This is a genomic window from Sphingobium sp. MP9-4 (assembly GCF_005281675.1).
GTDB classification, from domain to species: domain Bacteria; phylum Pseudomonadota; class Alphaproteobacteria; order Sphingomonadales; family Sphingomonadaceae; genus Sphingobium; species Sphingobium yanoikuyae.
On record NZ_LUFI01000060.1, the window covers coordinates 55621 to 112713 of the forward strand.

Here is a 57093-nt window from a genome sequence, read left to right on the forward strand (position 1 = left end):
ATGCCAGGCGAACTCGTTGATGACGCGCACATTGACCCGATATTCGGGCTGCGACCCGCCATAGAGGTCGGCGACATAGAGCTTGTCCTTCTCGCCCAGTGCCTTGAAGAAATCCTCCTTCAGCGCGGCGAAATGCGCCGGCGTCATCGGAACATTGGTCTTGCCCCACCAGACCGTATCCTGCGTCTCGGCATCCTGGACGATGAACTTGTCGCTGGCGCTGCGGCCGGTGTGCTTGCCGGTCTTGACGACCAGCGGGCCATCCTTGGCCAATATGCCCTCGCCATTGGCAAGCGCGGCCTCGACCAGCGGCGCGGTGCCGAGGTTCCAAAACTGGGTGGCATGGGTGGAGATGCCCTGGTCGACCAGGGTGATTGAGGATTTGGCCTGCACGCCTTAGCTCCTGATGTAAAAAGTCCCTTAGTCGCTTGTCTTTTTATGCGACCGGCCCGTCCGGGAGCGCCGCGATCCTTGTCGCGCGGACATCCTCCCCTTCAAGCCATACCGGCATAGGGCTTTGCGCTACGGCCGTCAAATAGGGGTGAACCACAGCCCGTCCCGAAAAACGACGCACGGGTCGCAGCAACAATTGCAACGCCCCTTCCTTGCAGGCCCGGCAGCCATCGTCTAACGCTGGATGCCTTCACCCATTTTATCATGACGTTCCGGGACGCAGCATGACCGCAACCATCGCGCTGGTGGATGATGACAAGAATATCCTGACGTCGGTGTCGATCGCGCTGCAGACCGAAGGGTTCGTCACGCGCATCTATACCGACCCGGAAGCCGCGCTGAAGGCGTTGACCGACAATCCGGCCGATCTTGGCGTGTTTGACATCAAGATGCCGCAGATGGACGGGCTGGAACTGCTGCGCCGTCTGCGCGAAAAGAGCCAGATGCCGGTCATCTTCCTGACCTCCAAGGCGGACGAGCTGGACGAGGCGCTGGGCCTGGCCATGGGCGCGGACGATTATATCTCCAAGCCCTTCTCGCAGCGGCTGCTGATCGCGCGCATCCGCGCCATCCTGCGCCGCGCAGAGATCAGCCGCACGCCCGAAGCCGCCGACGAACCGCCGTCCGACCCGATCGTGCGCGGCCGGCTGGAGATGGACCCGCCCCGCCACCGGGTGAAATGGGACGGCAAGGATGTGACGCTGACCGTCACCGAATTTCTGATCCTGGAAACCCTTGCTGCACGGCCCGGCGTGGTGAAGAACCGCAACCAGCTCATGGACGCCGCCTATCAGGACGACGTCTATGTCGACGACCGCACGATCGACAGCCATATCAAGCGGCTGCGTCGCAAATTCCGAGAGGTAGACCCTGACTTCAACGCAATCGACACGCTCTATGGCGCCGGATACCGCTTCTCCGAAGAATGAGGACGCGCCGCTCGCGGTGCGCTGGTCGGGGCGATTGAGCCTCACCCCGCGCATCCTGGCGGTCAATGTCTTCGCGCTCGCCCTGCTGGCGGGCGGCTTCTTCTATCTGGACAGCTATCGCACGCGGATCGTCGACGATCGGCTGGAACAGTCGGCGCGCGAGCTGAAGCTGCTCGCCATCGGCCTGGAAAATGCGCCTGCCGACCGGCAGAATGCGCTGATCGCCGCCTATGCGCGTCAGACCGGCGACCGGGTGCGCCGCTATGACGCGGCCGGCAATCTGATGGCCGACAGCTTCGCCATGGATGCGCCGCGCTATCGGCTGCGCCTGCCCTCGGAAGAGGAATGGCAGCGTCATGTCGCCCGCTTCCTCGACAAGGCGGTCGACCGTGTCGTCTCCGCCGATCGCCCGCCCAATTTCGAGGAACCCGCCGTCGATCGCGCCAGCGCCTGGCCCGAACTGGTGCTGGCCGCCAAGACGCGCCAGCCCCAGGCGATGAACCGCTACGCGCCCGACCGTACCTTCATGATCTCGGCCGCCGTCGCCGTGCGCGACGGTTCGGGCCTGCTCGCGACCGAAAATGCGCGCGACATCACCCGCATCGTCCGCGCCGAACGCCTCCGCCTGGGCATCGTGCTGGCCGCCGCCGTCCTCGCCTCGGTGCTGCTGTCGCTGTTCCTCGCCCGCACCATCGTCCAACCGCTTCAGCGCCTGGCCCGTGCCGCCGTGCGCGTTCGCCTCGGCCGCGCGCGGGAGGTCACCGTGCCCCGCCTGCCCGAGCGGCGCGACGAGATCGGCATGCTCGCCCGCGCCCTGTCGGACATGAGCCATGCGCTGCGCCAGCGGATCGACGCGACCGACGCCTTCGCCGCCGACGTCAGCCATGAACTCAAGAACCCGATCGCCTCGCTCCGCTCCGCGCTCGATTCGCTCGAACGGGTGGACCGGCCGGACCTGCGCGACCAGTTGATGGCGATCGCGCAGGATGATGTCCGCCGGCTCGACCGGCTCGTCACCGACATCGCCGAAGCCTCCCGCATCGACGCCCAATTGTCCCGCACCCGGTTCGAGCCGATCGACCTTGGCCTGCTGATCGAACGCATGGTGCTCGCCCGCGAGGCACGCGGCGTGCCACGCGGCATCCGCCTCGCCTTTGCCCGCCCGCGCAAGGAAGTCGCGGTCGTCCTGGGCGAGGAACAGCGGATCGTGCGCGTGCTCGACAATCTGATCGACAATGCCATCTCCTTCTCGCCCGACGACGGGCTGGTCCAGATCATCGCCACCGTCGCCGACAATGAAGTGCTGGTCAGCGTCGAGGATGAAGGCCCCGGCGTCCCCGAGGGCGAGCGCGAGCATGTCTTCCGCCGCTTCCACAGCGTCCGCCCGGAAGGTGAGGCGTTCGGCAAGCATTCGGGTCTCGGCCTCGCCATCGCCCGCTCGATCGTCGAGGGGCATCAAGGCAAGATCAGCATCGCCGACCGCGAGGATATGCAGAGCGGCGCCCGCTTCATCGTCCGTCTGCCCATGGCCGTGGAACGCGACCCCGGCATAATGTCCGAATGAAAGCAATAAGCTGTTCATTCCTGCTGGCCACAATGTGCCGCTGCGATGTCGCGTGAATCGACGCAATTCGATTTCCAACGCGGCGAACTGGGGCTAGAAGCAGGAAGGCAGGGGAACATGGTGCGGGCACTTTCATCAGAGACGCTTCACGCAACGACCGTCGCGATCGAGGGACGCTCGGTGCTGCTCTATGGCGCAAGCGGCATGGGCAAGTCCGACCTCGCCCTGCGCCTGATCGATCGCGGTGCGACGCTGGTTTCCGACGATTACACCCTGCTCAAGCGGGTCGACGGCCGGCTGATCGCCACCGCCCCCGAAACCATCAGCGGCAAGATGGAAGTGCGCGGCATCGGCATCGTGCCCGTGCCCCATGTCGGCGATTCGCCGGTCGCGCTGATCGTCGATCTGGCTGAAACGGTCGAGCGCATGCCGATGCACGCCGCCACCCGCACCATCGCCGGTGTCGAAATTCCGCTGGTCGCCGTCGTCGCGCATGAGGCGTCCGCCCCGATCAAGGTCGAACTCGCGCTCAAGGCCCTGGGCAAGACATGAACGATAGCGCGCCCAAGACCATCCTGCTCGTCTCCGGCCTGTCGGGTGCCGGCAAGACCACGGCGCTCAAGACGCTGGAGGATATGGGCTGGGAGGTGGTGGACAATCTGCCGCTGGTGCTGCTCGACCGCCTTCTCGACACGCCCCTGCCCGCCGGTCATGGCGGGGAGGATGACCGGCCGCTGGCGCTCGGCATCGACGCACGCACCCGCGGCTTCGACGCCAATGCCATCGTCCAGCGGATCAAGGCGCTGCGCGAACGCCATGGCCATGATATCGAGACATTGTTCCTCGACTGCTCGGGCGCCGAGCTGGAACGCCGCTTTGCCGAAACCCGTCGCCGCCACCCGCTGGCGCAGGATCGCCCGGCCGCCGACGGCATCGCCCGCGAACGCGAACTGACCGAACCGCTGCGCCGCTGGTCGGCCCAGCTGATCGACACCACCAGCCTGTCGACCAATGCGCTGCAGCAGGAAATGCGCGCCCGCTTCGCCCGCGAACAGCTCTCCGACCCGGTGCTGACCATCCTCTCCTTCGGCTATTCGCGCGGCGTGCCGCGCAATGTCGACCTGATGTTCGACATGCGCTTCCTGCGTAACCCCTTCTGGGACGAGGATTTGCGTCCCAAGACCGGCCTCGACGCCGATGTCGCCGCCTATATCCAGGCCGACCCGGCCTATCAGGAGGCGCTGGGCAAGATCCAGGATCTGCTGACGACCCTGCTGCCGCGCTACGCCGAAGCCGGCAAAACCTATATTACCGTGGCTTTCGGCTGCACCGGCGGGCGCCATCGCTCGGTCCATGTCGCCGAACATGTCGCTAGATACTTGCAAGATGCGGGCTTTTCGCCCACCGTCTCGCACCGCAATATGGAATCAGCGCCCCAGGACAGTCTGGAGAAGCGCAGACCGGGAGGCCCGAAAGCAATATCATGACAAAGGTGGGCCGCGGAAGCAGATGATCGGACTCGTACTCGTCACCCATGGGTCGCTTGCGACGGAATTCGTCGTGGCCATGGAACATGTCGTGGGACCGCAACAGCAGATCGAAACGATCTGCATCGGGCCGGAGGATGACATGGAATTGCGCCGCGCGGACATCGCGGCGGCGGTCGCGCGCGTCAATGACGGCGCCGGCGTCATCCTGCTGACCGACCTGTTCGGCGGCACCCCCTCCAACCTCGCCATCTCGCTGCTCAAGGCCGGCGAGATCGAGGTGATCGCGGGCATCAACCTGCCCATGCTCATCCGCCTGGAAAGCGCCCGCAAGGTGATGGACGTGCGCGCCGCCGTCGCCGCTGCCCGCGAAGCAGGCCAGAAATATATCAGCGTCGCATCGGAATTGCTGGGCAGCACCTCATGAATGATATCAGCTGGGAAGTCAGGATCAGCAACAAGCGCGGCCTCCACGCCCGCGCCAGCGCGAAATTCGTGACCCTGGCCAGCGGCCTGCCCGCCCAGATCACCGTCAGCAAGGATGGCAGCGAAGTCACCGGCACATCGATCATGGGCCTGATGATGCTCGGCGCCGCCATGGGCGACAGCATCACCATCAGCGCCGCCGGCCCCGACGCGCATGACAGCCTGCACCAACTCGTAGCCCTGGTCGAAGACAAGTTCGGCGAGGAATAGGCACGCGACCAGCGGCCGCGTTGCCGCGACGGGTTCCCATCCCGACATTGACGTCACGGCCCCGCCGCCCCATCTTGCGACATAGGGCGACCGCTGATCGGGAGGCAGCATTCGCCACCGGTTCAAGTGGATAGGCGCCATGCTCGACACGAAATTGAACGACGAAGCCGCCCGCCTGGCCGCGCTCGGGCGCTATGAAATTCTCGACACGCCGCCCGAGCCCGCCTTTGATCGCATCACCCAGCTTGTCCGGTCGATCCTGGGCGTGCCGATGTCGGTCGTGTCGCTGATCGACGGCGATCGCCAATGGTTCAAGTCGCGCACCGGCATCGACGCGACCGAAACCCCGCGCGACATCGCCTTCTGCAACCACACCATCCGCGACCGTGTGCCGATGGTCGTGCCCGATGCCTGTTCCGACCAGCGCTTCAGCAGCAATCCGCTGGTCACCGGCGATCCCAATATCCGCAGCTATGCCGGTGTCCCGCTGGCGACGCCCGACGGCTATAATGTCGGCACCCTCTGCGCGATCGATACCGTGCCGCGCGAATTTGATCCCGGCCAGATCGCCATCCTCGAAAATCTCGGCGCGCTGGTGGTGGAGCAACTGGAACTGCGCCGCATTGCCGAGCGCGACCATCTGAGCGGCGCCCTCACCCGCCGCGCCTTCGTGGCGGAGATGGACAAGCATATCGCCCTCTTCCGCCGCTATGCGCGTCCGGCCAGCCTGTTGCTGTTCGACATCGACCATTTCAAGCGGGTCAATGACACCCATGGCCACCCGGCCGGCGATGTCGTGATCCGCGAGGTCGCGGCCTGTTGCGACCGGACCAAGCGCCCGAACGACATATTGGGCCGGCTTGGCGGGGAAGAGTTCGGCGTGCTGCTCCCCGAAAGCAATGCGGCGCAGGCCGGGGCCGCTGCCCAGCGTTTCTGCGATGCCATCGCCGCGCTGGAAATCGTCCATATGCCGCCGCTGCGCGTCACCGCCAGCTTCGGCATTGCCGAGATCGGGCCTGACCGGATCAGCAGCGACGCCTGGATCGCCGCCGCCGATGTCGCCCTCTATTCGGCCAAGCATGGCGGTCGCAATCGCGTGGTCATCGCGAAAACGGACGCCGCCCAGCCCGACTGACACCGAAAGGCTGTCCTTTTCCCCATTCCCTCGATAGAGAGGCCGCTTCGTCCGCACTGGTCGCGGACCAGAAGGCAGGACGCAGAACGTGGCACGCGAAATCACCGGTTTTTCCAACCCGCTGGTCAAGCGCGTGCGCTCTCTGCGGGAAAAGAAATATCGCAAGGCCGAAGGGCTGTTCCTGGCCGAAGGGCTGCGCATCCTGACCGAAGCGCGCGAGGAAGGCGTGCTGCCCGAAATGCTCTTCCATGCCGGCTCCACCCACCCGCTCGCACTCGACCTGATCGACGCGATCGAGGCGGACGGCGGCGACGTGATCGAAACCACGCCCGATATTCTGTCCAAGATCAGCGGCAAGGATAATGCCCAGGCCGTGGTCGGCGTCTATCGCGACCGGCTGACTCCGCTGGAGAAGCTCGACCGCAGCACGGCCGACATCTGGATCGTCGCCCAGTCGCTGCGCGACCCCGGCAATCTCGGCACCATATTGCGCACCGGCGACGCGGTCGGTGCCGGCGGCCTCATCCTGATCGACGATTGCGTCGACCCCTTCTCGGTCGAATCGGTGCGCGCCAGCATGGGCGCCCTGTTCACCCAGTCGATCACCCAGGCCCGCTGGGGCGAATTCATGCACTGGCTGCGCCAGGGGCCGGGCGAACTGATCGGCACCAGCCTGAAAGCGACCCAGGATTATCAGGAGCCGAGCTATCAGAGCCCCAGCTTCCTGCTGGTCGGCAATGAGGCGCAGGGCCTGCCAGAAAGCTATGAAGCCGAATGCGACCAGCTGGTGAAGATGCCGATGCTGGGCAAGGCCGACAGCCTGAACGCCGCGGTCGCGACAGCCGTCATGGCCTATGAGCTGCTGAACCAGAAACGACGGAAATAGAGGCGAATGTCATCATCCTCCCCTGTAAGGGGAGGTGGCAGGGCGAAGCCCTGACGGAGGGGTGTCGCCCTATCGCGCGCGGCAACACCCCTCCATCATTTGCCAGGCAAATGGTCCCCCTCCCCTTGCAGGGGAGGATGGCGGCGCGAACGGATTGAGAAGGATGGGGGCGATGACGAAGACGAGCGGCATGAGCGCAATGTGGCTGCACAAGCGAGTGCTGGCGGCCAGCCTCATCGGCACGGCGGTCGAATTTTACGACTTCTATATCTACGCCACCGCCGCCAGCCTGATCTTCCCCTCGCTCTTCTTTCCGGCCTCCTCGCCCTCGGCGCAGTTGATGGCCTCCTATGGCAGCCTCGCCCTCGCCTTCCTCGCCCGGCCGCTCGGCGCCGCCGTCTTCGGCCATTATGGCGACCGCATCGGGCGCAAGGCGACGCTCGTCACCTCGCTCATGCTGATGGGCGGCTGCACATTGCTGATCGGCTTCCTGCCGACCTATCTCATGATCGGCTTCTGGGCGCCGCTGATCCTGTGCGTGTTGCGTTTCGGCCAGGGCTTTGGCCTGGGCGGCGAATGGGGCGGTGCGGCGCTGCTGGCGGTCGAAAATGCACCCGAAGGCTGGCGCGCCCGCTTCGGCATGTTCCCGCAACTGGGCGCCCCGGTCGGCTTCATCACCGCCAACGGCCTGTTCCTGCTGCTCGGCGCCTTCCTGACCGATGCGGAATTCTTTGCCTGGGGCTGGCGCCTGCCGTTCCTGGGCAGTTCGGTCCTCGTGATCCTGGGCCTCTGGGTCCGCCTCAAACTCACCGAGACGCCCGAATTTGCTGCCGCGCAGCAGGAAGCACCGCCGCCGGCCGTGCCGCTTGCCACCCTGCTCTCGACCCATCTGGGCGCGGCCATCGCCGGCACCTTCGCCTGCGCCGCCTGCTTCGCCGTCTATTATATCGCGACCGCCTTTGCGCTGGGCTATGGCACCACCGCGCTCAAGATCGACCGGGAAATCTTCCTCGCGATCCAGCTTGGCGCCATCATGTTCATGGCGCTCAGCATCGTGATCGCCGGCTGGTGGTCGGACAGGAGCAGCCCGACCCGCGTCCTCGCCTGGGGCTGTGCCGGCACGCTGGTCATGGGCATCGTCTTCGGCCCGCTGATCGGCACCGCCGCGCTGCTGCCGATCTTCGTCGCGCTCAGCCTCGCCCTGTTCGTGATGGGCTTCATCTACGGCCCGCTCGGCGCCTATCTGCCCGCCCTCTTCCCGACCCAGCTGCGCTATACCGGGGCGTCCTTCGCCTTCAACCTGGGCGGCATCCTGGGCGGCGCGCTGGCGCCGATCGTCGCCACCTGGCTGATCGGCATGCAGGGCGTCGCGCTCGTCGGCCTCTATATGTCGGCCGCCGCGCTCATCAGCTTGGCTGGCCTGTGGTGGACCAGCCGCAGCTGAATCAGATGGCCTTGCGCATCAGGATCATCGGCACGCCGCTATCCTCGAACGGGCGGACGTCGATGAACCCGAAGCTGCGATAGAGCGGCACGCCGGCCATCGTCGCCGACAATTCCAGCGCGGCAAAGCCCTCCTGCCGCGCGGCGGCCTCGCACAGCGCCAGGATGGTCGTGCCGACGCCTTTGCGGACATGGTCGGGATGGGTGTACATCGCCCGCACCTTTGCCGCCTCGGTCGCGGGGTCGAGCATGCGGTCGTCGCGCCCGGCCGTGTGGTCGCCGCCATAGGCGGTCGCCCGGCGGCTCCATCCGCCACATCCGGCGATCGCACCCTCCGCCTCCACCACGAAATAGGTCCGGTCACCGATCAGCCGCCGGTCCAGCCCCATGAAGCCATGGCTGGCCTGTACCTGCGCAGCGGTCAGATAGGCCGACTGCAATTGCTCGATGGCCAGCGACATCAGGGTGGACAATGCGGGTTCGTCGGCGGCGGTCGCCAGGCGGTTGGTCAAGGGCATGGCCCCTCCTGCAACGAAATCGGCCGGCCCCGCAAGGGAACGGCCGATCGGATCATGATGATGCGGGATCAGAACTTGAATCCGACCTTCGCATACCAGAAGCCGCCGTTGAAGCCGAAGGGCGATACGTCGGGATAGATGTCACCGGTGAAGCGACCACCCGTCGACGCATAGACCGGCCCCAGCCCGCCGGCGCGATTGTCATATTTGTCGGGATAGTTGCTGAACAGGTTCTGCGCGCCGGCACTCAGCGTGAAATTGTCATTGAGCTGATAGCTGACTTCCAGATCGAACACGAACTCGCTGCCAAAGCTCTGATTGACATAGCTTTCGCCGTTCACACCGGTGCCGTCGTCATAGACCTTGTACTTGCCATACCAGTTCGCCCGGCCCAGCACCGACAGCGCACCGCTGGTCCAGTTCTCGGTCAGGATCACGCGCGTCTTGGGCAGCGTATTCTGCAGCTGCATGATGCGCGTGTCGCTGATGATCGGCGATCCGGTATCGGGGTCCAGCCCGACGCGGATGACCTTCGTCTTGTTGTAGTTGAAGGCCAGCGTGGTGTTGAACGTCCCCATGCTGTCGGTCGAGAAGCGATAGCTGCCAACCACGTCGACACCCTGGGTCCGGGTATCGAAGGCATTGGTCAGGAACTGCACCTCATTGACCGTGGCATAGTTGGCCAGGCCCAGCGCCTGAAGTTCGGGTCGCTGATCGTCGGTGATCACCCGCGATCCGGTGGTGCCGATGCGGTCCTTCACCTTGATGTTGTAATAGTCGATCGTCAGCGACGCGCCGGGGGCTGGCGTGAACACCGTACCGGCCGAGAAGCTGACCGACTCTTCCGGCTTCAGCGGCACCGCGCCCAGATATTGGGCGACCGGGCTGGCGACCGGCAGCGTCATGAACTCGATCGCGTTGGGATTACCCGGATTGAAGGTGGTCGCGATGCTGCTGGTGTTGGTCTGGCCCGGCGTCGGCGCACGGAAGCCGGTCGACAGCGTGCCGCGAACCGCGAACACATCCGGCACGATGGCGTAGCGTGCCGACACCTTGCCCGTGGTCGAATTGCCGAAGTCGGACAGATGCTCGTAGCGGCCGGCAAAACCCAGCGAGAAGGCTTCGGTGATGTCGCCTTCCACGTCGATATAGAGGCCCTTGGAATTGCGGCTGCTCTCACCCGCGATCGCCGGACCATAGCCAGGGAAGCCATTGGCACCGACCGGCAGCGCGACCGAGAGCTGGCTGCCATCCGCGTTCAACACCGGCGTGCCATCCTGATGGAAGACCAGGTTCCCGGTATAGGGCCCGATCGCATAGGAAGCGGCGTCGCCTAGGCCCAGTTCATAGGATTCCCGGAAATACTGCCCACCAAACGCAATCGTGATCGGGCTCGCCAGCCCGACTTCCCAGGGATAGCTGAAGTCCGCATTGAACAGCGTTTCGCGCTGTTCCAGCTTGCCGAGGTAGAATTCGGTCGGCGAGGTGATGCCCAGCGACGGGTTCATCGTGCCGTTCATCGTATATTTCAGCGTGGACTGGCCATAGCTGCCCGACAGGTCGTAGTTCAGGCCAAAGCCGAGCGTGCCCTTGTAGCCGACGGTGCCCGAAATATCGTCGATCTTGCCGAAGAAGATCGGCGTGAAGCCGCCCGAATAGACGCAGCTCCAGTTCTGCACCAGCGGATCGGAGCAATCCGACACCTGCGTATAATCCCGCGTCGTGGGGTCATAATCGTTGGGCGCATAGACATTGCCGCCCGCCGCGCCGGTCTGGATGCCCGGTGTCGTATTGTCGAAATCGGTAAAATAGTCGTTGAAGATGCCGTTGAGGCCGAAATTGGCGGAATTGACCGACTGGCGATAGTTGAAGCTCTCTTCCTGGAAGCTGTGGCCATAATTGCCAAAGAAGTAGATGCTGCTGTCGTCGCCCAGGTCGAAGCCGCCATTCACGAAGAATCGATAGGATTCCATCTTCGGATTGCCATAGCGCTGCGCCAGCTTGGGTACGCCGATGTCGGGCTGCTCCTGCGACAGTTCCAGCGCGCCGGGTCGGGTGACGCCGCGGCTGGTCTTGCCGGCGTTCACATATTCGCCGCTGATGTTGATGAAGCCATTGTCGCCCAGCTTGAAACCACCGTTCAGCGCGACCTGATAATCCTCGCCATCGCCGCGATAATATTGGCCATAGCGGGCATAGCCCGAAATGCCGTCGGTATCGTCGCGCAGCGCCATGTTGATGACGCCCGCGATCGCGTCGGAACCATATTGGGCCGAAGCGCCGTCGCGCAGCACTTCGACGCTGCGCACCGCAATCGCCGGAATCTGCGCAAGGTCGGCCGAATGGGCGCCAGCGGACTGGGCGTTCGCGCCGATCTGGACCAGCGCGGAGCGATGCATGCGCTTGCCGTTCACCATCACCAGCGTCTGGTCGGGCGCCAGCCCGCGCAGGTTGGGCGGCCGGACGAAGGAGGAGCCGTCACCAATGGCATAGCGCGCCACCGAGAAGGACGGGACCAGGTTCTGGATCACCTGGTTCATGTCGGCGACGCCCTGCTTCTGCAGTTCCTCGCCGGAATAGACATCGATCGGCGTCGGCGATTCGGCGACGGTACGGTCGGTACGCCGCGTGCCGGTGACGATGATCGTCTGGCCGGGCGTTTCCGCTGCGGCCGCCTGGGGCGCAACATCCTGCGCAAGAACAGGCATTGAATAGGACAGTGCAATGGCAATCGCACTGCATGAAAACAGACCCTGATACTTCATCAAAAAGCCCCCTATTTCTTTTTTTAGAGACCTTTCGACACCCCCCTCTTCTTGTTGCCGGATGAGATCGGAATGGACGCAACTATCCGTTCCTGAAATCGGAAATTTCAGTGCGTTTCACTCAGTAACATCTGGAAATATCAGGCTGGCATAATTGCATCGACTGCGAAATGGCCCTTTGGGTGGCCGCAAAAATTTGTTCGCAAGCGCAATAATTCATGCCGTAAAACAATGTGTCAAATCATTGTAACACAAAGAAAAAGGCGGCAGCCCTGGGGGCCACCGCCTGTTTCATTTTTACAACTGTCAAGAACAGTTTTGAAGGATCAACCTTCGGTGCGGGTATCGCGGCGCTCGGCGATACGAGCGCGCTTGCCGGTGCGGCCACGCAGATAATAGAGCTTGGCACGACGCACGACACCGCGACGAACGACGGTGATCGAATCGAGGTTGGGCGAGTAGAGCGGGAACACGCGCTCCACGCCTTCGCCGAACGAAATCTTGCGAACGGTGAAGTTGCTGCCCATGCCCTTGTTGGAACGGGCAATGCAGACGCCTTCATAGTTCTGGACGCGGCTGCGCTCGCCTTCGACAACCTTCACGCCGACGCGCAGGGTGTCACCGGGACGGAAATCGGGGATTTCCTTCGCCAGGGCGGCAATGTTTTCGGCCTCGATCTGCTGGATCAAGTTCATGTAACTTAGTCCTTATTTTCGCGTTGCGCACCAGAGGGCGACTGGTCCCGAACGCCGATATGGCGTTCCCAAAGGTCCGGCCGCCTTAGCCGTGTATCTGCCTCCGCCTGTTGTTTCCGCCAGGCGGCGATCTTCGCATGATCCCCCGATCGCAACACTTCGGGAATCCTGCGCCCCTCCCATTCGACTGGTCGGGTATAATGCGGATATTCGAGCAACCCCGTTTCAAAGGATTCCTCGACACCGCTGGAAGCGGCGCCCATTACACCGGGAAGCAGGCGGATGCAAGCATCCAGCAGCATCAGCGCGCCCATTTCCCCGCCGGACAGGATGATGTCGCCCATCGATATCTGCTCGATCGGTCGGGCATCGAAAATCCGCTCGTCAAAGCCCTCGAATCGCCCGCACAGCAAGGTCACGCCGGGGCCATCCGCCAGCGCCCTGATCCGCGCCTGCGTGATCGGTTTGCCGCGCGGCGTCATCGCCAGGATCGGCAGGTCGGGCCGCTGCGCCAGCGCATGGTCGATGCCGCGCGCCAAGATGTCGGGCTTCAGCACCATGCCCGCCCCGCCCCCGGCCGGCGTATCGTCGACGGTGCGATGCTTGTCGGTCGCAAAGCCGCGCATCTGGATCGGATCGCACGACCATTTCCCCTCGGCCAGCGCACGTCCCGCAAGCGACACGCCCAAGGGGCCCGGAAACATCTCGGGATAGAGGGTCAGGATCTGGGCCGCAAAGCTCATCGCCGGCGCGCCCGCAGCCGGGCGGCGGACAGGCCGCCAACCAGGCAGAGCGCACCGCAGCCCATCATCACGAAGCCGATCATCCGCAGCATGTCGGCAAAGGGCCGTTCGGGATGCAGCATGCCCGGCAGCAGCACCAGCAGCGGCAGGGGACAGACCAGCCCGATCGCCACCAGCCCCTTCACCCAGAGCGGCCAGCCAAGGCCGAACAGCCGCCAGCCCCCGGCCAGCATCATCAGCAGATAGATTGCGGTCAAAATTTGCGCCATGGCTGCGCGCCTAGAGCATTTTCGCCGCAGGGGGAACTGTCGATCGCCAGCGCCTCAGGGCGCCTTGACCTCCAGCTTCAATTCCTGGATTTCCGCGTCGGCCGTCGGCGCCAGCAACAGACTGCCTGCCACCCGCCCCTTCTCGCAGGTCCAGGTGAACTTGCCCGACAGATTGCCGGTCGCGCTCAGCGGTGCATCGACCGCGCAGCTACCGACCTCACCCTTCAACGCCGCCAGACGCTTGCCCCAATGCACCGCATCGGCATCCATCAGGAAATTCATCGCCAGATTGTCGCGGGCGGCCAGCACATCGCCCGACGCATAGATGCGCCCCGCCGCGGCATAGCCCTGCGCCAGCAGCGGACTGACCGGCACGTCCCGCGCGATCAGCGCTCCCGCCTTCTGCAACAGCATCGCCGCATCCCAGGCGGCGCCCGCCCCGCCATTATAGGTGCGATTGGTGAAGACGAAGATGCCGACACCATAATCCGGCATCAGCATCACATGGCTGCCATAGCCGGGATAGCCGCCGCCATGGGACAGGGTCAGCCCCAGGTCGCAATCCTGCGCGATCCGCATGGCAAAGCCATAGGCCGCCGCCTGACGGCAGGCGGTCGCCCCGCTCTTGCCGTTGCGCTGGCCGACGCTCATGAAATTGCTACCCTCCGCCAGCATCCGCACCGACGCCCGGCTGACCGGACCGCTCTCCGCATCGTCGCGCGGCGGCCAGGCCGACAGCAGAAAGGCCACCCAACGGGCATAGTCATTGGCACTGGTCTGCAGCCCGCCCATCGCGCCAAAGGCGCCGTCGGCCATGTCGGGCTCGCGCTTCCAGCGCCCATCTTCCCAGCGATAGCCGAGCGACCGCCGCGCAGCCGGCCATTCGCTCAGCTGATAGCCGCTCGACGTCATGCCCAGCGGCGTCAACAGGCTCTGCTCGACATAGCGGCGATAGGGCATGCCCGAGACATTGGCGATGATCCGCCCCAGCAGCGCATAGCCGAAGTTGGAATATTCATAATGGGTCGCCGGCGCGCTGCTCATCGGCACGCCCTGCTCCAGCATCCGGGTGAAGTCCGCGTCGGGCAGCGGCGTCTGCCGGTCGCCCCACGGATTATCGTCGACAAAGCCCGCGCTGTGCGTCAGCAGGTCGCGGATGCGGATGCGCGGACTATCCTTGGTCGCATAGGTCCAGCCGCGCATTTCCGGCACATAAGTCTCGGCCAGATCGTCAAGCGAGAGCTTGCCCTCTTCCCGCAATTTCAGGATCGACAGGGCGGTAAACGCCTTGGTCATGGATGCGATACGAAACAGGCTGTCCCCCGTCACCGGCCGCTTCTGCACCAGATCCTGCGCGCCAAAGCCCTTCACATGAACCAGCCTGCCATCGGAGACGATGCCATAGACCAGCCCCGGCGCATGACTGTCGACCTGGAAATCGGCAAAGAGACGGTCAATCTCGGGGATGGCAGCGTCGATCTTCCTGGCATCGGCAGCAACCGCCGGCGCGGACAGGATGGACAGAAATCCCAACAGGGTCACCATGCGCACAGCCATGGTCATCATGCGCTCCAATCCTCCACTGTCAGGCCGGGAATATCGGCGAAATCCTTTTCGTTGCGCGTCACCAGCACCATGGCCGACGCCATCGCCTGCGCTCCGATCAACCGGTCGACCCCCCGACGACGCCCCCCCCACCAGGCGCACCATCTCGGCATAGGTGTGCGCCGCCGCATCATCGAACGGCAAGATATTCAGCAGCGCCAGAAATGTATCGACGCGCCGCAGGTCTCCGACCGGATCGCTAGAGCCGCGATTGCCGACCCGCAATTCGGCAGCAGTGACAGCGGAAACCGACAGGCGATCGAACTCGGCCGCCATCCGCTCGGCCAGACGGGCGCTTCGTCCGAGCAGGAAATCGATGCAAACATTGGTGTCGAGCAGATAAGCGACCTGCGTCATGCCGCAGACGACGCCGGCCCGGTCCAATCGCGATCCCCCTGATCGATATCGCCGCGTCCTTCCGCCATGAAGCCCGCCGACATGCTGCCGAACAGGGACAAAAGGATGTCGCGCTGCTGACCCTGCTTCCAGAAGGAAAAACTGCCATCGGCATGCGGTATCATGACGACTTCCTCGCCGTCATTCAGGCCCAGACTCTTGGGCAGCCGCAACGCCAGGCTGTTGCCCGACTTGAAGACCTTGGCCCGATATTCTTCGCCCATGGAGAAGCTCCGTATATACGGAGCGTATATACTATTCGGTAAAAGCCGCGTCAATCACGGCGCCGTCCTCGCTCAGCACCACCACATGCATCGGCGCCATGAAGCGCTTGCCGGGCTTGCCCTCGATCGACGGACGCTGCACCTCGATGATGTCACCGGCGCCGAAATTCTCGACCGCGATGATCTCGCCCAGCGTCTCGCCGGTGCTGCTTGTGCAGGGAAGGCCGACCAGGTCGGCATGATAATATTCGCCCTCGGGCAAGGCCGGCAGGGCGGAACGCGGGACGGTCAGCGCCGTGCCGCGCAGGGCTTCGGCCGCGCCGCGATCGCCGATCTCGGCAAAGCGGGCCACCGCGCCATTCGGGCCGGGGCGCACCGACTTCAACGTCAATGTGCGCCCCGCCGCATCGAAGCTCTTGTAGCTTTTCAGAGCCTCGGCCCCTTCGCCAAACAGCTTCAGACGGACTTCGCCCGCCACGCCATGGGCACCGATGATCGCGGCCAGGGTGACGGGCTTGTCGGTCAAGAGGATCAGCCCTCAGCCTGCTCGGCAGCAGCTTCCTCGGCGGGAGCGGCTTCTTCAGCGGCCGGAGCAGCGGCAGCGGCAGCGGCTTCGCGCGCAGCTTCTTCAGCTTCGGCAGCCTTGGCGGCGCGGTCTTCAGCGCGGTCCTTGGCCTTCTGGCCCGGCTCTGCCTTCTTCGGGTTGTTGCGAGCAGCGCGCTCCTTCACGCCAGCGGCGTCGAGGAAGCGGGCAACGCGGTCGGTCGCCTGGGCGCCGGCGGCAACCCAGTGCTTCGCACGCTCGACGTCGATGATGACGCGCTTTTCGTCGCCCTTGGGCAGGACGGGGTTGTAGCTGCCGATGCGCTCGATGAACTTGCCGTCACGCGGGGCGCGGCTGTCGGCCACGACGATGCGGTAATAGGGGCGCTTCTTGGAGCCGCCGCGCGACAGACGGATGGAGGTTGCCATGGAACTAGACCTTTCTACTCAAACCAAATTACGGAAATTGCTTATTTCTTCATGAAATTCTGAAAGCCGGGCGGAAGCTTGGGCATGTTGCCGCCCAGGCCACCAAGGCCACCCAGACCCGACAGGTCGGGCGGACCGCCCTGCCCATCCGCGCCGCCCGGACCACCCAGGCCGCCCAATCCACCCATGCCACCGCCGGTGAACATCTTGGCCAGCCCCTTGAGGCCGCCCATCTTGCGGATCTTCTTCATCGCCGTTTCCATTTCCTGATGCATTTTCAGGAGACGGTTGACGTCCTGCACAGTGCGGCCGGCGCCCTTGGCGATACGGATCTTGCGCTTGGCGTTGATCAGCGCGGGCTTCTCGCGCTCCTTGGGGGTCATCGACCCGATCATCGCGTCCAGATGCAGCAGCGTCTTGTCGTTGGCGCCGCTATTGGCCATCGCCGCCTGCGCCTTCTTGAGGCCCGGCAGCATGCCGGCCAGCGCGCCCAGACCGCCCATGCGGCGCATCTGGTTGAGCTGGCTGCGCAGGTCGTTCATGTCGAACTGACCCTTGGCCATCTTCTTGGCCAGCTTGTCGGCTTCCTCGGCGTCGATCGTCTCGGCGGCCTTCTCGACCAGGCTGACGACGTCGCCCATGCCCAGGATGCGTTGGGCAACGCGGGCCGGATGGAAGGGCTCAAGCGCATCCAGCTTTTCACCGGTGCCGGCAAACTTGATCGGACGGCCGGTGACCGCGCGCATCGACAGCGCCGCGCCACCACGGGCGTCGCCGTCCATACGGGTCAGCACGACACCGGTCAGCGGCACCTGCGCGGTAAAGCTGGTCGCGACATTGACGGCGTCCTGGCCGGTCAGCGAGTCGACCACCAGCAGGATTTCCGCCGGATTGGCGACGTCGGCGACCGCCTTCATCTCGTCCATCAGCGCCTGGTCGACATGCAGTCGGCCGGCGGTGTCGAGCATGACCACGTCGAAGCCCTGCAGCTTGGCCGACTGCAGCGCGCGCTTGGCGATCTCCACCGGCTGCTGGCCGGCGACGATCGGCAGGGTCGCGACATCGATCTGGGTGCCAAGGACGGCCAGCTGCTCCTGCGCGGCCGGGCGCTGGACGTCGAGCGACGCCATCAGCACCTTCTTGCGCTCCTTGTCCTTCAGGCGCTTGGCGATCTTCGCGGTCGAGGTCGTCTTGCCCGAACCCTGAAGGCCGACCATCATGATGACGGCGGGCGGGGTGACGTCGATCAGCAGGTCGCTGGTTTCGGCGCCCAGCGTCTCGGTCAGCGTGTCGGAGACGATCTTGACGACCATCTGGCCGGGCGTGATCGAGCGCAGCACATCGCTGCCGACAGCCTTTTCGGTCGCCTGGTCGACGAATTGGCGAACCACGGGCAGCGCCACGTCGGCTTCCAGCAGTGCGACTCGCACTTCGCGCATCGCGGCACGGACATCGTCCTCCGTAAGCGCACCGCGCCCACGCAGCTTGTCGAATACCCCACCGAGACGATCGCTTAGCGAATCGAACATCATCACCTCAATTCGGGCCAAGACCCGGAAAATCCATGCGCCACCCCAAAACGACAAAATCGCCGGCGGGCGAAAACTCGCCGGCCAGCGTCCATTCGATATCCCTCTTGGACATCCTGGAGTCGTCAGGGTTCCAGGACCAGAGTCCCGGATGCAGGGCGCCCCTTAAGCCAAAGCGGCCGCAAGCGCAAGTGCGCTATCCCGCAGCCAGCGCGGCCGCCGCCCCACTCATGATCGCCGTGCGCCCCAGCAACTCGACCAGCAGCAATCGTCCGGCGATCACCGCCAGCCCCCAGCGATAGGCCGGATGCACCGCGCCGCGCAGCCCGGCATCGGCGCGCATCGCGATCCCGACATAGAGCAACTGCATCAGTGTCGCACAGGCGCCCGCCCATGGCCCCAGCAACGGCATCGGCAATATCCGGCCGAATGCCGGCTCCATCATCGCGATGGTCCCGCACAATATCAGCCGCTTGTGCCAGTCGCTCCGCTGCCGCAGCAGGATCGCCGCCAATGTGAGCGAACCAAAGGCCAGCATGTCGAGCGGCCCCAGCACCAGGAATATGCCCGGCGGAAAAAAGGGCGGCACCCGCCCCATCTGCACCGCCAGGATCGACGTCGCGATACCCCAGGGGATCAGGAAGCAGGCAAGCCCGGCCGCAACCCAGCCCAACTGGCGATGGAGATCGGTCCGCCGCTGCGCCACCAGCAGTGCCTGCGCCAGGAACAGCAGCGTCCATGCCAGCAGCGACAGCGCATGGACATGCACCCACCACGGCACGGTCGCCACGTCGACATAGCCGCGCAGGGCAAAGCTGCCGAAGCCGCCAACCACGGTGACGGCGACCAGCGCCGCCATGCCGGTAAAGATGCGCCGTTCCCGCGCCTGTCGTTCCACTGCACCGATTGCCGTCGCCATTGCGTCGACCTCCCGCTCTTTGGCAACAATAGCGCAGCAACCACGCCCAATATTGTAAGAAGTCGCCACGTTCCGGCTCGGCGCTTGCGCCCGCCCGTCGTTTGCGCCAGCAAACCCGCCACAGACCGCATAACAGGGGGAGCTTTCTATGAGTTGGACACGTCGCAAGCCGATGGAGGCGATGACGCCCCAGGGAGGCGGCCACAGCATGGCGCGCACCCTGTCCTGGCCGCATCTGCTGGCGCTGGGCGTCGGCGCGATCGTCGGCACCGGCATCCTCACCCTGATCGGCGTCGGCGCCGACCGCGCCGGCCCCGCCGTCCTCATCTCCTTCGCCATTGCCGGCGCGATCTGCGCCTGCGCCGCGCTCGCTTATGCCGAACTGTCGACCATGATGCCGGCAGCGGGCAGCGCCTACAGCTACTCCTATGTGGTACTGGGCGAAGGCATTGCCTGGATCGTGGGCTGGAGCCTGATCCTCGAATATTCGCTGGTCGTCTCGACCGTGGCAGTCGGCTGGTCGGGCTATGCCGCCCCGCTCCTCACCCCGCTCGGCTTTCCCGAGGCACTGACCAAGGGGCCGGAACTTGGCGGCCTCATCAACATCCCCGCCATCTTCATCATCGGCGTCGTCGCCGCCCTGCTGATGTTCGGCACGCGCGAAAGCGCCCGGCTCAACACGCTGCTGGTGCTGATCAAGATCGCGACCTTGAGCCTGTTCGTCTGGGTCGCCCTGCCCGCCTTCGATGCCCAGCATCTCGAACCCTTCATGCCCTTCGGCTTTGCCAAGCATATGGGGCCTGACGGCATCGAGCGCGGCGTGATGGCGGCGGCCGCGATCATCTTCTTCGCCTTCTACGGCTTCGACGCGATCTCGACCGCGGCGGAGGAAGCCAAGAACCCGGACCGTGACCTCGCCATCGGCATCGTCGGCTCGCTGATCGTCTGCACCCTCATCTATGTGCTGGTCGCCGCGGCCGCGGTGGGCGCCATGCCCTTCACCCGCTTTGCCGACAGCCCGGAGCCGCTCGCCCTCATCCTGCGTGAAATGGGCCAGGGGCCGATCGCCCGGATCGTCGCGATCGCCGCCGTCATTGCGCTCCCCACCGTGCTGCTGGGCTTCCTCTACGGCCAGAGCCGCATCTTCCTGGTGATGGCGCGCGACGGCTTCCTGCCGCAATCGCTCGCCCGCATCTCGAAGCGCGGCACCCCTGCGCGCATCACCGCCGTCACGGCCGTGCTGGTGGCGATCATCGCCGGCGTGCTGCCGATCGACCAGATCGCCGCGCTCGCCAATGCCGGCACGCTGATCGCCTTCACCGCAGTAGGCGCCTGCCTGCTGATCCTGCGCCGCCGCGCGCCGGACCTCAAGCGCCCCTTCCGCACGCCGGCGGCGACGCTGGTGGGCCTGGGCGCCGTGCTCGGCTGCGCCTATCTGTTCCTCAGCCTGCCGATGAAGACCATCTACGCCTGCCTGATCTGGAACGCGATCGGCCTCGTCGTCTATTTCCTCTATGGACAGAAGCGCGCCTCGGCCGCCCGCTAGGGCCGAGGCCCGCACAAAGAAAAAGCCTCCCGTCGCGACAGCAACGGGAGGCTTTTTCTTTGCCTCGAACAGGGCAGCGCTCAGTGCGCCGCCGACGTATCCACCGGTCCGCTAGGCTTGGGCGCCAACCAGACGATCACCGCCGCCGCAAACAGCACCAGCGCGGAGATGAAGAAGACATAGTCGACCGAAATGGCGATCGCCTCCTGCTCCACCAGATTGGATATGGTCTGGCGGATCTGCTCGGTCGTCATCCCCATGCCCGACAGCGCCCGCTGCGCATCGTCGGGCTGCAAGGCGCCGGCCAGTTCGTTGCGCGACACACGCTGGCTATCGCTCCATCCGGTCAGCACCAGCGACGTCGCGATCGCGATCGCCATGGTCCGCAAGAAATTCTGCAGGCCGGCGGCCGACGCCGTCTCGCTCGGCGGCACCGACCCCAGGGTCAGCGTCGTCAACGGGATCATGAAGAAGGGCATGGCAAAGCCCTGCACGAACTGCGGCAGCGCCAGTCCGAAAAAGTCGATGCCGCTGGTCCAGTGCGCCCGCCACAAGGTCATGCAGCCCAGCCAGAAGACCGCGCCCGAAATCATGATGCGCGGATCGACCTTGCCGGTGAAACGCGCGGCGAAGGGGGCACTCATCACCGCCGCCATCGCCGTGAAGGCGGTGACGATGCCCGACCAGGTCGCGGTATAGCCCATCGACATCTGCAGCCATTGCGGGATGACCACGATGCTGGAGAAATAGGCGCCGAAGGCCAGAGCCAGCGTGAAGACGCCCGATGAGAAGCCGATATGTCGGAACACCCGCAGGTCGACGATCGGATGCTCCTCGGTCAGCTCCCAGATGATGAAGACGATGAAGCCGATGCCGGCCAGGATGGCGAGCGTCAGGATCAGCGGGTCGGAGAACCAGTCATGGTCGCGACCGATGTCCAGCATCACCTGCAGGCAGCCGATCCAGAAGATCAGCAGGCACAGGCCGATCTTGTCGATCGGCTGGTGCGCCGTATCGGTCTCCACCGGCCGCAGCATCGCCATCGCCGCGAACACGCACAGCGCCGCGATCGGCAGGTTGATGAAGAAGATCCAATGCCAGCTCCAATTGTCGCTGATATAGCCGCCGACGATCGGCCCCATGGCCGGCCCCAGCAGCGTCGTCATCGCCCACAGGCCCATGGCGCGCGGTCGCATTTCCGGCGGGAAGATGCGCAGCAACAGGGTCTGCGACATCGGCATGATCGGCCCGCCACAGATGCCCTGCCCCAGGCGCGCGGCCACGATCATGCCCAGCGTGGTCGACAGGCCGCACATCATCGAGAAGAAGCCGAAGCCGATCATCGCCCAGATGAAGGTCCGCACCACGCCGAAACGCAGCGCCAGCCAGCCGGTCAGCGGCACGCAGATCGCCTCCGCCACCGCATAGGATGTGATGATCCAGGTGCCCTGGTCGCCGGAGATGCCCAGATTGCCGGCGATATGCGGCACCGAGACATTGGCGATGGTCAGGTCGAGCACGACCATGAAGTTGCTCAGCGCCAGCACCAGCCCGGCAAGCGTGCGGGTGCGCGGCGAGAGCAGATTGAAGGTTTCGGGACCGCTCACGCGCTCGCTCCCTTACTTGCCGGCCAGATCGATCTCGACTTCGGTGGACAAGCCCACGCGCAGCGGATGCTCTGCCAGTTCCTTGGGGTCGAGCGCGATGCGCACCGGCAGGCGCTGGACCACCTTGATCCAGTTGCCGGTCGCGTTCTGCGCCGGGATCAGCGACAGCGACGAACCGGTGCCGCCGGAGAAGCCCACGACCTTGCCATGATAGACGACGTCGCCGCCATAGATGTCGGCCACCACCGTGGCGGGCATGCCCACCTTCACATGGCGCAGCTGGCGCTCCTTGAAATTTGCGTCGACATAGACTTGCGAGAGCGGGACGATGCTCATGATCGGGCTGCCCTGCGCGACACGCTGGCCGATCTGGACCGCACGCTTGGTCACAACGCCGTCGATCGGCGCACGGATGATCGTGCGTTCCAGGTCCAGCTTGGCGTCTTCCAGCTTCGCCTTGGCAACCATCACCGCGGGATCACTTTCCTCGGTCGAACCGCGGATCAGCGCGTCGTTGGCGGCCAACTGGCCGGTGGCGGCATTGCGGGTCGCCTGCGCGGTCTCGACACCGGCACGGGCCAGGTCCAGCGCCGCCTTGGCAGCGGCATAGGATTTGCGCGCCGCGGTGACTTCGTCACCCGAAACCGCGCCGCCCGCGACCAGCGCCTCGCGGCGCTGCAGGTCGATGCGGGCCTTGTCGAAATCGGCCTGCGCGGTCGCCAGTTGGGCACGGGCCTGGACGATGTCGGCGCCACGCGCCTCGACCTGCGCCGACAGCGAACCGCTGGTCGCGCTCGTCTGGCGGAAGCGGCGACGGGCATCGGCCAGGTCGGCCTCGGCCTGCTGCAGCGCGATCTGCGCGTCGGTCGGGTCCAGCTTCACCAGGATATCGCCACGCTTCACCGTCTGGGTGTCGGTGACGTTGACCTCGATCGCCTGCGCCGACAGCAGGGGCGTCACCTGGGCGACCTCCGCATTCACATAGGCATTGTCGGTGCTGACATGGTTGCGCCCGATCAGGAAATACCAGGCCGCCCACAGGACGCCGACCACCAGCACGGCGATCGCCAGACGGGTCAGCCAGGTCTTGCGGGCATTGCCGCGCTGCTCGGCCAGTTCGGGGGAAGTTTCGGTGGCGGCATCAGCCATTGGGTCGATCCTTGGACTGAGCGTCGCTCGCGGCAAAGCCGCCGCCGAGCGCGCGAATGAGGGCAATATCGAGAGAGAAGGCGCTCGCTTCCAGCTGCGCGACGGACTGACGCGCCGCGAGCAGTTGGTCTTCGACGTTCAGCACGTCGAGATAGGTGGAAAGCCCGCCCTTGTAGCGTTGCTGGGCGACGCCATAGGCATCCTGCGACGCGGTCAGCGCCGCCTTGGCGTCGGTCAGCCGCTGGTCCAGCGTCCGGCGGCTGGTCACGGCGTCGGCGACGTCCTGATAGGCGCCCAGCACCGTCTTGTCATAGCTGGCGACCGCCTCGTCATAGGTCGCGCGCGCGCCGCGATACTGGCCGCGCAACTGCCCGCCATGAAAGATCGGCAGGCTGATCGCCGGGCCGGCGCTGCCGAACAGCGAATCCTTCTTGAACAGATTGTCCGCAAAGGACGTCGAACCACCCGAAGCACCGGTGCCGGTAAACAGCGTTTCATACCCCAGCGACTGGACGCCGATCAGGGCGCTCAGGCTCACCGCCGGGTAGAAGGATGCCCGCGCCACCTTGATCCGGCTGGCGGCGGCCTGCGTCCGGGCCAGCGCGGCGGCGACGTCGGGACGACGCGCCACCAGATTGGTGGTGACGTCCGCCGGCAGGCCCAGTGGCGCCAACTGGCCGATCTGCGGCCGGGTCATCGCCAGGCCACGGTCCGGCCCGGCGCCGATCAGCGCGGCGATCTGATGCTGGCGCAGCTCGATCGCCACGCGGGCGGCCGCCAGTTGCGCCTTGGCCGAGGACACGGTGGCGTCGGCCTGGCGTACGCTGCCGCGCGTTTCCAGGCCATTCTGCCGCCGGTCGGCGACCAGCTTCTGGCTGGCCGTACGGATTTCCAGCGTGCGCTCCTGGATTTCCGCCTCGTCATAGAGGCGGGCCAGATCGGCATAGGCATCGGCGATCGCGGTGGTCAGCGCCAGGCGTGCCTGCTGCGCGTCGATCTCGGCCGCGCGGGCCTCCGACGTGGCTGCCGCCAGCGACGCCCGGTTCTTGCCCCACAGGTCGATGTCCAGACCAAAGTCCAGCCCGACCTTGCCGGTGCCCAGCCAGCCCTGCGGCACGAAATCCTTGGGCATGCCCATATTATAGCTCTGCTTGGTCACGCCGGCATTGGCCGTGGCGTCGACCGTGGGCAGCAGCGCCGCGCCCGATTGCTGGGCCATCGCCGTCGCCTGGCGGAAGCGCGCCAGCGCCACCGCCATGTCGGGCGAATTGCGCAGCCCCTCCTCGATCAGCGATGTCAGTTGCGGATCGCCATAGGCGCTCCACCAATTCTCGCTGGGCCAGGCAACCGTGTCGGCGCTCAGGCTGCGCCCCGCCTCCACGCTCTGCGGCGCGCGAATCTCGGGCTTGTCGCCCAGATCAGGTATTGAAGCACAGCCGGCCAGAAGCAGCGCTGTCACTGCAATACCGCCGGTGCGAATGGAAAAACTGATGCGACTCACGGACATATCCAAACCGTACCATCCAGTATGAAAATCGCCTTTGCCCCGCCGTACCACCCTTGTCAATATAAATAGCGTACTCTATGGTACGCTTATATGACATGCCCGGAAAAAGCTTTAGCCCCCAGTCGTCGGGAGGCCCGCCGCCTCGACCGGCGCCAGACGATATTGGAGGTGGCTGCCCGGCATTTTCTGGAAAATGGCTATGCCGCGACCAGCATGTCGGCCATCGCCGCCATATTGGGCGGGTCAAAGGGCACGTTGTGGAATCATTTCCCTTCCAAGGAGGAATTGTTTCGCGCGGTTCTCGAAAATGCGACTAGCACCTATCGCGCGCGGCTTTCGGAAATATTGGACCCCGGCGGAGACCTCCCCTCGACGCTGCACCGCACCGCGCTCAGCCTGCTCGAAAAGGTGACATCGCCCGAAGCGATCGCCCTGCACCGGCTGATCGCGTCGGAAGGTGGCCGTTTCCCGGAAATGAGCCGCATCTTCTATGAAATGGCGCCCAGCCATACCCGCATGCTGCTCGCCCGCTTCCTCGAAGGCGCGATGGATCGCGGCCAGTTGCGCCGCGACGACCCCGACAAGGCCGCCCGCGTGCTGATGCGCCTGACGACATCGGGCTGCCATGAATTGCTGCTGCTCAGCCAGATCGAACGGGTCACGCCGCAACAGATGGAAAGCGACGCCGCCTTCGCCGTCGACATCTTCCTGCGCGCCTATGGCGCCGAAGGCATGGCGCGTTAACCATTTCTTTGCCGCCAGCTTCTATCCTGCCGATCGCAGGAGTTGCTATCCAATGCCGTTTTTCAAGCGCAAGCCCCTTCATCAGATCGTCGCGCAGCAGCCGGAAAGCGGGGCCACAGCCTCGCGTCGGCTGCGCGTGCTGCTGATCGACGAGAATGCGACCGCCCGCGCCGTCATCGCCCGCCGCCTGTCGCGGCTTAACTATGACGTGGTGCTGGCCGAAAATGGCTTCATCGCCCTCAACCTGCTGGTCACGCGTCCGGTTGACCTGATCCTGATCGACATGGACCTTTTGATGCTGCCCGCCGTGGCGACGATGAAGCGCATCCGCGCCACCGCCCTCGCCCCCCATGCCTGCATCGTCATGCTGACCGGCCGCATCGACAGCCAGTCCGCCGTCGAAGTGCTGGAGGCCGGCGCCGACGACCATATCGTCAAGCCATTCGATTTCGACCTGCTCGATGCGCGGCTGCGCCATCTGTGCGCCCGCGCCGAACGGCTCGGCATGCTCAGCCGGCACAATGCCGAACTCGATGCCCGCATCGCCCGCCGCGCGGTGGAGCTGGGTGAAACCCGCGACGCCCTGCAGGAAATGCAGCTCGACCGCGCCCGCCTCGTCTCCTCGATCCAGGCCTTGCAGGATGAAGTCGCCCGCCTCAGCGCGCGGCAGAACTGACCCACAGACTGAGGCCGGTTTCAAGCCGTTCGGGCGGACCATCCGCCGCGATCCGCTCGGCATCCGCCCGCGCCCGGTCCAATATCGCCGCCGCCACCGACCCATCATGATAGACCCGGTCGGCCAGCGCCAGCATCCGCGCATCGCGCACGCTCAGGTCGTCGGGATCGGCCGACGACAGCCGGACAAGATATAGCTCGCCATTGTCCGCCTCCGGATTTTCCGCCAGCCAGACATCGACATCCGGATCCCCCCCCAGCGGATCGATCGCCCCGCCCGGCGCCAGCGCCTTGCCGATCGCCTGCCGCCGCGCGCCCGCATCGGGCCACAGGTCGCGCAAGCGCCCCCGCGCCGCGAACAGCGCCCGCGCCAGATCGCCCAGCCCGCTCGGCAACAAAGCCTCGATCCGCTGCCGCAGCGCCGCCGCCAGTCCCGCCGACGCCCCACCCGTGCCGATCGCGATCAGCACCGGATTGCGATCGACGATAGCCGGCAGGGTGAAATCGCACAGGTCCGGCTTGTCGGTCGCATTGACCAGCACGCCGCGCGCACGCAGTCGTTCCACCACCGCCGCGTCGCCATCCGACACGATCGCGACCCGCGCATCCGCATCATCCTCGCCGACGATGCGCGCGCCGGCGCGCTCCAGCAGCCGGCGCTTGGCATCGGCCGCCTCGCCTTCTCCGGTCAGGATGACCGCCCGCCCCTCCAGCCGCAGAAAGACGGGCAGGCTATGCATCAGCCAGCCACCCAATCGGGAATATGGTCGCCCGCGATCAGCGCCTCGATCGGCGGACGCGCGCGGACCACCGCCCATTTGTCGCCCGACACCAGCACTTCGGGGGTCAGCGATCGGCTGTTATAGGTGCCCGCCATGGTCGCGCCATAGGCGCCGGCGGTCATGAAGGTCAGCAGGTCGCCGGCCGCCACCACATCCATGTCGCGGCCCATGGCAAAGGTATCGCCGGTCTCGCACACCGGTCCGACCACGTTCGACGCGATCCGGTTGCCGTCCGGCGCCACCGCGCGGATATCGTGCCAGGCGTCATAGAGGCTGGGGCGCATCAGGTCGTTCATCGCCGCATCGACGATCACGAACGGCGCCTGTGCGCCCTGCTTGACGCGGATCACCTTCGACAGCAGCACGCCGGCATTGCCCACGATCACCCGGCCCGGCTCGAACATCAGCCGCGCATCCCAGCCCTGCGTCACCCGCGTCACCATCGCGCCATAGTCGGCCGGGCTCGGCGGCAGCGGCTGCGACGGGTCGTAGGGCACGCCCAGGCCACCGCCCAGATCGGTGGTGCGGATGTCATGGCCGGCCGCGCGCAGCTGCTTGATCAGCGCGCCGACCTTGACGAAGGCCGCCTCCAGCGGCGCCAGGTCGGTCAGCTGGCTGCCGATATGCACGGCGACGCCCTGGACATCGAGGCCCGGCAGGTCGCGCGCGGCGGCATAGCTTTCCAGCGCCCGGTCATAGGGGATGCCGAACTTGTTTTCTGACTTGCCGGTCGAAATCTTGGCATGGGTGCCGGCGTCGACATCGGGGTTGATGCGATAGGCGACCGGCGCCTTCTTCCCCATCGACTCCGCAACCTCCGACAGCATTTCCGCTTCCGGCTCGCTTTCCAGGTTGAACTGGAAAATGCCCAGCTCCAGCGCCAGCTTCATTTCCTCGGCGGTCTTGCCGACGCCCGAAAAGACGATGCGATCGGCCGGAATGCCCGCAGCCACAGCGCGCTGCAACTCGCCGCCCGACACCACGTCCGCGCCCAGCCCCAGCTTCGCCAGCGTCGCCAGCACGGCGGCGTTGGGATTGGCCTTCACGGCAAAGGCGATCAGCGGATTGTCGAGCTGGGACAGCCCTTCGCGGAACACGCCGACATGGCGTTCCAGCGTCGCGGTCGAATAGACATAGACCGGGGTGCCGACCTGCTGCGCAATTTCCGTCATCGGCACCTGCTCCACATGCATGGTGCCGTCTACATAATCGAAATGGTCCAAGGTCTGATCCTTGCGGGAATAGGGACTATTGTTGCGGCCGGCTTTCCGGCGGCAGGTCGAACTCGTCATTGCCGCGCTGGCGAGACTGGGTCAGCAGTTCGACATTACGCTCCGGGCGGGCCTGGGTGCCCGGATCCATCATGTCGGCGGCGGTCGGCGCGGTCGCCGCCCCCACCGGCACGGCAGGCAGTTTCTGGCCCGCCACGGGTTTGAGCGATTCACGGCCACCACAGGAGGCCAGCACCAGCGCCATTGCCCCGATCATCAGCCCGTTGCGGACATGCCGTGCCATCTGCCTCACTCCTGTGTCGCGCGCGCCGCGGCGATCCGCGCGCGCACCTGATCGGGCGCCGTGCCGCCATGGCTCTTGCGGCTGGCGACCGACGCATCGACCGTCAATACCGCATAGATGCGATCGTCGATACGCGCATCAATGGCCTTGAGCGTGTCGAGCGGCAGGTCGGCCAGTTGCAGGCCGGCCTCTTCCGCCGCCGCCACGGCACGACCGGTGATATGATGCGCCTCGCGGAAGGGAATGTCGCCCTCGCGCACCAGCCAGTCGGCCAGGTCCGTCGCGGTGGCAAAGCCGCTTTCGGCCAGCCCCCGCATCCGGTCGGTGCGGAACGTCACCGTCTCGACCATGCCGGTCATCGCCGCGATCGACAGGCCCAGCAGGTCATGCGCCTCGAACACCGGCGGCTTGTCGTCCTGCATATCCTTGGAATAGGCGAGCGGCAGGCCCTTCATCGTCACACACAGCGCATTCATGCAGCCCATGATGCGGCCGGCATGGCCGCGCACCAGTTCGGCCGCGTCGGGATTGCGCTTTTGCGGCATGATCGAACTGCCGGTCGAATAGGCGTCGGGCAGCTTGACGAAGCCGAAGGGCTGGCTCGCCCAGATGATAAACTCCTCGGCCAGGCGCGACAGATGCAGCGACGCCTGCGTCGCGGCCATCAGATAGTCGAGCGCGAAGTCGCGGTCGGACACGCTATCCAGGCTGTTGTCGGTCGGCTTGGCAAAGCCCAGCGCCGCCGCCGTGGCATGGCGATCGATCGGGAAGCCGGTGCCGGCCAGCGCGGCGGCGCCCAGCGGGCATTCGTCCAGGCGCACGCGCGCGTCGGCAAAGCGGCTGCGGTCGCGACGCACCATCTCATAATAGGCCATCAGATGATGGCCCAGCGTCACCGGCTGCGCCGACTGGAGATGGGTGAAGCCCGGCATCACCGCATCGACATGTTCCTCGGCGCGGGCGAGCAGTGCCTGCTGCAAGCCGGCCAGCCCCGCCATCACTTCATCCATGGCGTCGCGGACCCACAGGCGGAAATCGGTCGCCACCTGGTCGTTGCGGCTGCGCGCGGTGTGCAGGCGGCCGGCGGCCGGGCCGATCAGTTCGGCCAGCCGCGACTCCGTGACCATGTGGATATCTTCCAGGTCTAGATTGACCGGAACGCCATTGGCTTCATATTCCGCCGCGATCCGGTTCAGCCCCTCGGTGATCGCCTGCGCATCCTCGCCATCGACGATGCCCTGCTTGGCCAGCATCGCGACATGCGCCTTGGACCCGGCGATATCCTGTTTCCACAAGCGCTTGTCGAAGGGGATGGAGGCATTTATCTCACGCATGATCGATGCCGGGCCGGCCGCGAACCGGCCACCCCACATGCTGTTGGAGCCTGCTTCCATGATATCGTCCTTGCGCTCGGTAATGACACTGCTCCTGCTGGCTGGGCTGGCGGCATGCGATAGGCAATCCCCGCCCGCGGGGCAAGCCAATGCGAGCGCCAGCGGCAAGGTGACGGGCGACGAAGTGCAACCCGCTGCCGGCGACAGTGCGAAGGGCGAATTCAACTACACGATCGACCGCAGCAAGGCGGGCACGCCTGCGCCGACCTTCGCGTTCGAAAATCCGCAGGGCGGCACGGCGACCCTACAGGACTTTGCCGGTCGCCCGCTGCTGGTCAATCTCTGGGCGACCTGGTGCGCGCCCTGCGTCGCGGAGATGCCGACGCTCGATGCCCTCGCCGCGCAAAGTGACAGCGAAGGTGACAGGAGCCTGGCCGTTTTGACGATCTCGCAGGACGTGCAGGGCCAGGCCGCGATCAAGCCCTTCTTCGCCAAGCACAAGCTGCCCCACCTCAAGGGCTGGACCGATCCCGAGAACAAGCTCGGTCTGGGCTATGCCACCGGCCTCCTGCCGACCACCGTCCTTTATGATGCCAAAGGCAAGGAGGTTGCGCGCGTGGTCGGCGCGATGGACTGGACCGGCGCGGAAGCCCGGAAGCTCATCGCCATGGCCAAGGGCGAATGAGGCACAAGTAAATCAACAACGAACCAGGATCAAAAATCCGCCATGCCAGTTGATTGCAAAACGCATCAATGTCGATGCATTACATATAATTGCACAGTCCGGCAGCACCGCAATAAGCTAATGAATCCTGACACGGAAAAATTGCAGAAACATTTCATTTTTACTTAAATTTTGTGCGGCGCAATAGAGGATATTCCGCAGATCATTCGTCACCCCCTATGTCGATATAATGACAAAATCAGGGGGCATCGAATGAATAGACTATCTGCTCTAAAAATTTCTCTGATCGCCGCATCATCCTGGTCGGCCTGCGCCATAGCGCAGGAAGCACCGCAGGAACCGCAGGCCGATGAAGGTGCAGCCATCATCGTTACCGGCACCCGCGCAACCGGCATGCAGGCCGCGGAAAGCGCCGCACCGGTTCAGGTCTTCGGCGAGGAAGCGCTGAGCCATGTCGGCCAGCCTAACCTCAACCAGGCCCTGACCCAGATGGTGCCAAGCTTCACCGCCCAGACCCAGGGCACCGACATGTCGAACTTCTCGCTGTCGGCCCGTCTGCGTGGCCTGAGCCCCAACCACACGCTGGTGATGGTGAACGGCAAGCGTCGCCATGGCTCGGCCATTCTTCAGGTCATCGCCGGTCCGTTCCAGGGTTCGGCCGCCCCCAGCATCGACCTCATTCCGCCAGATGCCGTATCCCGCATCGAAGTGCTGCAGGATGGCGCCGCCGCCGTCTACGGCACCGACGCGATCGCCGGCGCCATCAACATGATCCTCAAGGATGACAGCGAAGGCGGCAGCTTCAAGGTCACTGGCGGCCAATATTACAACAGCGAGGGCGAACTGTTCTCGGCTTCGGGCAATGTCGGCTTCAAGCTGGGCGAAGACGGTTTCTTCAACCTGACCGGCTTCCATCGTCGCCAGAACTACACCTCGACCGGCACCGGCCAGGTGACCATGTCGGACATTGACGGCAATCCCTATGTGCCGACGGCCGGCACCTATCCGGGCTCGTTCGGATCGACCAACAATTATTATGACCCCGCCTGGGCTGGCCTCGACCTCAACGGCATCAACGGCGGCCAGGCCAAGTCGCAGCTCAACCTGCTCTTCTACAATATGGGCTATGATTTCGGCGGCGTCGAACTCTACAGCTTCGGCGACGTGTCGCGTCGCGTCGGCTATGCCAAGCAGGGCTATCGTCCGCCCAACCGCATCTGCGCCAGCACCACCGACACCAGCACCTGCTTTGGTGACACCGGCACGTTCGGCATGGTCCCCCAGCAGAAGGTGGAGCAGAAGGAATATAGCTTCACGGTTGGCGCCAAGGGCGAATTTGGCGGCGGCTGGAACTATGACGTCAGCACCACCTATGGCTATGACCAGAACAAGATCTGGACGATCGAATCCGCGCATCGCGCCATGTGGATCGAAAGCTATACGGCTGCACAAAATGACTCCAGCATCACGCCCTACACGCCGACCGACGCCTATGACGGCGGCTTCAAGCTTAGCCAGCTGACCAACACCCTCGACATCCGCAAGGAGTTCGACGTTGGCATGGCCGAACCGCTGACCCTGGCCTTCGGTGGCGAATATCGTCGCGACACCTATGAAATCGTCGCCGGCGACTTCGCATCGACCTACAAGGAAGGCGTCCAGTCCTTCCCCGGCTACAAGGATGTCGATGCCGGCAAGCACAGCCGCAGTTCGAAGGCTGGTTACATCAACTTGATCGCCAGCCCGGTCGAAGGCTGGACCATCGACCTTGCCGGCCGCTACGAAGATTATAGCGACTTCGGCGACACCACGATCGGCAAGATCACCACCCGCTACGACTTCTCGGATGCCTTCGCGATCCGTGGCACGGCCAGCACCGGCTTCCGTGCACCCACGCTTGCGGAATCCTTCTACTCGACCGTCAATGTCGGCCCGACCAGCGCGGTGCTCCAGTTGCCGGCCGGTTCGCCAGCCGCCATGCTGCTGGGCTTCAATGCCCTGCGTCCGGAAAAGTCGACCAACTTCTCGGCAGGCATCGTCCTGCGTCCGGCTCCCAAGCTCGCGATCACGATCGATGGCTATTATATCAAGATCAAGGATCGTATCTCGGCAACGGCTTCGCTGCCGGCCATTCAGGGCGGTCTGCCCGTCGCCGGTGCGGAAGACATTCTCGCGGCGATCGCGTCCACCGGCCTGGTGCTCGACACCGGCCTGCAGACGCTGGGCGTGGCGAGCTTCACCAACCTGATCGACACGGAAACCTATGGTGTCGACTTCTCGGCCAACTATGTCGTGCCGCTCGACTTCGGCAAGCTCAACCTGTCGCTGAACGCGAACTACAACAAGACCAAGATCACCGACAACAAGAACACCAGCCTGTTCAGCGCGCAGTCGGAAAGCTACATCGAAGACGCTTCGCCCGACTACAAGATTGTCGCCGGCATCAACTTCGCCAGCGGCCCCTTCTCGGCCAATCTGCGGCAGACCTTCTACGGCAAGACCAGCATCCTCGTCCGCTCGGCCCTTTCGGCAGCGGCGATGAACGGCCAGCCGCTTGAACGTGACGGCGTGGTCAAGGCGACCGGCATCACCGATCTGGAGCTGGGCTATGACTTCACCGATTATGTGAAGTTCTCGATCGGCGCGAACAACCTGTTCGACAAGCGCCCCGAAAAGCCCAAGCTGCTCAGCGGCGTGACCGTCCTCCCCGGCCAGTCGCCCTATGAGAACGGCTCCACCAGCTGGAACTCCTATTATGGTCACGGTGCCTATGGCTCGGCCGGTGGCTATTACTACGCCCGCGTAGACTTCAAGTTCTGATAGGCTAGAACTGAAGGGCCGGTCTCCCAGGAGACCGGCCCTTTTGCTTTGTCAGCGTTCTGAAGCCGGTCGGCACGACCGGCGGCTCGCAGAACGCGGCAACAATGATAGGGATGTGGATCGATGCCTCGATCCCCATCAGGGGGAAGCGAAAACCATGACCGACCGTCCGGACACTCTCAGCCGCCGCATGCTGATGCGCGGCGCCATGGGCGCGGCGGCAATAGCCGGCGCGGCGCCCGCCCTCGCCCAGCGCGACCGCAAGGTGGCGATGAGCGATGATCCCAAGGCAATGGTCGCCACGCTGACCGACGGCATCTTCATCAACAGCAACGAAAATCCGCTCGGCCCCGCCCCCGCCGCGCTGCAGGCGCTGTCCGGGCTCGATCCGCTCGCCGGCCGCTATGGCATGGCCTTCGCGTCGAAGCTGGAAAGCCTGTTCGCCCGCCAGAACGGCCTGGCGCCCGACCAGGTCCAGGTCCATCCCGGCTCGTTCATGCCGCTGCGCTCGGTCGCGCTGACCTATTCGTCCAAGACCCGCCCGATCGCCTATTTCGAGCCGACCTTCGACCAGGGGTTCCTGGGCAAGGGCAACCAGCCGGTCACCCGCGCCGTCGCCCTGCCGCTGGCCGGCGACTTCACTGCCGACCTGCGCAAGCTGCTCGCCGCCGCGCCCGACGCCGGCGTCTATTATCTCTGCAATCCCAACAATCCGACCGGCCTGCCGATCCCGCGCGCCGACATCGAATGGCTGCTCGCCAACAAGCCGGCCGGTTCCGTGCTGCTCGTCGACGAGGCCTATATCCATTATAGCGACGCGCAAAGCTGCCTCGACCTGGTGGCGAAGGGCGCGGACGTGCTGGTCACCCGCACCTTCTCGAAAATCTACGGCCTGGCCGGCCTGCGCTGCGGCCTGATCGCCGGGCGCAAGGATCTGCTCGACGGCATGGCCGACTATGGCGTCAACATCACGCCGATGCCCGCCGTGGTCGCGGCCGAAGCCAGCCTGCTCGATCCCACGCTGCTGCCCCAGCGCAAGGCCTATAACAAGGCGGTGCGCGACGATCTCTTCGCCTGGCTCGACGCGCGCGGCCTCAAATATCTCCCCTCGCAGACCAGCTTCGCGATGATCCATGTCGGCCGCCCCGGCGCCGATGTCACCGCCGCCCTCGCCAAAGAGAAGATCTTCATCGGCGGCCCGCGCAAGCATATGGACGATTGGGTCCGCGTCTCCTTCGGCACGCCGGCCGAGATGCAGGCGTTCAAGACCGCGCTCGCCCGGATCATGGCATGAGCCTCAGCCGGCGTCAGGCACTGGGGGCAGCGCTCGCCGTGCCGCTGGCGGCACAGGCCGCCCGCGCCGTCGCCGCGCCACCGTCGCTCCCCGACAAGGCCAGCTTCGCCGCCACTCCGCTCGCCTATCTCGACAGTGCCTCCACCCATCCGGTGAGCCTGGGCGCCAAGGCCGCCGCCGACGCCTATCTCGCCGGCCGCACGCTCGATCCCGTCGCTGCCGCGCGCAAGCCGGTCGATCGCGCCGCGCTGATCGCGAAATTCGCCGCGCTGATGGGCGCCGACGCGGATGAGATCACCTGGGTCCAGTCCACCACCATGGGCGAGCAGGCAGTGCTGCGCGCACTGGGCTTCCCGCATGCTGGCGGCCGCGTCGTCACCGACACGCTCCATTTCTACGCCGCCTTCCCCATGTATCAGGAAATGGCAAAACAGGGCGTCGATGTCGCCTGGGTGCAGGCGCGCGAGGGCCGCATCGCCCCCGAGGATATGGCCCGCGCCATCACGCCGGGGACGAAGCTGGTCAGCATCTCGGCCGTCTCCACCTATAATGGCTTCCAGCATGACCTGAAGGCGATCAGCGCGATGGCGCACAAGGTCGGCGCGCTGGTCTATGCCGACATCATCCATGCCGCCGGCGCGGTGCCGATCGACCTGCATGACAGTGGCGTCGATTTCGCCGCCTGCGCCACCTATAAATGGCTGATGGGCGATTTCGGCCTGGGCTTCCTCTATGTCCGGCGCGGTGTCGCGGACCAACTGCCGCGCAGCGAATATGGCTATTATGGCTTTGCCGCGCCCGGTGCGCCGCCCGGCATCGGCCTGTCCCCACCGCAGACCCATGTCTTCCCGCTCGATCCGCCCGGCGATACACCGACCAGCTATGTCGCCCGCCCCGGCGCGCTCGGCCATTTCGGCACCGGCACCTATGCCCAGGCGATCAGCGCCATGCTCGATCATTCGATCAGCTACATCTCGGCCCTCACCGTGCCGGCGATCCAGGCCCATGCCCAGCAATTGATCGGCCAGCTGCGCGACGAGCTGCCGCGCAAGGGCTATCGCCTCATCACCCCGCCCGGCACGACCAGCCCGCTGCTGAGCTGCGTCCTGCCCAATGCGAAGGGCCTGCTCACCGATCGGCTGGCGCGCGCGCAGGTCCGCATGTCCGTCCACGACAATTATTTCCGCATCTCGCCATCGGTGTTCAACGATGACAGGGATGTCGAACGGCTGATCGCCGCCCTGCCCCGCGTCTGATCCTTTTTCGGAGCCCTATGATGAAAAAGCTGCTCGCCTCCCCCCTTCTCGCCGCCCTGATGATCGCCGCACCCGCCGCCGCGCAGAAGCCGCTGCCGGCCAAGCTGCCCTTCTCGCCCGCGATCCGGGTCGGCGACATGCTCTACATGTCGGGCCAGATCGGCCAAGTGCCCGACGGCATGGACCCGCACAAGGAAGGGTTCGATGCGGCAGTGAAGAATGCGATGGATTCGATCGGCAAGATCTTGAAGGACAATGGCCTCGACTTCGGCCATGTCGTCAAATGCACGGTGATGCTGGACGACATGGCCGACTGGCCGCGCTTCAACACCACCTATGTCAGCTATTTCGAGGGCAAGCGCCTGCCCACCCGCAGCGCCTTCGGTGCCGACGGCCTGGCGCTCGGCGCCCCGCTCGAAGTGGAATGCCTGGCCTCGTTCAAATAGGCCAGCCGGGCCTCGCCTGGACCGTCACGGACAGGCGAGCCTCCCACCTTTCCTACACGCGTTTTTCCTGATCTATCCTGACGGATGGACCAGCCCCTCCCCAATCCGCCCATCCCCGCACCCCGGCGCGCCCGCCGCCAATGGACGCCCGATCGCCAGCGCCGCTTCCTCGCCGCGCTGCTCGAAACCGGCAATATCAGCCATGCCGCGCAACTGGTCGGCATGTCCCGCTCCAGCGCCCACCGCTTGCGCGATCGGCTGGCCGGCACCGGCTTTGATCGCAGCTGGGCCAGCGCACTGGCGCTCCACGCCTCCCGGCGGGCTGATCCGCTCGCGCCGATCCGCCCGCACCGGGGTCCGATCGGCCGATAAATGTCGCCTCACTGTCGTTTCGCTGTCGCCTGACTGTCGCTTCGGCGTGACCTTAGTGTCGCGTCGGTGTCGCGTTACAGGCGCGTCACAGGCGCGTTTCCGCCGAAATCGCCCGGAAATCGCGACGCAGAACGGTGTGAACTTTCAACTGTCGCGTCGTTTCAGCCCCTTCCCTTCCCCCGCTTCGATCCCCATAGAGATCAGCCATGACCGACCAGCCTGCGCAAGCCGCCATCGAGATCCGCGACCTGACCAAGGTCTATAAGGGCGGCAAGCGCGCGCTCGACGGGATCAACCTCACCATCCCGCGCGGCCAGATCTATGGCCTGCTCGGCCCCAATGGCGCAGGCAAGTCGACCACGATCAACATCCTCGCCGGCCTCGTCAACAAGACCAGCGGATCGGCCAGCATCTGGGGCTTCGACATCGACGCCAATCCGCGCAATGCGAAGAACAGCATCGGCATCGTGCCGCAGGAGATCGTCTTCGATCCCTTCTTCACGCCGTTCGAGACGCTGGAGAACCAGGCCGGCTATTATGGCGTGCCCAAGGACAGGCGCCGCTCGATGGAGCTGCTGCGCGCGGTCCATCTGGAGGACAAGGCCAATGCCTATGCCCGCACGCTCTCTGGCGGCATGAAGCGCCGGCTGCTGGTGGCCAAGGCGATGGTCCATTCGCCGCCGATCCTGGTGCTGGACGAACCCACCGCCGGCGTCGATGTGCAACTGCGCCAGCAGCTCTGGGCCTATGTGAAGGAACTGAACGCCATGGGGGTGACGATCGTCCTCACCACCCATTATCTCGAAGAGGCCGAGGAGCTGTGCGACCGCATCGGCATCATCAACCATGGCCGGGTCATCACCGACAAGCCGACCCGCGAGCTGATCGCGATGGCGCAGGAAAAGGTGGTGCAGGTGACGGTCGACCGCGACATCACCGCCCCGCCGAGCGACCCCAGCTTCGAGAAGGTCGAGCTGACCGACGAGCGCACCCTCACCATCACCTATATGAAGAACCGCGCCAATGCGGGCCAGGTGCTGAGCGCGGTACAGGCCGGCGGCCTCGCCATCGTCGACGTGGTGACCCGCGACCCCGACCTGGAGGATGTCTTCCTCAACCTGACGGCGGCTGCGTGAAGAAACCCCGTTCGGTTCGAGCCTGTCGAGAACCGGTGCGCAGGGTTCTCGACAAGCTCGAACCGAACGGGATAGGGCAAAAGCCCGGAGAGTGAATATATATGCCCACCATCACCCATGACGTCGTCATCATCGGTTCCGGCGCGGCCGGGCTGACAGCCGCCATCAACCTCGCGCAGGATCGCAAGGTGGTGGTGCTGGCCAAGGGCGCGCTGGATGGCGGATCGACCAACTGGGCGCAGGGCGGCATCGCCGCGGTACTCGACGCCGGTGACAGTTTTGCGGCCCATGTCCATGACACGATGGTTGCGGGCGCCGGCCTCAACGATCAGGACACGGTCGAGTTCGTCGTCTCCGAAGCCCCCGCCGCGATCGAGCGGCTGGCGGAACTGGGCGTGCCCTTCAATCCCAATGAAGAGGGCGATGGCGACGAGTTCGGCGAACGCTGGCACCTGACCCGCGAGGGCGGCCACAGCCATCGCCGCATCGTCCATGTCGACGACGCCACCGGCCATGCCGTGCAGGTCGCGCTGCTCAAGGCCGCGCGCGCCAATCCCAACATCACCCTGATGGAGGATATGGTCGCGGTCGACCTCATCACCTCGCGTCATGGCGAGCGCTATTCGGGCGACGGCCATGTCTGGGGCGTCTATGCCTTCAACAAGCAGACCGGCCATGTCGACGCCATCCTCGGCCGCGCGACCATCCTCTGCACCGGCGGCGCGGGCCGCACCTACCTCTTCTCCACCGCGCCGCGCGGCGCGACCGGCGACGGTATCGCCATGGCCTGGCGCGCGGGCTGCCGCGTGTCGAACATGGAGATGAACCAGTTCCACCCGACCTGCCTCTATAATCTGGAGGTCAAGAATTTCCTGATTACCGAGGCGGTGCGCGGCGAAGGCGGCCACCTGAAGCTCCCGCCCGGCGTGCCGGGCGGCGGCGAGCGTTTCATGCCCCGGTTCGACGCCCGCGCCGAACTGGCGCCGCGCGACGTGGTGGCCCGCGCCATCGACCATGAGATCAAGCGCCTGGGCCTCGACTATGTCCATCTCGACATCAGCCACAAGCCGCCCGAGTTCGTGAAGCAGCATTTCCCGACCATCTATGCCCGGCTGCTCGACCTCGACATCGACATCACCAGGGAACCGATCCCGGTCGTCCCGGCGCAGCATTATACCTGTGGCGGCGTCATCATCGACCTGGACGGCCGCACCGACCTGCCCGGCCTCTATGCCGCCGGCGAAGTGACCGAAAGCGGCCTGCACGGCGCCAATCGCCTCGCCTCCAACTCGCTGCTCGAATGTTTCGTCTTCGGCGAGGCGGCGGCCAAGCATATCCGCGCCCATTGGGACGAACTGCCGGCCCCTCCGCCGATCCGGCCGTGGGACGAAAGCCGCGTCACCAATGGCGACGAAGAGGTCATCGTCCAGCATAACTGGAAGGAAATCCGCCGCTTCATGTGGGACTATGTCGGCATCGTCCGCACCACCAAGCGGCTGGAGCGCGCCCAGCACCGCATCGACCTGCTGTCGAAGGAAGTCGATGAATATTACGGCAATTTCCGCGTGACGCCGGACCTGATCGAGCTGCGCAACCTGCTGGAAGTGGCCCGGCTGGTGGTCCGCTCGGCGCTCCATCGCAAGGAAAGCCGGGGCCTGCACTACACGCTCGACTATCCCGAGACGCTGACGCAAGCCGTCGACACGGTGCTGGCGCCCTGACCAAAAAAGAGGCGCGGCCGGGCAGCCGCGCCTTTGAAGGGAGGAGGAGCAAACGCCAGGGGCGTCGTCTCGCCGACCAAATTAGCGCCGATCCAGGCCGGCGCTTTGATCGAGGTCAAACGCCCTTGAGGAAATTGCCCAGCGCCGCGTTGAACCGGGTCGGCTGGTCGGCCATCACGACATGGCCGCTCGGCCCGATCGGCATCAGCTTCGCGTCCTTCTTGGCCGCATAGGCAGCCCGGAAGCGGCGGGTGATCTCGACCGACTGGGCCTGGTCCGTGCCGACGGCATAGACCACCGACATCGGCACCCCGATCCGGCCGAGCTGGGGACCAAGATCGGTATTGGCCAGGTCACGCAGCGCGGTGGCGATCACCTCCGGATTGCTGCCCTCCGCCCCCGGCGCCTGCGCGACGATCTGGGCGAGGTAGCGGCGCCCGGCCGCCGTGCCGGTGAAATATTGGCTGAGCTGGTCGGCCAGATAGCCCATGCCATTGGCGGTGCCGCCGACCATCGCCGCCCCGGCCGGCAGCATGTCGACCACCATGACCCGGCTGGCGAGGCCTTTGATGCCCTGCATCATCGCCAGCGTGCCGCCCATGCTGTGCCCGACCACCGCCGGCCGCCGCAGTCCGGCGGCGGCGATATAACGGGCAATCTCGTCCGCCACCGGCTGCACCACCGGCCCGCTGCCATTGGCGTCGGCAGCAAGGCCCGCAAAGCCGCGGACATGAACCAGATGCCAGCGATAGCCCGGCATCTGCCCCGTCACGCCGTTCCAGATGCCCGGACCGCTGGCAAGGCCGGGGATCAGCAGCACGTCCCGGCCGCTGCCGCGCACCGTCACCATGATCCGGCGCGAGGCAAAATCCGCCGCCAGTGCCGGCATCGCCCATCCCGCCGCCAGCGCTCCCGCGCCGCAGAGCAGGCCGCGTCGATCCATCAGTCCATCCGTCATCCGCTCCCTATTGCCGCCCCGCCGCTGAACCGCAACTGAGCGCCGTTCCGCCGTTCAGACTCCTTACATCGCAATTGTGGAATCATTCGTCGCATCGTCCTTGCCTACAATGCGGGTCGCCGCGCCTTGTAACGGCTTGAAGTGCGGGGTTAGTGATGAGTTCGAATGATAGCAGGCGCGTCTCGTCGCGCCTTGTGCTTGCGGTGGTTGCCTTGTCCGCCTGCGTCGGCGCGCCCCCCCAGCCGGGTGCCCAGGCCAGCAGCGCGCGACCGAATAATCCGCCGCGCCAGACGGTGCAGCCCACGACCAACACCTGGCCGATCAAGCAGGTCGCCAATCCCCCCGCCCCGTTCAAGGATATCGACCAGCGCGAGCAGCCCTCGCCCGCACTCGTCAGCGTGATCCAGAATCTGGGTCAGAGCTTCCGTGGCAAGGTCGGCATCGCGGTGCGCCGGGTCGGGGCGGACTGGACCGTCGCCTATAATGGCAATGCCCTGTTCCCGCAGCAGAGCGTGTCGAAGCTGTGGGTGTCGATGACCTTCCTCGACGCGGTCGATCGCGGCAAGATCCGCCTCGCCGATTCGACCACCATCACGAAGAAGGATCTGACCCTGTTCCACCAGCCGAGCGCGGCGATGGTGGGATCGGGCGGCTGGACCACCACCTATTCCGACCTGATGCGCCGCGCGATGACGCAGAGCGATAATACTGCCAACGACACGCTGCTGCGCGCGGTCGGCGGGCCGGACGCGGTGCGCGGCTATCTGGCGCGCCGCCATATCGCCAATATCCGCTTTGGTCCAGGCGAACGCCTGCTGCAATCGACCACCGCCGGCCTCGACTGGCGGCAGGATTATTCGATCGGCCGCAATTTCTACGCCGCCCGCGCCGCGCTGCCCATGTCGGTGCGGCAGAAGGCGCTCGACAATTATCTCGCCAGCCCGCCGGACGGCGCCGCCCCGGCCTCGATCGTCGAGGCGCTGGCCAAGCTCAAGGAGGGCGACATGCTGTCCTCCGCCTCAAGCCGCCTGCTGATGTCGACGATGGAGGAAGCCAAGACCGGGCCGCAGCGGATCAAGGGCGGCGTGCCGCACAGCTGGACCTATATGCACAAGACCGGCACGGGGCAGGATCTGCCGCCGCGCTCTACCGGGTTCAACGATGTCGGCATCATGACCGCGCCCGACGGCACCAGCTATGCGGTTGCGGTGATGATCGGCAGCACCACCGTCTCGATCCCCGAACGCTGGCAGCTGATGCAGGCGGTGGCGCGGGCCGTGGTCGCCAATCACGAGAAGCGCTAGAGCATTCTGAAGTCGGCAATCAAAACAATTAGATCGTCCTCCGATTCAACCTAATCGGAGGATACTCTAAGGATCAGAAGCGCCTGACGATGCCGACATAGAGTTCGGCGTCGGGGCTGTCATGGTTGAGGCCCAGATTGGCGCCAGCATCGAACTGCATGTCGTCGCCCGCCTGCCAGCCCAGCGACAGTCCGGCCAGCGCCTGGGTGGCATGGCCGTCGGGATCATCGTCGCGCATCAGCGACGCCTCGATCGATCCGGACAGGCTGTCGCTGATGTCGAAGCCCAGCCCGGCGACGCTGCCATAGGCGAGATGCCGGCCATCGCCATCCTCATCGACCGCCGCGTCGACTTCTGGCGTGGCCTGGAGCGTCAGGCCATGGCCCAGATCATAGCTGATCGGCACCAGCATCCCGGCGCCCCAGTCACCATCGCCGATCGCGTCGCCGCCAGTCGGCAGGCTGACATAGGGCATGACCGCGATCGAGAAGCCCGAACCATCGGGATTGCGCAGATTCTGCCGCAATGCGACGCGCATGTCGCCGATGCCATTGTCCGTCTCGACTGCGCCGGTCACCCGATCGCGCGTGCGCACATGGCCAAAAGCGGTCCAGCCCAGTTGCGCTTCCAGGCTGTCGGTCAGGCCGATGCGCAGCAGTGCGTCGCCGACGTTCACAGTGTAGATGCGACTCTCGCCGTCCTGCTCGCCGGTCCAGTCGCCCAACCCCAGTTCGACCTGAACCTTGCCCGGAGCCATGGTGCAGGGCGGCGTGTCGAGCCCCGGCCGGTCGGCGCAGAATTCCCGATCATCCTGCGCCCAGGCCGCGCCACCCTGCGCCGCCATCGCCAGCAGCATCGCCGCGCCCCATGCCCGCATCACATGCCCTCCCCTTCCCAATCTGTTTCCAGCGCAACAAAACGGATAGGAAGCGGCAAATATCCGGCGCTGGCCTTTACTGCCCCGCTGCGGCACTAAGTCCCTATGCCGCGCCCCTTTTCCTCGCTGCTCGACCGCGTGACGCCGCGCACCATCGATGAACTGGAATGTGCGCTGTCGGTGCTGGGCGCGATCCTGCTCGCCCATCTGCTCGGCGCCACCCATGTCTCCTGGGCCGCCTTTGCCGGCTATATGGTGATGCGTGGCCATGCCGCCGAAACGCTGGCGCGCGGCGTGCTGCGGATTATCGGCACGGTCGCGGGCGGCCTGATCGCGCTGGGCAGCGCCCCCTTTATCGTCGGCTACTGGCCCGCCGCTGCGGCGGCGCTGGCGCTGATGGGGACGATCAGCCTCTATGCCGCGATCACCTCGCGCCGTTCCTATGCCTGGCTCTTCTTCGGCCTGACCTATGCGATGGTCGTGCTCGACAAGATCGAGCACCCCGCCATCGCCCTGCCCGAATTCGTCCAGACCCGCGTGCTCGAAACGCTGGCCGGCATCGCCGCCAGCCTGATCGTCAGCCTCGCCTCCACCCTGACCCTGCGCCGCCGCTGGCCGGCCAAGCGCACGCCCGCCGCGACCGGTGCGGGCTGGCACGGGGATTCGCTGCGCCATGCGCTGCAGGCCGGCGTGGCGCTGGCGCTGCTGGTGGCGCTCAATGCCTGGATCCCGGTGCCCGCGCTGGCGCAGGGCGCGATCATGATCATGGCGGTGATGCTGCTGCCGGTCACCGGCATCGGATCGAGCGGCCTCGCCCCGGTCAGCCAGCGCATATTCCAACGGATGATCGGCTGCATCGGCGGCGCCCTGTTCGCGGCCTTCTTCCTGGTCGCGGGCGCCGACAATATGGCGCTGTTGCTGGTCGCCACCGCGATCGGCGTGATGCTGGGCCGGCATCTGGAAAATGGCGATCCGACCCATCGCTATGTCGGCACCCAGTTCACTTTGGCGGTGCTGGTGATGCTGGTGCCCGACCGCTATGACCAGTTGGTGCTGGAACCGGGCGTCGAGCGGCTGATGGCGATCTTCATCGGCATGGCCGTGCTGATGCCCGTGCTGCTGATTGGCCATATGCTGCGCGGCCGGCGCGCCGACGACGCGACCGCCCCGGCCGGCGGCGAGAGCGGCGGCGTATAAGCGTCGGGCACTGGAGCGGCGGGCCAATCCCCGCTATCCCCTGCCCCATGTCTCAGCAGAATCATCTCTATCTGGTCGACGGCAGCGGCTATATCTTCCGCGCCTATCACCAGCTTCCGCCGCTCACCAACCAGCATGGCCAGCCGGTCGGCGCGGTCTATGGCTATACCACCATGCTGTGGAAGCTGGCCGAGGAGTTGGGCAAAGCGGAAGGCCCGACCCATCTGGCCGTCGTGCTGGACAAGGGCAGCCACACCTTCCGCAACGACATGTATGACCAGTATAAGGCGAACCGGCCGCCCGCGCCCGAGGATCTGGTCCCCCAGTTCCCGATGATCCGCGACGCCACCCGCGCCTTCTCGCTCCCCTGCATCGAGGAAGCCGGGTTTGAGGCGGACGACATCATCGCAAGCTACACCCAGGCCGCCGTGCGCGCCGGCTGGCATGTCACCATCGTCAGTTCCGACAAGGATCTGATGCAGCTGATCCAGCCCGGCGTCGACATGTACGACACGATGAAGAATGAGCGGCGCGGCGCCGACTATGTCATGGGAAAGTTCGGCGTGCTGCCCGAGCAACTGGGCGACGTGCTGGCACTGATGGGCGACAGCGTCGACAATGTGCCGGGCGTGCCGGGCATCGGCCCCAAGACCGCGGCCAAGCTGATCACCGAATATGGCACGCTGGAAGCGGCGCTGGATGCGGCCCCCGCGATGAAGAAGTCGAAGATGCAGGAAAACCTCATCGCCCATGCCGACATGGCGCGCCTGTCGCGCCGGCTGGTCGCGCTGCATGACAGCATGGACCTGCCCGAGCCGCTGGACGACCTGACCTTGAAGGGCATTCCCAAGGAGCCGTTGCAGGCCTTCCTGTCGCACCATGGCTTCAAGACCCTGCTCAACCGCCTGGGCGCGCCGGCCGCTACGGTTGCGGTCGCCAGCACGGCCGCTGCGACCGGCAGCGCCGACACGCCACCGCCCCCCCCGGTGATCGAGGTCGAGCATCCGCCGATCGACTGCGCCCTCTATGAAACCGTCACCACGGTCGAGGCGCTGCAGGTCTGGATCGACGAAGCCCGCGCGCTGGGCGTGGTCGCGGTCGATACCGAGACCGATGCGCTCGACAGCATGGAATCGGGCCTGGTCGGCATCAGCCTGTCCACCGGCCCCGGCCGTGCCTGCTACATCCCGCTCGCCCATCGCTCCGCCGACGACATGTTCGGCGAAGTGCCGCAGCAGATCGCGCTCGATGACGCCATCCGGTTACTCAAGCCCCTGCTCGCCGACGATGCGGTGCTCAAGGTCGGCCATAATATCAAATATGACCTCAACGTCCTGGCTCGCGTCGGGCTGGAGGTGACACCGATCGACGATTCGATGGTGATGAGCTTCAACCTCGACGCCGGCAAGTCGCTGGGCGGCCATGGCATGGACGAGGCGGCGAGCGTCCACCTCAATCACACCTGCATCAGCTTCAAGGAAGTGACCGGCACAGGCAAGAAGGCGATCAGCTTCGCCCATGTGCCGCTCGACAAGGCCACCGCCTATGCCGCCGAGGATGCCGAGGTTACCTGGCGCCTGTGGCACAAGCTTTCGGGCCGTCTGCCGGCCGAAGGCGCAACGCGGGTCTACCAGCTGGTCGACCGGCCGCTGATCCCGGTGGTGGCCGGCATGGAGCGGCAGGGCATCAAGGTCGACCGCGAAGCCCTGTCCCGCCTGTCGGGCAGCTTCTCCCAGTCGATCGCCGGCCTTGAAGCCGAAATCCACGAACTCGCCGGCCATCCCTTCACCATCGGATCCCCGCAGCAGCTGGGCGTCGTGCTGTTCGATGAAATGGGCCTCAAAGGGGGAAAGAAGGGCAAGAGCGGCACCTACTCCACCGACGTCACCGTGCTGGAGAAGCTCAAGGCGGAAGGCTCGGCCATTTGCGGGCTGGTGCTGGAATGGCGCCAGCTTTCCAAGCTCAAATCGACCTATACCGACGCGCTGCAGCAGCAGATTAACCGCGACACCGGCCGGGTTCATACCAGCTACTCGCTGACCGGCGCCCAGACCGGCCGCCTGTCCTCGACCGATCCCAATCTGCAGAATATCCCGATCCGCACCGAGATCGGCCGGCAGATCCGCCATGCCTTCGTCGCCGAACCCGGCAATGTCATCCTGGCGGCGGACTATAGCCAGATCGAACTGCGTCTGGCCGCGCACATGGCCGACGTGCCCGCGCTCAAGGACGCGTTCGAACAGGGCGAGGATATTCATAACCGCACGGCCATGGAATTGTTCGGCGAGGTCAATCGCGACACGCGCGGCCGCGCCAAGACGATCAATTTCGCGATCCTCTACGGCATTTCGCGCTGGGGCCTGGCCGGCCGGCTGGAAATCAGCGCGGACGAGGCGCAGGACATGATCAGCCGCTATTATGAGCGCTTCCCCGGCATCAGCGTCTATATCAACGAGACACTGGAGAAAGCGCGCGCCAACGGCTTCACCGAAACCCTGTTCGGCCGCAAGACCTGGTTCCCGCGCATCAAGGCACCGGTCCAGCACGAACGGCAGGGCGCCGAACGCGCCGCGATCAACGCGCCGATCCAGGGCACCAGCGCCGACATCATCAAGCGGGCGATGGCGCGCATGGGCCCGGCGCTCGAGGCCGCCGGCCTGCCGCGCGTGCGCATGCTGCTGCAGGTGCATGACGAACTGGTGTTCGAACTGCCCGAAGCCGATGTCGAGGCGGCGAGCAAAGTGATCCGCCAGGTCATGGAGAGCGCGGCCGAACCGATGGTCAGCCTGTCCGTGCCGCTAGGCGTGGAAATCGGCACCGGCCCAAGCTGGGGCGCGGCGCACTAAAAAATCCAAGATACCAACATCTGCTGGCATGACCGGGCTGTGACCCTCCACTCCCCGTCATGCCAGCGAAGGCTGGCATCCCAATGCCTTTTGACGCAGCATCACGGCCATGACGGGCGGCTGGATCTATATCATGACGAACCGCGCTTATGGCGTGTTGTATATTGGCGTGACATCCAGCCTGCCGCATCGAACCATGCAGCATCGCGACGGGACGGGTTCGGACTTCTGTCGCCGATATGGTCTGGATCGCCTGGTCTATGCCGAGCGGCATGCAGCGATCATCGATGCCATCGCCCGAGAAAAGGCGATGAAGGCGTGGAAGCGCGAGTGGAAAGTGCAGTTGATCGAAAGCATCAATCCCAAATGGCAGGATTTATTCGATGCGCTGCACATGGACTGAAGCGCGGCGCCAGAAGGAAGTGGGATGCCAGCCTTCGCTGGCATGACGGAGTATAGGAACCACTATCCACTGCCGTCATCCCAGCCCAGGCTGGGATCTCTCTTCTTCCCCCTTCCAACGAAAAAGGCCGGTCCCATCGGGACCGGCCTTTTTCTCAATCGAACAGCTCTTCCAGAAAGCTCTTCTTGCGCTTCTTGGGATAGCCCCGCCCGTCGTCGCGATATTCGCGGTCCGGGCGGTAGCTCATCTGCGGCGCGGCGGGGGCCGGAGCCGGCTGAGCGGAACGCTCGATGATCTTGTCGAGTTCGCCCCGGTCCAACCAGACGCCGCGACATTGCGGGCAATAGTCGATTTCCACCCCCTGCCGGTCGCTCATGTGGAGCCCCACATGACAGACCGGGCAGAGCATGGCCGACACGGTGGCCTGGTCCCGCATGCTTATTCGCGCTCGCCGGTCAGGCTCAGTAGCATCTGGAACAGGTTGACGAAGTTCAGGTAGAGCGACAGCGCGCCCATCACCTGCATCTTCTGCGCCACCTCATGGCCGGCATAGTAGAAATATTCCGACTTGATGCGCTGCACGTCCCAGGCGGTGAGGCCGGTGAAGACCACCACGCCGATGATCGAGATCACCATCGCCATGGCCGACGAGCCGATGAAGATGTTGATCAGGCTGGCGACGACGATGCCGATCAGGCCCATCATCAGGAAGCTGCCCATCTTGGTCAGGTCACGCTGGGTGGTATAGCCCCAGAGCGCCATGGCGAGGAACATCACCGCCGCCGAGAAGAAGGCCTGGGCGATGCTGCCGCCGGTGAAGACCAGGAAGACGCTGCCCAGCGACACGCCCATCACCGCCGCGAAGGCGTAGAAGGCGGTGCGTGCGCCAGCCGTCGTCATCTTGTCGATGCGGAAGCTGAAGAAGAAGACAAAGGCCAGCGGCGCGAAGATCGCGACCCACTTCAGCGGCGTGCCGAAGATGGCGGCAGCCAGCACCGGGGTGTTGCCGACCAGGGCGGCGACCAGGCCGGTGATGACCAGGCCGATGCCCATGTTGCGGAAAACGCCGAGCATGTGCGCGCGCAGGCCAGCATCGGTCTGCGCCGTCTGGCTGGCACCATAGCCCGGCATGCGTACGGGATTGTTCACGGCTTCACTCACTCCATCATAAATGTGGTTCGAGTGAGCCCGATGCGGTCTCCTGCGGCAAAAAGAGGGGGGAATTGCCACAAAACCTGCACCGGGCGCACCCGATGCGGTCCGACATCGCGACCTGGATCAAGGGGGAAGAGATCCATGTCGCCAGAGGGGCCCGGTCCGCACAGCCAATATCGGGTCGCCCGGACGATCGCGCAAGGCGCCACCGCCCAAGCAACAATTTATTACATTTGCCGCGCCGCGCCGACGCTGCGGATGAAATCCCACACTTCCGAGGCGAAGGGCGGCTGCCGCTCGTCTTTCCACTCGTCGACATGATCGTACATGCGCGTCACCCCCTCCATCATCGCCGGTGTGGCGATGGCGGTGAAGGGCGCGAGCAGCGCCTGCCATTCGTCATAAAAGGCCCCTGCCGCCGCGCTCGCCGGGTCGAGCGGCAGTGCCGCCTCGATCCGGGCGGTGAGGTCGGCCCATTGCGCGCTATAGGCCGCCTGATCGAAATCGGCCGGCATGTTGGGCATCGTCTCGGCAAAATCGGCCTCGGCCTGGGCGCTGATATAGCGGCCACTGACCGCCTTCCATTCTTCTTGCATGGTCATGCTTTCTCCACTGCGGATCAGCGAGCAAAGAGTCGCGGCATCGAGCGGCTCGCCACGGTCGATGCGGGACAAGGCGATTTCCAGATGGCTGCGCGCCTGCGCCAGTTCCTGCGCCTGCGCGTCGATCGCCGCGACCTGCGCGCGCAGCAGCGCGCCAAGGTCGATCGGCCGGCCGTCGAATAATGTCTTGATCTGGGCAAGGCTCAGCCCCGCCCGCTTGAGCGCCAGCAATTCATGCAGCCGCGCCAGCTCGGCCGGACCGAACAGGCGCCGCCCCGACGCGGTGCGCAGCGGCGCGACCAGCCCGCGCGCCTCATAGAAACGCAGCGCCCGGCTGGTGAGGCCGGTGGCGCGGGCGACGGCAGCAATATCCAACATATCGGTCATGCCCCTTGCTACTGCTTGACCCAAGGTCAAGTTCAAGCGCTTTTTTGCGGTGTCCGACCCGTTGACGATCGCGCCGTCTCGCGACATGGCTGGCGCCATGAGCCAAGACCAGCATAGCGACGCGCCCCTGCGCCTGTTCAACAGCCTGACCCGGTCGATCGAGCCGTTCGCGCCGATCGAGCCCAACCATGCGCGCGTCTATAGCTGCGGCCCGACCGTCTATAATTATGCCCATATCGGCAATCTGCGCGCCTATGTGTTCGTCGACACGCTGCGCCGGACCCTGCTGTGGAAGGGGCTGGACGTCACCCAGATCATCAACATCACCGATGTCGGCCATCTGACGTCGGATGCCGATGCCGGTGACGACAAGATGGAGGCCGCCGCCCGCGCCAGCGCGAAGAGCATCTGGGACATCGCGGCCCATTATACCGAAGCATTCAAGGCCAATATCGCCGACCTCAACATCATGGCGCCCAGCGAATGGACGGTCGCGACCGACTATGTGCCGCAGATGATCGAATTTGCGCAGAAGATCGCCGACGCGCATTGCTACGAACTGGACAGCGGCCTCTATTTCGACAGCAGCACCGTGCCCAATTATGGCGCGCTGGCCGGCGGTCGCGACGATGCTGCCCATGCCCGCATCGATCCGGTGGCGGGCAAGCGCAACGCATCCGACTTCGCGATCTGGCGCAAGTCGCCGCCGGGCGAGCAACGCCAGATGGAATGGGACAGCCCCTGGGGCAAGGGCGCGCCGGGCTGGCACCTGGAATGCTCGGTCATGAGCCAGGCGCGCCTCGGCCAGCCGTTCGACATCCATACCGGCGGCATCGACCATCGCGAGATCCATCATCCCAACGAGATCGCCCAGAACCAGGCCTATTGCGGCTGCACCGACACGCAGCCCGACTTCACCGGCGCGCGCTGGTGGATGCACAATAATTTCCTGGTCGACCGGCAGGGGAAGATGTCGAAGTCGAAGGGCGGCTTCACCACCCTGTTCAGCCTGGTCGATGCCGGCGTGCATCCGATCGCCTATCGCCTGCTGTGCCTGGGCGCCCATTATCGCAGCGAACTGGAGTTCAGCGCCGACAATCTCGCCGCCGCCCTGACCCGCCTCAAGCGGCTGGTCATGGGTGTCGAGGGGCTGAAAAGCCGGGCCGAGGGCATCACCTGGCAGTCGGTCACGCTCGATTATCTGCGTGCCAATCTCCACCCCAAGCTGGTGCCGCTGCTGGAGCAGTTCGACGCAGCGATCGCCGACGACCTGATGACGCCCCGCGCCTTGCCGCTGCTGGAGGAAGCGATCAGCATGAAAAAGGTGCCGGTCGACGAGAAGCTCTGCCTGATCGCCGCCTTCGACCAGGCGCTGGGCCTGCGTCTGCTGGACCTCACCCGCGCCGAGTTGCGGGTGCAGCCCAAGGATGCGCAGATCACGCCCGAGGAGATCGAGGCCGAACTGGAACGGCGCACCACCGCCCGCGCCGAAAAGGATTTCGCCCTGTCGGACGAGATACGCGACGCGCTGATCGCGCGCGGGGTCGAAGTGATGGACGGCGATCCGCTGCGCTGGGACTGGCGCCTGACACTGGCCTGATGACTTGACGCCGTCCTGGGTTCGACCCAAGACGGTATCGGGTCGAGAAAAGTGGGGCGCATCATGCTGTTTTCCGCGCGCGCGGGCGCGTTTCTGCTGGCCTTGGCCGGCCCCGCGCTGCTGCCCGCTGCCGCCGCCCCGTCGCCCGCCTTCCGCACTGATGATCCGCACTATGCCCGGCTCTACGCGCTGGAGGACAAGGCCGACGCGCTGTTCGAGAGCGACGATTATGCCCTGTCCATGTCGCAGAAGACACGCGACGCCTGGACAGCGCTCGAAACGGCGGCATCCCACAGCAAGGTGCAGGGCCAGGCCCATCCGCTGGCGGGGGTCGCGCTCATCAACCTGTCGTCGATGGACCAGATCGACGGCCGCAACCCCGACGCGCTCGCTCATGCGGACCGCGGCCTTGCCCTGCTGTCGCCCTTCCGCGACGCCTATCCGATCTACTGGATGCAGGGCCTGTCGATCAAAGGCTATGTCCAGGTCACTCTGAACCAGATCGGCGCCGGGGTCGAGACGCTGGCCGAAGCGAGCCGCTATATCGACGGCTATTTCGCCCGCACCGATCCCAAGGCGCTGGATGAATCGGCGATGATGCTGAAGTCCAACATCGCCTTTGCCCATGCCCAGGCGCTGTCCCGTCTCGGCCGCAACAGCGAAGCGGTCGAGGCGCAACGCCGCAGCATGGAGGCGCGGGTCGCCGCCAGCGGCCAGAACAGCGCGGACGCGGTCGGCGCCTATTATATGTATGCGCAGATGCTCTCGCGCGCGGATCGCGATGCCGAGGCGGAAATCTATGCCCGTCTGGCGGTGGATACCGCGACCGACCATGTCGATCGCAAGCATCCCAATTATGCCCGCGCGCTCGAAGCGCTCGGCCTGCTGCTCTCGCGCACCGGGCGGCGCAACGAAAGCCTCGCCTATCTGGAACGATCGATCGCGATCAAGCGCGAGACCAGCGGCACGAAGAGCCTGGCCTTTGACTTCGCGCTGCAGAATCTCGGCAATCTGCTGCTGCCGCTGGAACGCTATGACGAGGCCGAACCGCTGTTTCTGGAGGCCGAGCGCGGCTTTCGCGACATCGAAGGTGACACCAGTCCGCAGTCCGCACGCGCGCTGGCCTTTGCCGGCGTCGCCGCTTTCGCCCAGGGACGCAGAGAAGAAGCGATCAGCCGGCTACAGACCGCGCTGGCGCGTGGCCGCACCGGCAGCGCCGAGGATCGCGACATGGGGCAGCGCGTCTATCCCTTTCTGATCCCGGCCCTGATCCAGGCCGGCCGGATGGACGAAGCGCGCGCCGCCGCCGCCGATTTCGACCGAGAGACCCGTGAACTCGACAATCTGCCGGGCTTCGCCATCGCCAATGCCGGCATGCTGTCCGCCTGGGCCAATGGCGGCGACAGCGTCGATGCGGCCTGCCGGCTGATCGCGCTGCTGCGCACCAGCCTCAGCCTGCAGGAGGACGGCGCCCTGACCGAGGATCAGCGCGCCGCGCTGGACAGCGTGCTGGCGATCGCGACACAGGCGCACGACGCCGGACTGGCGATGGACGCGATGGCGCTGCTTGCCGGATCGGGTATCGTCCAGGCCAATCATCTGGTCGCGCAGCGGATGGTGGACGACCCCGCACTGGGCAACCGGGTCCGCGCGCTGCAGGACCGGACCCGCGCGCTGCAGGCCGCCGACAGCCTGTTGCTGCAGGCGCTCGCCCGCGACGAAGGCTTCGCGGCTGCGCGCGCCAATCGCGCGACCCTGGCAAAAGAGGTCAATGCCGACCGCACCGCCATCGCCCATGACTTCCCCCGATGGCTGGAGGCGCGTGGCGGCGCCCTGCCCGACCTGGCATCGCTGCGCGCCAATCTGGCGACGGACGAGGCGCTGCTGGCGGTGACGCCTGCCTTTGACGGCGTCTATATCCTGGCCGTCAGCCGCGAACGGACCGCCATCATCCGGGCGCAGGAGACGCGCGCCGATCTGGTCGGCCGGATCGCGCGCTTGCGCGCATCGCTGAGCGCCACCGGCTTCGACCAGGACGGCGCCCATATCCTCTACACCCAGATCTTCACGCCCGATGTCCAAGCCGCGCTGGGCAAGGCGCCACGCCTGCGGGTCGTGCCGACCGGCGCTTTCGCCGCCTTGCCCTTTGCCATGCTGCCGCAAAAGCCGGTGGAGCATATCGACCGGAACACGCCCTGGCTGATCCGGCGCTATGCGCTGCGGATCGACAGCGGCTTCCGCCCCGTCGTGCCGCAAAAGCTGGCGGCGCAGGATGACCGGATGCTGGGCATCGGCGCGCCCCTGCCCTTTTCGCAGGAGACGCAGGCGATCGCCCTCAAGCAACGCGGCGGCGGCGTGGCCACGCTGGCGCAATTGCCGCCCCTGCCCGGATCGGCCGAGGAATTGCGATCGGTTGCGCGCTATTTCGGCCCCGATCATGCCCGGTTGCTGATCGGCGCGAATGCCAGCGAGGCGATCCTGCGCACCAGCGACCTGCGCCCCTATTCGGTCATGCTGTTCGCCACCCACGGGCTGGTCGGCGGCCAGATGGAGGGGCTGGACGAACCAGCGCTGCTGCTTTCGCCACCGGACATCGATTCCGGCAATGACGGGCTGCTGACCGCATCGGAAGTGGCGCAGATGCGGATCGGCGCCGATTGGGTGATCCTGTCCGCGTGCAACACCGCCGCCGGCAGCAGCGCCCAGGCCCAGACCTATTCCGGCCTGGCCCAAGCGTTCCGCTATGCCGGTGCCGGCGCCCTGCTGGTGTCGCACTGGCCGGTGCGGGACGATGCCGGCACCTTCATCACGGTCGAGACGGTCAAGGCCAACCGGCGCGGCGCCTATCGCGGCGTGGCGTTGCAACGGGCGATGCTGAAGCTGATCCGGTCCGGCAAGCCGGACGCGGTGCAGCCCTATGTCTGGGCGCCGTTCATCCTCGTGGGGCAATAGCCGCTTGCGGATCGACCCGGTTGGCGAGCGGACGACCGGCGGCGAAATCGCTGATATTGGTCATCGTCGTCTCGGCGATGCTCGCCAGCGCCTCTTCGGTCAGGAATGCCTGATGCCCGGTGACCAAAACATTGGGGAAGGTCAGCAGCCGCTGGAACAGATCATCCTCGATGATCTCGTTGGACAGATCCTCGAAGAACAGGTCCGCCTCCTGCTCATAGACGTCGAGCGCGACGCCGCCGATCTTGCGCGACTTGAGCCCCGCCACCAGCGCCTGCGTATCGATCAGCGCGCCGCGGCTGGTATTGACGATCACCAGTCCATCGCGCGCCCGGCCGATCGCGTCGGCATTGATGATATGGCGCGTATCCGGGGTGAGCGGGCAATGGAGCGAGACGATATCGACCTGTTCCAGCAGGTCGCGTGGCGACATGTAGCGCACGCCCATCGCCAGCAATTCGGGATCCTGGGCCACATCGCTCGCCAGCACCTCGCAGCCAAAGCCCAGCTTCAGCGTGCGGGCGACCAGCGCGCCGATCCGCCCGGTGCCGATCACGCCCGCCACCCGGCCATGGAGGTTGCGGCCGATCAGCCCGTCGAGCGCAAAATTATTTTCCCGCACCCGCGCCCAGGCGCGATGGATGCGCCGGTCGAGCGCCATCAGCAGCGCGACGGTGAATTCCGCAACCGCATGGGGCGAATAGGCCGGCACCCGCACCACCGTCAGCCCCAGTTCCGCCGCCGCGACAAGATCGACATTATTATAGCCGGCACAGCGCAGCGCGATCAGCCGGGTGCCGCCGGCCGCCAGTTTGGCCAGCACGGCCGCGTCCAGCCGGTCGTTGACGAACACGCAGACCGCCTCGAACCCTTCGCCCAGGCTCGCGGTATCCGCGTCCAGCCTGGGTTCCAGGAAATGCAGTTCATGTCCCTGATTGGCGGCCGACAGGAAATGCCGGTCATAGCCCTTGGTGCCGAAGATCGCGATGCGCATGGCGCCATAGTGCCCGCCCGCCCGCCATCGTCAAGCCGCGGCATATACTGAGCCAGTCCGTTTCACATGTCGGCCAGTCCGGTTGGACAGGCTATCCCAAAGACGGCACTTTGCGTCGCATCCTCAACGATCCGATATGAGTGCCCCGCCCCCATGTTTGCGCTTCTGCTGGCGATCGCCGCCGCATCATCCAGCAAGGTTCCGCCGCCCGCATCGGACGAAGGCGGCATCTACATGTTCGAGACCGGCACCAGCCTGCTCGCCAAATGCCGCAACAAGGCACCGGAATATAAGCTGGCCTGCACCGCATACATCGCCGGGGCGACCGACGGCATCCGCAAGGAGATGTTCCTGGGCCGTGCCCGCACCGTCTGCTGGCCAAAGCGCATGGCGGCCGAGGATGTGAAAGGCACTGTCGTCGCCTATCTGGAGCGCTACCCCGATCAGCGCGGCGCGGCGGCGTCGGCGCTGGTCAGCATCGCCCTCAACGATCGCTATCCCTGCCAGAAATAAAGCCGCTCGATCAGTCTGATCGATAGTATCCTTGCGCAAAGAGGCGCCGCAACCGCTATAAACTTGCCCTGCCGGGCGGTTGCGCGTAGATGCGGCCCCTATTTTTTTGACGTGAAGGAGACTCGACGTGGCGGCGAAGTGGACGCCGGAAAGCTGGCGGGAGCATAAGGGCATCCAGATGCCCTTTTATCGGGACCAGGAGGCGCTTGCCTCGGTAGAGGCCCAGCTTGGCCAGTTTCCGCCCCTCGTCTTTGCGGGCGAGGCACGGAATCTGAAGGCCGATCTTGGCCGCGTCGCGAACGGCGAAGCCTTCCTGCTGCAGGGCGGCGACTGCGCCGAGAGCTTTGCCGAGTTCCATCCGAACAATATCCGCGACACGTTCCGCGTGCTGCTGCAGATGGCGGTCGTCCTGACCTTCGCCTCGAAGCTGCCGGTGGTGAAGGTCGGCCGCATGGCGGGCCAGTTCGCAAAGCCCCGCTCGGCCGATACCGAGACGATCGGCGGCGTGGAATTGCCCAGCTATCGCGGCGACAATGTCAACGACATCGCCTTCACCCCTGAAGCGCGCGAGCCCGATCCGCAGCGGATGATCCGCGCCTATAACCAGTCGGCAGCGACGCTGAACCTGGTGCGCGCCTTCTCGACCGGCGGCTATGCCAGCCTCGACCGGGTGCATGGCTGGATGCTCGATTTCATGGGTCGCAGCCCCTGGGCCGCGAAGTTCGAGGCGATGGCCGACCAGATCGGCCAGGCGCTCGACTTCATGCGCGCCTGTGGCCTGGACGCGGACAGCGTGCCCCAGCTTGGTGGCACCAGCTTCTACACCAGCCATGAGGCGCTGCTGCTGCCGTTCGAACAGGCGCTGACCCGTCAGGACAGCCTGACCGGCGACTGGTATGACACCTCGGCGCACATGCTGTGGATCGGCGACCGCACCCGCTTCGAAGGGTCGTCGCATGTCGAATATCTGCGTGGCATCGGCAACCCGATCGGCATGAAGTGCGGCCCCACCCTGGAGCCGGACGAATTGCTGCGCCTGCTCGACCTGTTGAACCCGAAGCGGGAAGCCGGGCGCATCACGCTCATCACCCGCTATGGCCATGACAAGATCGAGGCCGGCCTGCCCAAGCTGGTGCGCGCGGTGAAGCGCGAGGGCCATTCGGTGGTCTGGTCCTGCGACCCGATGCACGGCAATGTCATCAAGGCGGCCAATGGCTACAAGACGCGGCCGTTCGACCGCATCCTGGCCGAAGTGCGCGGCTTCTTTGCCGTGCATCGCGCCGAAGGGACGTTTGGCGGCGGCATCCATGCCGAAATGACCGGCCAGAATGTCACTGAATGCACCGGCGGTGCGATCGCGATCACCGACGAAGGCCTGGCTGATCGCTATCACACCCATTGCGACCCCCGCCTCAACGCGGCGCAGAGCCTGGAACTGGCTTTCCTGCTGGCAGAAATGCTGAACGAGGAACTGAAGGAACGCCGCGC

General features: G+C 65.4%; 53 protein-coding genes (2 of these 53 cut by a window edge). 28 read left to right on the forward strand and 25 right to left on the reverse strand.

From position 1 onward, the window contains the following. Positions 1 to 393: the 5' portion of a phosphoenolpyruvate carboxykinase gene (locus A0U87_RS18770; protein ID WP_048937718.1), read on the reverse strand. Its footprint begins 1209 nt before the window's first position; the window shows 393 of its 1602 coding nt (coding positions 1–393); it begins with the start codon at positions 391 to 393; its stop codon lies beyond the left edge, outside the window. Between the two features lie 284 nt (positions 394 to 677). Here A0U87_RS18770 and A0U87_RS18775 point away from each other — a divergent pair, with 284 nt between their 5' ends. From A0U87_RS18775 to A0U87_RS18815, 9 genes are all read left to right on the forward strand, one after another. Next, on the forward strand, positions 678 to 1382 hold the full coding sequence (locus A0U87_RS18775) for a response regulator transcription factor (protein WP_004208080.1): 705 nt from the start codon (positions 678 to 680) through the stop codon (positions 1380 to 1382). Further along, positions 1351 to 2946 carry an ATP-binding protein gene (locus A0U87_RS18780; protein ID WP_010335533.1) on the forward strand — a complete coding sequence of 532 codons (1596 nt, stop codon included), beginning with the start codon at positions 1351 to 1353 and terminating at the stop codon, positions 2944 to 2946. Before A0U87_RS18775 ends, A0U87_RS18780 begins: the two co-directional genes overlap by 32 nt. 117 nt (positions 2947 to 3063) lie before the next feature. Further along, a complete protein-coding gene (locus A0U87_RS18785) occupies positions 3064 to 3498 on the forward strand; it encodes an HPr kinase/phosphatase C-terminal domain-containing protein (protein WP_004208082.1) in 435 nt (144 codons plus the stop codon). Beyond that, on the forward strand, positions 3495 to 4433 hold the full coding sequence (gene rapZ / locus A0U87_RS18790) for an RNase adapter RapZ (protein WP_048937719.1): 939 nt from the start codon (positions 3495 to 3497) through the stop codon (positions 4431 to 4433). Before A0U87_RS18785 ends, rapZ begins: the two co-directional genes overlap by 4 nt. A gap of 22 nt (positions 4434 to 4455) precedes the next feature. Then, on the forward strand, positions 4456 to 4860 hold the full coding sequence (locus A0U87_RS18795; RefSeq protein ID WP_004208084.1) for a PTS sugar transporter subunit IIA: 405 nt from the start codon (positions 4456 to 4458) through the stop codon (positions 4858 to 4860). Next, positions 4857 to 5129: an HPr family phosphocarrier protein gene (locus A0U87_RS18800; RefSeq protein WP_048937720.1), complete on the forward strand. Its 273-nt coding sequence runs from the start codon at positions 4857 to 4859 to the stop codon at positions 5127 to 5129. The genes A0U87_RS18795 and A0U87_RS18800 overlap by 4 nt, the downstream gene beginning before the upstream one ends. Positions 5130 to 5268: 139 nt before the next feature. Next, positions 5269 to 6264, forward strand: coding sequence for a sensor domain-containing diguanylate cyclase (locus A0U87_RS18805; RefSeq protein ID WP_048937721.1), 996 nt, complete (start codon positions 5269 to 5271; stop codon positions 6262 to 6264). Positions 6265 to 6352: 88 nt separating this feature from the next. Further along, complete coding sequence (locus tag A0U87_RS18810; protein ID WP_037507764.1) at positions 6353 to 7150, forward strand: RNA methyltransferase; 798 nt, start codon at positions 6353 to 6355, stop codon at positions 7148 to 7150. A gap of 172 nt (positions 7151 to 7322) precedes the next feature. Further along, positions 7323 to 8594: an MFS transporter gene (locus A0U87_RS18815; RefSeq protein WP_048937722.1), complete on the forward strand. Its 1272-nt coding sequence runs from the start codon at positions 7323 to 7325 to the stop codon at positions 8592 to 8594. A 1-nt stretch (position 8595) separates the two neighbouring features. Here A0U87_RS18815 and A0U87_RS18820 read toward each other — a convergent pair whose 3' ends face one another. The 11 genes from A0U87_RS18820 to A0U87_RS18875 all read right to left on the reverse strand — a co-directional run bounded on the left by A0U87_RS18820 (position 8596) and on the right by A0U87_RS18875 (position 19228). Continuing rightward, complete coding sequence (locus A0U87_RS18820; RefSeq protein WP_048937723.1) at positions 8596 to 9111, reverse strand: GNAT family N-acetyltransferase; 516 nt, start codon at positions 9109 to 9111, stop codon at positions 8596 to 8598. Between the two features lie 68 nt (positions 9112 to 9179). Further along, complete coding sequence (locus A0U87_RS18825; RefSeq protein WP_048937724.1) at positions 9180 to 11876, reverse strand: TonB-dependent receptor; 2697 nt, start codon at positions 11874 to 11876, stop codon at positions 9180 to 9182. Positions 11877 to 12202: 326 nt separating this feature from the next. Next, positions 12203 to 12571 carry a 50S ribosomal protein L19 gene (gene rplS, locus A0U87_RS18830; RefSeq protein ID WP_004208091.1) on the reverse strand — a complete coding sequence of 123 codons (369 nt, stop codon included), beginning with the start codon at positions 12569 to 12571 and terminating at the stop codon, positions 12203 to 12205. 5 nt (positions 12572 to 12576) lie between these two features. Then, positions 12577 to 13314 carry a tRNA (guanosine(37)-N1)-methyltransferase TrmD gene (gene trmD / locus A0U87_RS18835; protein WP_004208092.1) on the reverse strand — a complete coding sequence of 246 codons (738 nt, stop codon included), beginning with the start codon at positions 13312 to 13314 and terminating at the stop codon, positions 12577 to 12579. Further along, positions 13311 to 13583: a hypothetical protein gene (locus tag A0U87_RS18840; protein WP_004208093.1), complete on the reverse strand. Its 273-nt coding sequence runs from the start codon at positions 13581 to 13583 to the stop codon at positions 13311 to 13313. The genes trmD and A0U87_RS18840 overlap by 4 nt, the downstream gene beginning before the upstream one ends. A gap of 54 nt (positions 13584 to 13637) precedes the next feature. Further along, complete coding sequence (locus A0U87_RS18845; protein WP_240700600.1) at positions 13638 to 15572, reverse strand: serine hydrolase; 1935 nt, start codon at positions 15570 to 15572, stop codon at positions 13638 to 13640. Then, positions 15542 to 15808, reverse strand: coding sequence for a hypothetical protein (locus A0U87_RS18855; protein WP_004208096.1), 267 nt, complete (start codon positions 15806 to 15808; stop codon positions 15542 to 15544). Before A0U87_RS18855 ends, A0U87_RS18845 begins: the two co-directional genes overlap by 31 nt. Positions 15809 to 15839: 31 nt before the next feature. Then, positions 15840 to 16334 (reverse strand): ribosome maturation factor RimM, encoded by a 495-nt coding sequence (gene rimM, locus A0U87_RS18860; protein WP_004208097.1) that lies wholly within the window; start codon positions 16332 to 16334, stop codon positions 15840 to 15842. A 5-nt stretch (positions 16335 to 16339) separates the two neighbouring features. Continuing rightward, on the reverse strand, positions 16340 to 16780 hold the full coding sequence (gene rpsP / locus A0U87_RS18865; RefSeq protein ID WP_004208098.1) for a 30S ribosomal protein S16: 441 nt from the start codon (positions 16778 to 16780) through the stop codon (positions 16340 to 16342). Between the two features lie 41 nt (positions 16781 to 16821). After that, positions 16822 to 18312: a signal recognition particle protein gene (gene ffh / locus A0U87_RS18870; RefSeq protein ID WP_010335520.1), complete on the reverse strand. Its 1491-nt coding sequence runs from the start codon at positions 18310 to 18312 to the stop codon at positions 16822 to 16824. A 193-nt stretch (positions 18313 to 18505) separates the two neighbouring features. Continuing rightward, positions 18506 to 19228: a hypothetical protein gene (locus A0U87_RS18875; RefSeq protein ID WP_048937727.1), complete on the reverse strand. Its 723-nt coding sequence runs from the start codon at positions 19226 to 19228 to the stop codon at positions 18506 to 18508. 148 nt (positions 19229 to 19376) lie between these two features. On the opposite strand from A0U87_RS18875, the gene A0U87_RS18880 reads away from it, so the two are divergent. Then, the gene (locus A0U87_RS18880; protein WP_048937728.1) at positions 19377 to 20774 is read left to right on the forward strand and encodes an amino acid permease; all 1398 of its coding nucleotides are present in this window, start codon (positions 19377 to 19379) and stop codon (positions 20772 to 20774) included. 80 nt (positions 20775 to 20854) lie between these two features. On the opposite strand, the gene A0U87_RS18885 is transcribed toward A0U87_RS18880, so the two are convergent. Genes A0U87_RS18885 through A0U87_RS18895 form a run of 3 tightly spaced genes read right to left on the reverse strand, consistent with a single transcriptional unit; the run spans position 20855 to position 25037 of the window. Next, the gene (locus A0U87_RS18885; RefSeq protein WP_004208105.1) at positions 20855 to 22381 is read right to left on the reverse strand and encodes a DHA2 family efflux MFS transporter permease subunit; all 1527 of its coding nucleotides are present in this window, start codon (positions 22379 to 22381) and stop codon (positions 20855 to 20857) included. A gap of 12 nt (positions 22382 to 22393) precedes the next feature. Next, positions 22394 to 23530 (reverse strand): EmrA/EmrK family multidrug efflux transporter periplasmic adaptor subunit, encoded by a 1137-nt coding sequence (locus A0U87_RS18890; protein ID WP_010336804.1) that lies wholly within the window; start codon positions 23528 to 23530, stop codon positions 22394 to 22396. Then, positions 23523 to 25037, reverse strand: a complete 1515-nt coding sequence (locus A0U87_RS18895; protein ID WP_017501881.1) for an efflux transporter outer membrane subunit — start codon at positions 25035 to 25037, stop codon at positions 23523 to 23525. Before A0U87_RS18895 ends, A0U87_RS18890 begins: the two co-directional genes overlap by 8 nt. A gap of 90 nt (positions 25038 to 25127) precedes the next feature. Between A0U87_RS18895 and A0U87_RS18900 the strand changes: the two genes are divergently transcribed. Both A0U87_RS18900 and A0U87_RS18905 read left to right on the forward strand, forming a co-directional pair. Beyond that, complete coding sequence (locus A0U87_RS18900) at positions 25128 to 25781, forward strand: TetR/AcrR family transcriptional regulator (protein WP_026109325.1); 654 nt, start codon at positions 25128 to 25130, stop codon at positions 25779 to 25781. Between the two features lie 52 nt (positions 25782 to 25833). Then, entirely contained in the window at positions 25834 to 26457 is a 624-nt protein-coding gene (locus A0U87_RS18905) for a response regulator (RefSeq protein ID WP_037507792.1), read from the forward strand. Here A0U87_RS18905 and A0U87_RS18910 read toward each other — a convergent pair. The 4 genes from A0U87_RS18910 to argH are packed head-to-tail and all read right to left on the reverse strand — an operon-like array spanning position 26438 to position 30126. Next, entirely contained in the window at positions 26438 to 27196 is a 759-nt protein-coding gene (locus tag A0U87_RS18910; protein WP_048937786.1) for an NAD(P)-dependent oxidoreductase, read from the reverse strand. The two genes, A0U87_RS18905 and A0U87_RS18910, sit on opposite strands and share 20 nt — an antisense overlap. Continuing rightward, a complete protein-coding gene (lysA, locus tag A0U87_RS18915) occupies positions 27196 to 28461 on the reverse strand; it encodes a diaminopimelate decarboxylase (protein WP_048937787.1) in 1266 nt (421 codons plus the stop codon). The genes A0U87_RS18910 and lysA overlap by 1 nt, the downstream gene beginning before the upstream one ends. 25 nt (positions 28462 to 28486) lie before the next feature. Beyond that, entirely contained in the window at positions 28487 to 28753 is a 267-nt protein-coding gene (locus tag A0U87_RS18920; RefSeq protein WP_048937729.1) for a hypothetical protein, read from the reverse strand. A 5-nt stretch (positions 28754 to 28758) separates the two neighbouring features. Beyond that, complete coding sequence (gene argH / locus A0U87_RS18925) at positions 28759 to 30126, reverse strand: argininosuccinate lyase (RefSeq protein WP_048937788.1); 1368 nt, start codon at positions 30124 to 30126, stop codon at positions 28759 to 28761. Between the two features lie 43 nt (positions 30127 to 30169). On the opposite strand from argH, the gene A0U87_RS18930 reads away from it, so the two are divergent. From A0U87_RS18930 to nadB, 8 genes are all read left to right on the forward strand, one after another. Next, positions 30170 to 30772 carry a TlpA disulfide reductase family protein gene (locus A0U87_RS18930; RefSeq protein ID WP_137405878.1) on the forward strand — a complete coding sequence of 201 codons (603 nt, stop codon included), beginning with the start codon at positions 30170 to 30172 and terminating at the stop codon, positions 30770 to 30772. Between the two features lie 252 nt (positions 30773 to 31024). After that, positions 31025 to 33592, forward strand: coding sequence for a TonB-dependent receptor (locus tag A0U87_RS18935; RefSeq protein ID WP_048937731.1), 2568 nt, complete (start codon positions 31025 to 31027; stop codon positions 33590 to 33592). Positions 33593 to 33749: 157 nt separating this feature from the next. Next, positions 33750 to 34886, forward strand: a complete 1137-nt coding sequence (locus tag A0U87_RS18940) for an aminotransferase class I/II-fold pyridoxal phosphate-dependent enzyme (RefSeq protein WP_048937732.1) — start codon at positions 33750 to 33752, stop codon at positions 34884 to 34886. Further along, positions 34883 to 36142 carry an aminotransferase class V-fold PLP-dependent enzyme gene (locus A0U87_RS18945; protein ID WP_048937733.1) on the forward strand — a complete coding sequence of 420 codons (1260 nt, stop codon included), beginning with the start codon at positions 34883 to 34885 and terminating at the stop codon, positions 36140 to 36142. Before A0U87_RS18940 ends, A0U87_RS18945 begins: the two co-directional genes overlap by 4 nt. A 20-nt stretch (positions 36143 to 36162) precedes the next feature. Continuing rightward, complete coding sequence (locus A0U87_RS18950) at positions 36163 to 36588, forward strand: RidA family protein (protein WP_037507790.1); 426 nt, start codon at positions 36163 to 36165, stop codon at positions 36586 to 36588. 84 nt (positions 36589 to 36672) lie between these two features. After that, entirely contained in the window at positions 36673 to 36960 is a 288-nt protein-coding gene (locus A0U87_RS18955) for a hypothetical protein (protein WP_048937734.1), read from the forward strand. 206 nt (positions 36961 to 37166) lie between these two features. Further along, positions 37167 to 38096 carry an ABC transporter ATP-binding protein gene (locus A0U87_RS18960; RefSeq protein ID WP_004208122.1) on the forward strand — a complete coding sequence of 310 codons (930 nt, stop codon included), beginning with the start codon at positions 37167 to 37169 and terminating at the stop codon, positions 38094 to 38096. A gap of 101 nt (positions 38097 to 38197) precedes the next feature. Further along, positions 38198 to 39817 carry an L-aspartate oxidase gene (gene nadB, locus A0U87_RS18965; protein ID WP_048937735.1) on the forward strand — a complete coding sequence of 540 codons (1620 nt, stop codon included), beginning with the start codon at positions 38198 to 38200 and terminating at the stop codon, positions 39815 to 39817. A gap of 115 nt (positions 39818 to 39932) precedes the next feature. Here nadB and A0U87_RS18970 read toward each other — a convergent pair whose 3' ends face one another. Next, positions 39933 to 40775, reverse strand: coding sequence for an alpha/beta hydrolase (locus A0U87_RS18970; protein ID WP_048937736.1), 843 nt, complete (start codon positions 40773 to 40775; stop codon positions 39933 to 39935). Positions 40776 to 40930: 155 nt separating this feature from the next. Here A0U87_RS18970 and A0U87_RS18975 point away from each other — a divergent pair, with 155 nt between their 5' ends. Beyond that, the gene (locus tag A0U87_RS18975; RefSeq protein ID WP_048937737.1) at positions 40931 to 42079 is read left to right on the forward strand and encodes a serine hydrolase; all 1149 of its coding nucleotides are present in this window, start codon (positions 40931 to 40933) and stop codon (positions 42077 to 42079) included. Between the two features lie 73 nt (positions 42080 to 42152). On the opposite strand, the gene A0U87_RS18980 is transcribed toward A0U87_RS18975, so the two are convergent. Beyond that, complete coding sequence (locus tag A0U87_RS18980; protein ID WP_048937738.1) at positions 42153 to 42956, reverse strand: transporter; 804 nt, start codon at positions 42954 to 42956, stop codon at positions 42153 to 42155. A gap of 105 nt (positions 42957 to 43061) precedes the next feature. Between A0U87_RS18980 and A0U87_RS18985 the strand changes: the two genes are divergently transcribed. The 3 genes from A0U87_RS18985 (at position 43062) to A0U87_RS18995 (ending at position 47402) form a co-directional block, all read left to right on the forward strand. Further along, positions 43062 to 44153, forward strand: coding sequence for an FUSC family protein (locus A0U87_RS18985; RefSeq protein WP_048937739.1), 1092 nt, complete (start codon positions 43062 to 43064; stop codon positions 44151 to 44153). A gap of 47 nt (positions 44154 to 44200) precedes the next feature. Next, positions 44201 to 46999, forward strand: a complete 2799-nt coding sequence (gene polA, locus A0U87_RS18990) for a DNA polymerase I (protein WP_048937740.1) — start codon at positions 44201 to 44203, stop codon at positions 46997 to 46999. A gap of 109 nt (positions 47000 to 47108) precedes the next feature. Next, on the forward strand, positions 47109 to 47402 hold the full coding sequence (locus A0U87_RS18995; protein WP_107917645.1) for a GIY-YIG nuclease family protein: 294 nt from the start codon (positions 47109 to 47111) through the stop codon (positions 47400 to 47402). Positions 47403 to 47556: 154 nt separating this feature from the next. Here the strand turns inward: A0U87_RS18995 and A0U87_RS19000 are convergent, their stop codons facing one another. The 3 genes from A0U87_RS19000 to A0U87_RS19010 form a co-directional block, all read right to left on the reverse strand. Next, positions 47557 to 47838, reverse strand: a complete 282-nt coding sequence (locus tag A0U87_RS19000; protein ID WP_048937741.1) for a zf-TFIIB domain-containing protein — start codon at positions 47836 to 47838, stop codon at positions 47557 to 47559. 2 nt (positions 47839 to 47840) lie between these two features. Next, a complete protein-coding gene (locus A0U87_RS19005) occupies positions 47841 to 48533 on the reverse strand; it encodes a Bax inhibitor-1/YccA family protein (RefSeq protein WP_037517646.1) in 693 nt (230 codons plus the stop codon). 251 nt (positions 48534 to 48784) lie between these two features. Then, a complete protein-coding gene (locus A0U87_RS19010; RefSeq protein ID WP_048937742.1) occupies positions 48785 to 49546 on the reverse strand; it encodes a MerR family transcriptional regulator in 762 nt (253 codons plus the stop codon). An 85-nt stretch (positions 49547 to 49631) separates the two neighbouring features. On the opposite strand from A0U87_RS19010, the gene cysS reads away from it, so the two are divergent. Beyond that, positions 49632 to 51146, forward strand: coding sequence for a cysteine--tRNA ligase (gene cysS / locus A0U87_RS19015; RefSeq protein WP_048937743.1), 1515 nt, complete (start codon positions 49632 to 49634; stop codon positions 51144 to 51146). A gap of 63 nt (positions 51147 to 51209) precedes the next feature. Further along, entirely contained in the window at positions 51210 to 54098 is a 2889-nt protein-coding gene (locus A0U87_RS19020) for a CHAT domain-containing tetratricopeptide repeat protein (protein WP_048937744.1), read from the forward strand. On the opposite strand, the gene A0U87_RS19025 is transcribed toward A0U87_RS19020, so the two are convergent. Next, positions 54079 to 55092, reverse strand: coding sequence for a 2-hydroxyacid dehydrogenase (locus A0U87_RS19025; protein ID WP_048937745.1), 1014 nt, complete (start codon positions 55090 to 55092; stop codon positions 54079 to 54081). The genes A0U87_RS19020 and A0U87_RS19025 overlap by 20 nt on opposite strands. 153 nt (positions 55093 to 55245) lie before the next feature. Here A0U87_RS19025 and A0U87_RS19030 point away from each other — a divergent pair, with 153 nt between their 5' ends. Both A0U87_RS19030 and A0U87_RS19035 read left to right on the forward strand, forming a co-directional pair. Continuing rightward, positions 55246 to 55605 (forward strand): Rap1a/Tai family immunity protein, encoded by a 360-nt coding sequence (locus A0U87_RS19030; protein WP_037517635.1) that lies wholly within the window; start codon positions 55246 to 55248, stop codon positions 55603 to 55605. A 127-nt stretch (positions 55606 to 55732) separates the two neighbouring features. Further along, positions 55733 to 57093, forward strand: partial view of a 3-deoxy-7-phosphoheptulonate synthase class II gene (locus A0U87_RS19035; protein ID WP_004208138.1) — the 5' portion only. Its footprint extends 10 nt past the window's final position; 1361 of the gene's 1371 nt are visible here — the first part of the coding sequence; the start codon lies at positions 55733 to 55735; the stop codon falls past the right edge of the window.

Coding starts and splice junctions, on each gene's coding strand:
- A0U87_RS18970 (WP_048937736.1), bottom strand. CDS start 40,775: ATGACGGATGGACTGATGGATCGACGCGGCCTGCTCTGCGGCGCGGGA.
- A0U87_RS19005 (WP_037517646.1), bottom strand. CDS start 48,533: ATGCCGGGCTATGGTGCCAGCCAGACGGCGCAGACCGATGCTGGCCTG.
- rapZ (WP_048937719.1), top strand. CDS start 3,495: ATGAACGATAGCGCGCCCAAGACCATCCTGCTCGTCTCCGGCCTGTCG.
- A0U87_RS18900 (WP_026109325.1), top strand. CDS start 25,128: ATGACATGCCCGGAAAAAGCTTTAGCCCCCAGTCGTCGGGAGGCCCGC.
- A0U87_RS18820 (WP_048937723.1), bottom strand. CDS start 9,111: ATGCCCTTGACCAACCGCCTGGCGACCGCCGCCGACGAACCCGCATTG.
- A0U87_RS18895 (WP_017501881.1), bottom strand. CDS start 25,037: ATGTCCGTGAGTCGCATCAGTTTTTCCATTCGCACCGGCGGTATTGCA.
- A0U87_RS19025 (WP_048937745.1), bottom strand. CDS start 55,092: ATGCGCATCGCGATCTTCGGCACCAAGGGCTATGACCGGCATTTCCTG.
- A0U87_RS18940 (WP_048937732.1), top strand. CDS start 33,750: ATGACCGACCGTCCGGACACTCTCAGCCGCCGCATGCTGATGCGCGGC.
- A0U87_RS18980 (WP_048937738.1), bottom strand. CDS start 42,956: ATGCGGGCATGGGGCGCGGCGATGCTGCTGGCGATGGCGGCGCAGGGT.
- polA (WP_048937740.1), top strand. CDS start 44,201: ATGTCTCAGCAGAATCATCTCTATCTGGTCGACGGCAGCGGCTATATC.
- A0U87_RS18780 (WP_010335533.1), top strand. CDS start 1,351: ATGGCGCCGGATACCGCTTCTCCGAAGAATGAGGACGCGCCGCTCGCG.
- A0U87_RS18935 (WP_048937731.1), top strand. CDS start 31,025: ATGAATAGACTATCTGCTCTAAAAATTTCTCTGATCGCCGCATCATCC.
- A0U87_RS18950 (WP_037507790.1), top strand. CDS start 36,163: ATGAAAAAGCTGCTCGCCTCCCCCCTTCTCGCCGCCCTGATGATCGCC.
- rpsP (WP_004208098.1), bottom strand. CDS start 16,780: ATGGCAACCTCCATCCGTCTGTCGCGCGGCGGCTCCAAGAAGCGCCCC.
- A0U87_RS18840 (WP_004208093.1), bottom strand. CDS start 13,583: ATGGCGCAAATTTTGACCGCAATCTATCTGCTGATGATGCTGGCCGGG.
- A0U87_RS18875 (WP_048937727.1), bottom strand. CDS start 19,228: ATGGCGACGGCAATCGGTGCAGTGGAACGACAGGCGCGGGAACGGCGC.
- ffh (WP_010335520.1), bottom strand. CDS start 18,312: ATGATGTTCGATTCGCTAAGCGATCGTCTCGGTGGGGTATTCGACAAG.
- A0U87_RS18805 (WP_048937721.1), top strand. CDS start 5,269: ATGCTCGACACGAAATTGAACGACGAAGCCGCCCGCCTGGCCGCGCTC.
- A0U87_RS18855 (WP_004208096.1), bottom strand. CDS start 15,808: ATGGGCGAAGAATATCGGGCCAAGGTCTTCAAGTCGGGCAACAGCCTG.
- A0U87_RS18910 (WP_048937786.1), bottom strand. CDS start 27,196: ATGCATAGCCTGCCCGTCTTTCTGCGGCTGGAGGGGCGGGCGGTCATC.
- A0U87_RS18795 (WP_004208084.1), top strand. CDS start 4,456: ATGATCGGACTCGTACTCGTCACCCATGGGTCGCTTGCGACGGAATTC.
- A0U87_RS18955 (WP_048937734.1), top strand. CDS start 36,673: ATGGACCAGCCCCTCCCCAATCCGCCCATCCCCGCACCCCGGCGCGCC.
- argH (WP_048937788.1), bottom strand. CDS start 30,126: ATGTGGGGTGGCCGGTTCGCGGCCGGCCCGGCATCGATCATGCGTGAG.
- A0U87_RS18975 (WP_048937737.1), top strand. CDS start 40,931: ATGAGTTCGAATGATAGCAGGCGCGTCTCGTCGCGCCTTGTGCTTGCG.
- A0U87_RS18905 (WP_037507792.1), top strand. CDS start 25,834: ATGCCGTTTTTCAAGCGCAAGCCCCTTCATCAGATCGTCGCGCAGCAG.
- A0U87_RS19020 (WP_048937744.1), top strand. CDS start 51,210: ATGCTGTTTTCCGCGCGCGCGGGCGCGTTTCTGCTGGCCTTGGCCGGC.
- A0U87_RS18945 (WP_048937733.1), top strand. CDS start 34,883: ATGAGCCTCAGCCGGCGTCAGGCACTGGGGGCAGCGCTCGCCGTGCCG.
- A0U87_RS18920 (WP_048937729.1), bottom strand. CDS start 28,753: ATGGCACGGCATGTCCGCAACGGGCTGATGATCGGGGCAATGGCGCTG.
- A0U87_RS18815 (WP_048937722.1), top strand. CDS start 7,323: ATGACGAAGACGAGCGGCATGAGCGCAATGTGGCTGCACAAGCGAGTG.
- A0U87_RS18800 (WP_048937720.1), top strand. CDS start 4,857: ATGAATGATATCAGCTGGGAAGTCAGGATCAGCAACAAGCGCGGCCTC.
- cysS (WP_048937743.1), top strand. CDS start 49,632: ATGGCTGGCGCCATGAGCCAAGACCAGCATAGCGACGCGCCCCTGCGC.
- A0U87_RS18785 (WP_004208082.1), top strand. CDS start 3,064: ATGGTGCGGGCACTTTCATCAGAGACGCTTCACGCAACGACCGTCGCG.
- A0U87_RS19010 (WP_048937742.1), bottom strand. CDS start 49,546: ATGACCGATATGTTGGATATTGCTGCCGTCGCCCGCGCCACCGGCCTC.
- A0U87_RS18825 (WP_048937724.1), bottom strand. CDS start 11,876: ATGAAGTATCAGGGTCTGTTTTCATGCAGTGCGATTGCCATTGCACTG.
- A0U87_RS18960 (WP_004208122.1), top strand. CDS start 37,167: ATGACCGACCAGCCTGCGCAAGCCGCCATCGAGATCCGCGACCTGACC.
- A0U87_RS19000 (WP_048937741.1), bottom strand. CDS start 47,838: ATGCGGGACCAGGCCACCGTGTCGGCCATGCTCTGCCCGGTCTGTCAT.
- A0U87_RS18930 (WP_137405878.1), top strand. CDS start 30,170: ATGACACTGCTCCTGCTGGCTGGGCTGGCGGCATGCGATAGGCAATCC.
- A0U87_RS19030 (WP_037517635.1), top strand. CDS start 55,246: ATGTTTGCGCTTCTGCTGGCGATCGCCGCCGCATCATCCAGCAAGGTT.
- trmD (WP_004208092.1), bottom strand. CDS start 13,314: ATGAGCTTTGCGGCCCAGATCCTGACCCTCTATCCCGAGATGTTTCCG.
- A0U87_RS18985 (WP_048937739.1), top strand. CDS start 43,062: ATGCCGCGCCCCTTTTCCTCGCTGCTCGACCGCGTGACGCCGCGCACC.
- A0U87_RS18775 (WP_004208080.1), top strand. CDS start 678: ATGACCGCAACCATCGCGCTGGTGGATGATGACAAGAATATCCTGACG.
- rplS (WP_004208091.1), bottom strand. CDS start 12,571: ATGAACTTGATCCAGCAGATCGAGGCCGAAAACATTGCCGCCCTGGCG.
- A0U87_RS18995 (WP_107917645.1), top strand. CDS start 47,109: ATGACGGGCGGCTGGATCTATATCATGACGAACCGCGCTTATGGCGTG.
- nadB (WP_048937735.1), top strand. CDS start 38,198: ATGCCCACCATCACCCATGACGTCGTCATCATCGGTTCCGGCGCGGCC.
- A0U87_RS18890 (WP_010336804.1), bottom strand. CDS start 23,530: ATGGCTGATGCCGCCACCGAAACTTCCCCCGAACTGGCCGAGCAGCGC.
- A0U87_RS18880 (WP_048937728.1), top strand. CDS start 19,377: ATGAGTTGGACACGTCGCAAGCCGATGGAGGCGATGACGCCCCAGGGA.